Source organism: Bryocella sp. (assembly GCF_058498515.1).
Window position 1 is genome coordinate 114,960 of sequence record NZ_JBMHYI010000005.1, and the last position, 57,671, is coordinate 172,630.

48 protein-coding genes (2 of these 48 cut by a window edge) are annotated in these 57,671 nt (G+C 63.1%); 23 read left to right on the forward strand and 25 right to left on the reverse strand.

The features are described 5' to 3' along the window. Positions 1–44, forward strand: the 3' portion of a protein-coding gene (argH, locus tag AC5E6W_RS01460) for an argininosuccinate lyase (RefSeq protein ID WP_491750479.1). It extends 1,459 nt beyond the left edge of the window; only the last 44 of its 1,503 coding nucleotides appear in the window; its start codon lies beyond the left edge, outside the window; the stop codon is at positions 42–44. Continuing rightward, on the forward strand, positions 37–678 hold the full coding sequence (locus tag AC5E6W_RS01465) for a GNAT family N-acetyltransferase (RefSeq protein WP_491750480.1): 642 nt from the start codon (positions 37–39) through the stop codon (positions 676–678). Before argH ends, AC5E6W_RS01465 begins: the two co-directional genes overlap by 8 nt. Before the next feature lie 271 nt (positions 679–949). On the opposite strand, the gene AC5E6W_RS01470 is transcribed toward AC5E6W_RS01465, so the two are convergent. The 3 genes from AC5E6W_RS01470 to AC5E6W_RS01480 all read right to left on the reverse strand — a co-directional run bounded on the left by AC5E6W_RS01470 (position 950) and on the right by AC5E6W_RS01480 (position 3,696). Further along, positions 950–1,990, reverse strand: coding sequence for an OmpA family protein (locus AC5E6W_RS01470; protein ID WP_491750481.1), 1,041 nt, complete (start codon positions 1,988–1,990; stop codon positions 950–952). A 227-nt stretch (positions 1,991–2,217) separates the two neighbouring features. Beyond that, positions 2,218–3,027: an ABC transporter ATP-binding protein gene (locus AC5E6W_RS01475; RefSeq protein ID WP_491750482.1), complete on the reverse strand. Its 810-nt coding sequence runs from the start codon at positions 3,025–3,027 to the stop codon at positions 2,218–2,220. Positions 3,028–3,102: 75 nt separating this feature from the next. Next, on the reverse strand, positions 3,103–3,696 hold the full coding sequence (locus tag AC5E6W_RS01480; RefSeq protein ID WP_491750483.1) for a histidine phosphatase family protein: 594 nt from the start codon (positions 3,694–3,696) through the stop codon (positions 3,103–3,105). A gap of 210 nt (positions 3,697–3,906) precedes the next feature. On the opposite strand from AC5E6W_RS01480, the gene AC5E6W_RS01485 reads away from it, so the two are divergent. Continuing rightward, entirely contained in the window at positions 3,907–5,130 is a 1,224-nt protein-coding gene (locus AC5E6W_RS01485; RefSeq protein ID WP_491750484.1) for a GGDEF domain-containing protein, read from the forward strand. Between the two features lie 152 nt (positions 5,131–5,282). Here AC5E6W_RS01485 and kduD read toward each other — a convergent pair whose 3' ends face one another. The 3 genes from kduD to AC5E6W_RS01500 all read right to left on the reverse strand — a co-directional run bounded on the left by kduD (position 5,283) and on the right by AC5E6W_RS01500 (position 7,281). Then, the gene (gene kduD / locus AC5E6W_RS01490) at positions 5,283–6,050 is read right to left on the reverse strand and encodes a 2-dehydro-3-deoxy-D-gluconate 5-dehydrogenase KduD (RefSeq protein WP_491750485.1); all 768 of its coding nucleotides are present in this window, start codon (positions 6,048–6,050) and stop codon (positions 5,283–5,285) included. A gap of 158 nt (positions 6,051–6,208) precedes the next feature. Next, positions 6,209–6,727 carry a cupin domain-containing protein gene (locus tag AC5E6W_RS01495; protein WP_491750486.1) on the reverse strand — a complete coding sequence of 173 codons (519 nt, stop codon included), beginning with the start codon at positions 6,725–6,727 and terminating at the stop codon, positions 6,209–6,211. A 161-nt stretch (positions 6,728–6,888) separates the two neighbouring features. Then, complete coding sequence (locus AC5E6W_RS01500; protein ID WP_491750487.1) at positions 6,889–7,281, reverse strand: VOC family protein; 393 nt, start codon at positions 7,279–7,281, stop codon at positions 6,889–6,891. Between the two features lie 115 nt (positions 7,282–7,396). Here AC5E6W_RS01500 and kduI point away from each other — a divergent pair, with 115 nt between their 5' ends. The 3 genes from kduI to AC5E6W_RS01515 all read left to right on the forward strand — a co-directional run bounded on the left by kduI (position 7,397) and on the right by AC5E6W_RS01515 (position 10,336). Next, on the forward strand, positions 7,397–8,227 hold the full coding sequence (gene kduI, locus AC5E6W_RS01505; RefSeq protein WP_491750488.1) for a 5-dehydro-4-deoxy-D-glucuronate isomerase: 831 nt from the start codon (positions 7,397–7,399) through the stop codon (positions 8,225–8,227). A 228-nt stretch (positions 8,228–8,455) separates the two neighbouring features. Beyond that, entirely contained in the window at positions 8,456–9,559 is a 1,104-nt protein-coding gene (locus AC5E6W_RS01510; protein ID WP_491750489.1) for a PfkB family carbohydrate kinase, read from the forward strand. Positions 9,560–9,661: 102 nt separating this feature from the next. Continuing rightward, entirely contained in the window at positions 9,662–10,336 is a 675-nt protein-coding gene (locus tag AC5E6W_RS01515) for a bifunctional 4-hydroxy-2-oxoglutarate aldolase/2-dehydro-3-deoxy-phosphogluconate aldolase (RefSeq protein ID WP_491750490.1), read from the forward strand. Positions 10,337–10,429: 93 nt separating this feature from the next. Here AC5E6W_RS01515 and AC5E6W_RS01520 read toward each other — a convergent pair whose 3' ends face one another. The 4 genes from AC5E6W_RS01520 to AC5E6W_RS01535 all read right to left on the reverse strand — a co-directional run bounded on the left by AC5E6W_RS01520 (position 10,430) and on the right by AC5E6W_RS01535 (position 17,473). Beyond that, positions 10,430–11,413 carry an alginate lyase family protein gene (locus AC5E6W_RS01520; RefSeq protein WP_491750491.1) on the reverse strand — a complete coding sequence of 328 codons (984 nt, stop codon included), beginning with the start codon at positions 11,411–11,413 and terminating at the stop codon, positions 10,430–10,432. Positions 11,414–11,494: 81 nt separating this feature from the next. Then, positions 11,495–12,988 carry an efflux transporter outer membrane subunit gene (locus tag AC5E6W_RS01525; protein ID WP_491750492.1) on the reverse strand — a complete coding sequence of 498 codons (1,494 nt, stop codon included), beginning with the start codon at positions 12,986–12,988 and terminating at the stop codon, positions 11,495–11,497. After that, a complete protein-coding gene (locus AC5E6W_RS01530; RefSeq protein ID WP_491750493.1) occupies positions 12,988–14,250 on the reverse strand; it encodes an efflux RND transporter periplasmic adaptor subunit in 1,263 nt (420 codons plus the stop codon). The genes AC5E6W_RS01525 and AC5E6W_RS01530 overlap by 1 nt, the downstream gene beginning before the upstream one ends. A 40-nt stretch (positions 14,251–14,290) precedes the next feature. Continuing rightward, positions 14,291–17,473, reverse strand: a complete 3,183-nt coding sequence (locus AC5E6W_RS01535; protein WP_491750494.1) for an efflux RND transporter permease subunit — start codon at positions 17,471–17,473, stop codon at positions 14,291–14,293. Positions 17,474–17,590: 117 nt separating this feature from the next. On the opposite strand from AC5E6W_RS01535, the gene AC5E6W_RS01540 reads away from it, so the two are divergent. Then, positions 17,591–18,499 (forward strand): LysR family transcriptional regulator, encoded by a 909-nt coding sequence (locus tag AC5E6W_RS01540; protein ID WP_491750495.1) that lies wholly within the window; start codon positions 17,591–17,593, stop codon positions 18,497–18,499. 77 nt (positions 18,500–18,576) lie between these two features. Here the strand turns inward: AC5E6W_RS01540 and AC5E6W_RS01545 are convergent, their stop codons facing one another. After that, positions 18,577–22,470, reverse strand: coding sequence for a TonB-dependent receptor (locus AC5E6W_RS01545; RefSeq protein WP_491750496.1), 3,894 nt, complete (start codon positions 22,468–22,470; stop codon positions 18,577–18,579). 615 nt (positions 22,471–23,085) lie between these two features. Between AC5E6W_RS01545 and AC5E6W_RS01550 the strand changes: the two genes are divergently transcribed. The 4 genes from AC5E6W_RS01550 to tdh all read left to right on the forward strand — a co-directional run bounded on the left by AC5E6W_RS01550 (position 23,086) and on the right by tdh (position 26,913). Then, positions 23,086–23,946: a fumarylacetoacetate hydrolase family protein gene (locus tag AC5E6W_RS01550; RefSeq protein ID WP_491750497.1), complete on the forward strand. Its 861-nt coding sequence runs from the start codon at positions 23,086–23,088 to the stop codon at positions 23,944–23,946. Positions 23,947–23,975: 29 nt separating this feature from the next. After that, entirely contained in the window at positions 23,976–24,899 is a 924-nt protein-coding gene (locus AC5E6W_RS01555) for an amidohydrolase family protein (RefSeq protein ID WP_491750498.1), read from the forward strand. A gap of 103 nt (positions 24,900–25,002) precedes the next feature. After that, positions 25,003–25,686 carry a MarC family protein gene (locus tag AC5E6W_RS01560; protein WP_491750499.1) on the forward strand — a complete coding sequence of 228 codons (684 nt, stop codon included), beginning with the start codon at positions 25,003–25,005 and terminating at the stop codon, positions 25,684–25,686. A 189-nt stretch (positions 25,687–25,875) separates the two neighbouring features. Further along, positions 25,876–26,913 carry an L-threonine 3-dehydrogenase gene (gene tdh / locus AC5E6W_RS01565; RefSeq protein ID WP_491750500.1) on the forward strand — a complete coding sequence of 346 codons (1,038 nt, stop codon included), beginning with the start codon at positions 25,876–25,878 and terminating at the stop codon, positions 26,911–26,913. Positions 26,914–27,072: 159 nt separating this feature from the next. On the opposite strand, the gene AC5E6W_RS01570 is transcribed toward tdh, so the two are convergent. The 3 genes from AC5E6W_RS01570 to AC5E6W_RS01580 all read right to left on the reverse strand — a co-directional run bounded on the left by AC5E6W_RS01570 (position 27,073) and on the right by AC5E6W_RS01580 (position 31,538). Next, the gene (locus tag AC5E6W_RS01570; RefSeq protein ID WP_491750501.1) at positions 27,073–27,279 is read right to left on the reverse strand and encodes a hypothetical protein; all 207 of its coding nucleotides are present in this window, start codon (positions 27,277–27,279) and stop codon (positions 27,073–27,075) included. Positions 27,280–27,298: 19 nt separating this feature from the next. After that, positions 27,299–29,224, reverse strand: a complete 1,926-nt coding sequence (locus AC5E6W_RS01575; protein WP_491750502.1) for a phospholipase D-like domain-containing protein — start codon at positions 29,222–29,224, stop codon at positions 27,299–27,301. 361 nt (positions 29,225–29,585) lie between these two features. Further along, positions 29,586–31,538: a CocE/NonD family hydrolase gene (locus AC5E6W_RS01580; protein WP_491750503.1), complete on the reverse strand. Its 1,953-nt coding sequence runs from the start codon at positions 31,536–31,538 to the stop codon at positions 29,586–29,588. A 70-nt stretch (positions 31,539–31,608) separates the two neighbouring features. On the opposite strand from AC5E6W_RS01580, the gene AC5E6W_RS01585 reads away from it, so the two are divergent. Together AC5E6W_RS01585 and AC5E6W_RS01590 are read left to right on the forward strand one after the other, a co-directional pair. Continuing rightward, positions 31,609–32,679 (forward strand): vWA domain-containing protein, encoded by a 1,071-nt coding sequence (locus AC5E6W_RS01585; RefSeq protein WP_491750504.1) that lies wholly within the window; start codon positions 31,609–31,611, stop codon positions 32,677–32,679. 61 nt (positions 32,680–32,740) lie between these two features. Continuing rightward, positions 32,741–33,814, forward strand: a complete 1,074-nt coding sequence (locus tag AC5E6W_RS01590) for a vWA domain-containing protein (RefSeq protein ID WP_491750505.1) — start codon at positions 32,741–32,743, stop codon at positions 33,812–33,814. 11 nt (positions 33,815–33,825) lie between these two features. On the opposite strand, the gene holA is transcribed toward AC5E6W_RS01590, so the two are convergent. Genes holA through AC5E6W_RS01605 form a run of 3 tightly spaced genes read right to left on the reverse strand, consistent with a single transcriptional unit; the run spans position 33,826 to position 37,398 of the window. After that, the gene (holA, locus tag AC5E6W_RS01595; protein ID WP_491750560.1) at positions 33,826–35,010 is read right to left on the reverse strand and encodes a DNA polymerase III subunit delta; all 1,185 of its coding nucleotides are present in this window, start codon (positions 35,008–35,010) and stop codon (positions 33,826–33,828) included. A gap of 26 nt (positions 35,011–35,036) precedes the next feature. After that, positions 35,037–35,621: an LPS assembly lipoprotein LptE gene (gene lptE, locus AC5E6W_RS01600; protein ID WP_491750506.1), complete on the reverse strand. Its 585-nt coding sequence runs from the start codon at positions 35,619–35,621 to the stop codon at positions 35,037–35,039. 4 nt (positions 35,622–35,625) lie between these two features. Then, on the reverse strand, positions 35,626–37,398 hold the full coding sequence (locus AC5E6W_RS01605) for a M1 family metallopeptidase (protein WP_491750507.1): 1,773 nt from the start codon (positions 37,396–37,398) through the stop codon (positions 35,626–35,628). A 111-nt stretch (positions 37,399–37,509) separates the two neighbouring features. On the opposite strand from AC5E6W_RS01605, the gene AC5E6W_RS01610 reads away from it, so the two are divergent. Next, complete coding sequence (locus AC5E6W_RS01610; RefSeq protein ID WP_491750508.1) at positions 37,510–38,433, forward strand: manganese catalase family protein; 924 nt, start codon at positions 37,510–37,512, stop codon at positions 38,431–38,433. A 195-nt stretch (positions 38,434–38,628) separates the two neighbouring features. On the opposite strand, the gene AC5E6W_RS01615 is transcribed toward AC5E6W_RS01610, so the two are convergent. The 4 genes from AC5E6W_RS01615 to tilS all read right to left on the reverse strand — a co-directional run bounded on the left by AC5E6W_RS01615 (position 38,629) and on the right by tilS (position 43,662). Then, on the reverse strand, positions 38,629–39,015 hold the full coding sequence (locus AC5E6W_RS01615) for a DUF4260 domain-containing protein (RefSeq protein WP_491750509.1): 387 nt from the start codon (positions 39,013–39,015) through the stop codon (positions 38,629–38,631). Between the two features lie 88 nt (positions 39,016–39,103). Further along, positions 39,104–40,306, reverse strand: a complete 1,203-nt coding sequence (locus tag AC5E6W_RS01620; RefSeq protein WP_491750510.1) for an immunoglobulin domain-containing protein — start codon at positions 40,304–40,306, stop codon at positions 39,104–39,106. Positions 40,307–40,398: 92 nt separating this feature from the next. Further along, the gene (ftsH, locus tag AC5E6W_RS01625; RefSeq protein WP_491750511.1) at positions 40,399–42,312 is read right to left on the reverse strand and encodes an ATP-dependent zinc metalloprotease FtsH; all 1,914 of its coding nucleotides are present in this window, start codon (positions 42,310–42,312) and stop codon (positions 40,399–40,401) included. Positions 42,313–42,570: 258 nt separating this feature from the next. Continuing rightward, a complete protein-coding gene (gene tilS, locus AC5E6W_RS01630) occupies positions 42,571–43,662 on the reverse strand; it encodes a tRNA lysidine(34) synthetase TilS (RefSeq protein ID WP_491750512.1) in 1,092 nt (363 codons plus the stop codon). A 167-nt stretch (positions 43,663–43,829) separates the two neighbouring features. On the opposite strand from tilS, the gene AC5E6W_RS01635 reads away from it, so the two are divergent. From AC5E6W_RS01635 to AC5E6W_RS01645, 3 genes are all read left to right on the forward strand, one after another. After that, a complete protein-coding gene (locus AC5E6W_RS01635; protein WP_491750513.1) occupies positions 43,830–44,291 on the forward strand; it encodes a GNAT family N-acetyltransferase in 462 nt (153 codons plus the stop codon). Between the two features lie 214 nt (positions 44,292–44,505). Further along, positions 44,506–45,210, forward strand: coding sequence for a 2-C-methyl-D-erythritol 4-phosphate cytidylyltransferase (gene ispD, locus AC5E6W_RS01640; protein WP_491750514.1), 705 nt, complete (start codon positions 44,506–44,508; stop codon positions 45,208–45,210). 118 nt (positions 45,211–45,328) lie between these two features. Beyond that, on the forward strand, positions 45,329–46,072 hold the full coding sequence (locus AC5E6W_RS01645; protein WP_491750515.1) for a glucose 1-dehydrogenase: 744 nt from the start codon (positions 45,329–45,331) through the stop codon (positions 46,070–46,072). 17 nt (positions 46,073–46,089) lie between these two features. Here AC5E6W_RS01645 and AC5E6W_RS01650 read toward each other — a convergent pair whose 3' ends face one another. Next, positions 46,090–47,130, reverse strand: a complete 1,041-nt coding sequence (locus AC5E6W_RS01650) for an SDR family oxidoreductase (protein ID WP_491750516.1) — start codon at positions 47,128–47,130, stop codon at positions 46,090–46,092. A gap of 182 nt (positions 47,131–47,312) precedes the next feature. Here AC5E6W_RS01650 and ispF point away from each other — a divergent pair, with 182 nt between their 5' ends. The 3 genes from ispF (at position 47,313) to gltX (ending at position 50,594) form a co-directional block, all read left to right on the forward strand. Then, positions 47,313–47,933, forward strand: coding sequence for a 2-C-methyl-D-erythritol 2,4-cyclodiphosphate synthase (ispF, locus tag AC5E6W_RS01655; protein WP_491750517.1), 621 nt, complete (start codon positions 47,313–47,315; stop codon positions 47,931–47,933). Positions 47,934–48,020: 87 nt separating this feature from the next. Beyond that, positions 48,021–49,046: a tetratricopeptide repeat protein gene (locus tag AC5E6W_RS01660; protein WP_491750518.1), complete on the forward strand. Its 1,026-nt coding sequence runs from the start codon at positions 48,021–48,023 to the stop codon at positions 49,044–49,046. Between the two features lie 45 nt (positions 49,047–49,091). Beyond that, complete coding sequence (gene gltX / locus AC5E6W_RS01665) at positions 49,092–50,594, forward strand: glutamate--tRNA ligase (RefSeq protein ID WP_491750519.1); 1,503 nt, start codon at positions 49,092–49,094, stop codon at positions 50,592–50,594. A gap of 522 nt (positions 50,595–51,116) precedes the next feature. Here gltX and AC5E6W_RS01670 read toward each other — a convergent pair. Next, entirely contained in the window at positions 51,117–52,601 is a 1,485-nt protein-coding gene (locus tag AC5E6W_RS01670) for a glycoside hydrolase family 1 protein (protein ID WP_491750520.1), read from the reverse strand. A gap of 301 nt (positions 52,602–52,902) precedes the next feature. On the opposite strand from AC5E6W_RS01670, the gene AC5E6W_RS01675 reads away from it, so the two are divergent. After that, positions 52,903–53,274, forward strand: a complete 372-nt coding sequence (locus AC5E6W_RS01675) for a hypothetical protein (protein WP_491750521.1) — start codon at positions 52,903–52,905, stop codon at positions 53,272–53,274. Positions 53,275–53,384: 110 nt separating this feature from the next. Here AC5E6W_RS01675 and AC5E6W_RS01680 read toward each other — a convergent pair whose 3' ends face one another. Both AC5E6W_RS01680 and AC5E6W_RS01685 read right to left on the reverse strand, forming a co-directional pair. After that, entirely contained in the window at positions 53,385–53,900 is a 516-nt protein-coding gene (locus AC5E6W_RS01680; RefSeq protein ID WP_491750522.1) for a protein-disulfide reductase DsbD N-terminal domain-containing protein, read from the reverse strand. 15 nt (positions 53,901–53,915) lie between these two features. Further along, positions 53,916–54,545, reverse strand: a complete 630-nt coding sequence (locus tag AC5E6W_RS01685) for a TlpA family protein disulfide reductase (protein ID WP_491750523.1) — start codon at positions 54,543–54,545, stop codon at positions 53,916–53,918. Between the two features lie 141 nt (positions 54,546–54,686). Between AC5E6W_RS01685 and AC5E6W_RS01690 the strand changes: the two genes are divergently transcribed. Together AC5E6W_RS01690 and AC5E6W_RS01695 are read left to right on the forward strand one after the other, a co-directional pair. Further along, a complete protein-coding gene (locus tag AC5E6W_RS01690) occupies positions 54,687–55,895 on the forward strand; it encodes a KpsF/GutQ family sugar-phosphate isomerase (protein ID WP_491750524.1) in 1,209 nt (402 codons plus the stop codon). Positions 55,896–56,056: 161 nt separating this feature from the next. Further along, on the forward strand, positions 56,057–57,671 hold the 5' portion of the coding sequence (locus AC5E6W_RS01695) for a proline--tRNA ligase (RefSeq protein ID WP_491750525.1). The gene runs 269 nt beyond the window's last position; 1,615 of the gene's 1,884 nt are visible here — the first part of the coding sequence; its start codon is at positions 56,057–56,059; its stop codon lies off the right edge, out of view.

Genomic DNA, 57,671 nt, shown 5'->3' on the forward strand with positions numbered 1-57,671 from the left:
CTCTCGCATCTCGTATCTCCTCCTCTGAGGATTCGCATGACTGATCTCGCCACCGTGGACCTTGGCCACGCCGCTGATCCGGCGCTGGCGCCCTTGCAGGTGCACAAGGCTCATCTGCAGGATGCGCAGAACATCTTCGACCTCGTCAACGCGCACTCCGGCGATGGCACGCTGCTCAAGCGCAGCTTCGCCGAGATCTGCGAAAACATCCGCGACTTCACCGTCGCCTATCGCGATCATCCCGAGACCGGCGAGATCGACTTCCTCGGCTGCGGCGCGCTGCATCTCTACGGCCCGCATCTCGCCGAGGTCCGCTCCATCGTCGTGCGCCAGGACCGCCGCGGCCTCGGCGCCGGCGACGCTATCCTCGAAGCCCTCATCGCCGAAGGCGAAGAGCATCACGTCACCAGTGTCTGCCTCTTCACCCGCATCCCCGACTACTTCGAGCATCTCGGCTTCCGCATCGCCGACCGCACCGCGATGCCCGACAAGATCTACAAGGACTGCCAGACCTGCCCGCGCCTCTACGCGTGCGACGAAGTCGCGATGGTCCGCGGCCCTCTGCCCAACATCACCATGCTCGGCCCCAGGTCCATCCAGCGCCCCGAACTCGCGCAGCCCAGCGAAGACCCGCTGGTGCAGATCAGCGGCCTCGCGAAGACCGGAACAGGACGCTAACGCAGCCGCCTACATCACGCCAACGGTGATGCTGAATGGAAAGCCGTTCACGACGACAGACCACGATGAGCTTCCTTCCATGACAGGAGAAGCCACAAAAGCTGGCACGGTCTCGCTTCCCGCAGCCAGCATCACATTCTTCGAGCTACCTGCAGCGAACAACACGGCCTGCCTGAAGTAAGCACTCTATCTCGACACAGAAAAGCCGTTCGCCCCAGCGCTTTTACGCTGCGGCGAACGGCTCTTTTCCTGCTTGTTACTCGTGCCTCGCTTACTGCTGCGGGTTAGCGGAGGCCTCCTGCTGTTGATCATTGGAGTTCGACGCCTGCTGGCCCGATGCTCCGCCCGTGATGCCCTTGTTCACAACGATCGTCACCACGACGCGGCGATTCTGCGCCTGGCCTGACCGGCTATGGTTATCGGCAACCTGCTCGGTCACACCCATCGCAGCCGGCGCCAGGATGCGCGTCATCGGCACGGCGCCCGATTGCTGAATGATCGTCAGCACGTTATCCGCGCGCTCACTGCTCAGCCTCTGGTTGAGCGAAGGATTGCCCACCTTCGAAGCGTAGCCCTGAACCTCGATCATCGCACCCGGCGTATTCGCCGCCTGCTTCACGAAATCCTCCAACTTGTCCTTATCGTCCTTCTTCACCACGGCGCTGCCATTGCGGAAGCTCACCGTCAGCGTGTCCTTGGTGTCGTACTGATCCAGCGCGCCGATGCGGCCGTTGGTCTGCCCGATCGCCTGCACATTCTGCTCCTGGTTGGAAGCGATCGCCTGCGTGTTGGTGTCGATCTTCGTCTTCGCATCCGCAATGTCCTGCTGCGCCGACTCGATGTCACGACGGTCCGTCATGAGCTGATCCTGCTGCTTCGCCACCTTCTCGTTCACCGGCGTCAGGCCTGCATCGATCTGCCGCGCGGTCGTCATCGAGGTGCGTGAGAATTCAACCTTATTCGCCACCAGCTCACGGTCGCCGTCATAGCTCCCGTCGATCTTCACGTACAGGCCCGGGACAAGCGCCGCTACGCCCAGGTCCTTATGACTCCATCCCAGGAACCCGCCCTTCTCGGTCGCTTTCGTGGTATCGGAGAGAACGACGATCTGCCGCGGCGATGTATTGGTTCGCACATACATCTTCGCGCCATCTCGTCCCAGGATCATTCCTTCGACCCCCGACACCCTTCCTGCACTCGCGGTAGCCGGAGCACTCGCGTCCTGCGCATTCGCTGAGACTCCCATTGCCAGAAGCATGGCAAGCGCCACACCCGAACCACAAACCTTACCCAGTCGACGTTGTGTGTTCATGTAATTTCCCTTTCTATTTCCAGTGGCGATGCCCCGAACGCCTCTCGGCTTAAAGCACATCGCGAACCGTCGTTTGAGATACCACCTCACGGGCTGAACGGTTAGATGGCCCTGCGCCAATCAGGACTACCTGCCGCGAGAGCAGTAGCATTCACGAGAAAGAAAAAAAACGGTCAAATCGATTCGTAAAATCAAACTTAAATAGCGGATGTTTTCTTCGCGACCGCTCACCAAGCGTTGAAGTAACCGTCGCGTTCACTCATCTGGATGTCACGTCCAAAGAGTTCGCTAAGCTTCTCTGCGGTCAACAGATCGCTCTTCGTGCCATCAGCGATGACACGGCCTTCCCGCATCATCACAATGCGCTTCATCTCAGGGAGGATGTCCGCAATATGGTGTGTGATCAGCAGGATCGCGATCCCGCGCTGTGCCAGCTTGCGCAACATCTCGCGAAGATCATGCTGCGCTGCAAGGTCGAGCGCATTCGAGGGCTCGTCGAGCAGCAGCATCTGCACCTCGCCTCGCCCGTCCTCGCTCGCGCCCGCCATCGCACGCCCAATCATGATGCGCCGCTGCTGACCTGCGCTCATCTCGCCAACAGGCTTTGCCCGCAGCTTCTCCGCACCGACCTCATGCACGATCTCCTCGGCACGCTCGCGCATCGCCTCGGTCACCGCGAGGTTCGGCCACAACGTCGAGCTCGAGAAAAATCCCGTGAGGATCGCCTCAAAGCCCGACGTCGTCAACGTTTGCCTTCCCGGCAGCTCTGCGCTCACCACGCCCAGCTTGCGCTTCAGCTGCGTGAGGTCCCAACGCTCGCGGCCCAGCAAACGCACCCGGGTGCCGGGCCGCACCAGCGGATAGCATTCGCACGTCATCGTCTTCAGCAGCGTCGACTTGCCACAACCATTCGGTCCCAGGATCGCGAGATGCTCGCCAGGCTCGATGCGCAGGCTAAGGTCATGCAGCACCACGTTCTCACCGCGTGCGACGTTCACATTCTCCAGTTCGACGATGGGCTCCACGGACTGCGACAACCTCGCTCTCTCCCTCTAACTCGTTGAAACGCCGTTCAGGCCGCCAGGCTATTCCTGCGATCACTCGACCCCAAACTAATCGTTCTCGAAGCTCCGATTCCACCGCTCGATGACATGCGTCTCGCGCTCGAACCCCAGCACGCTGACACTTCCCGTGCTCAGCGCAAAGTTCTTGCCATCGACAGCGGGCAAGCCAAGCCACCGCGCCGCAAGGATCCGCAGAATGTGCGCATGCCCGAACAGCGCGACCTTGCCCTCCGTGCCCGCGGCCGCCAGGGCACGCGCGATCACCTTGTCCGCGCGCGTTCCAACCTCGTCAGGCGTCTCGCCGCCCTTCAATGGATTGGTCCACACACTCCAGTCCGGCCCATAGATCTCGCGCATCTGCGCGGTCGTCTTGCCCTCAGCCTCGCCATAGTTCCACTCGACGAGATTGTTATCGATCTGTGCCACGTCCCCAAAGCCGGCGATGCTGCACGTCTCTCGCGCGCGCTGCAGCGGGCTCACGAATACCGAGGCAAAGCTGTACGCTTTCAGATACTCACGCAACTCACACGCCCGCTCCCGCCCATGCTCTGTCAGCGGAATGTCCGTTGTGCTGGTGTGCGCTCCACTCAAGGACCATTCGGTCTCCCCATGTCGTACCAGCCAAAGCTCTACCTTCGCCATCGTTCTTCAAGTCCTCCCGGAAAGGCTCTGCTTTCAATATACGGATGCTTCCGTCGCTTTACGTATCCCGGCGGCGAGACTCGCAGCGGCCAATGTTCCGCGAGCCAGAAAACCACGGCACAGAAGTAATGCCCCAATTGCGCATCCCGACGAATCCCCTTGTGGGACGCCACTTTCCGCAACCCACCTGTATCCTGAACATGCCCTGCAATGCTTGTCGACGCGATCTTACTCATCCAGGACGTACAGCTTCTCTGCTTCACCGTCGTCTTCGGTGTGCTCGCGGCGCAGCGTTGGAACGACCGCACGCGCCGCTGGCTCTGGTACACCTTTGTCGCCAACTCGTTCAGCGCCGCCATCGATCTCTTCGGCGCGCACTTCCCCATCTGGCTCACGCGCGGCGTCGGCCCGGGGATGGTCCCTCTGTCCTACGCCATCTTCAACGTCGCGATCGTATGCTTCGACCGCCGTCCGCGCACCGCCATCTTCTTCTCCGGGATCATCCTCCTCGCAGGCTTCCCCATCCTCATGGCCTGGCAGAATGCACCGTCGCCGGTAGCCTCCAACGCCTTCAGCGATCTCCTGATCGGCCTGGAGTCGCTCATCACCATCGTGCTCCTCCTGGGCCGGCAGGAGCGCCTCACCCGGGCGCCACGCCTGCTCATGGCGGGCTTCTTCGCCATCTTCGCCACCGTCGAGTTCGCACGCCCCTGTGTCGTCTTCGTCATGCACGGCGATCCCGACGTCACCACACCGCGCCTGGCCATCGTTTGCGCCATCACCTACGTGGTCAATGTCTCGCTGCTGCCCCTGGGTTTCATCTGGATGATGCAGGCACGCTCCGAGTGGGATCTCCTGCAGCAGAGCATCATCGATCCTCTGACCTGTGTTCTCAACCGCCGCGGGCTCGAGCAGGCGCTCGAGCGCGAGCTCGCCCGCTACCGGCGCTACAGCCAGGAGCTCACGCTCGCCATCCTCGACCTCGATCACTTCAAGTCCGTCAACGACCGCTACGGCCATCCCGCCGGCGATGCGATCCTGCGCGGCCTCGCTGACTTCCTCGGCAAGCGTCTGCGCCGCACCGACGTCCTCGCCCGCCTCGGCGGCGAAGAGTTCGTGCTGCTCTTCCCTCACACCGACATCGGCCGCTCCGCCTCGCTGATGGAGGAGCTCTGCCACAGCCTCCGCAGCTGCCCGGACCTGCTGCCTGCCACCGACGTCTACGTAACCGCCAGCTTTGGCGTCACCAGCACCCGCCAGCGGCAGCAGCTCGATGGCGGGGAGCTTCTGCGCGAAGCCGACGTCGCACTCTACGAAGCCAAGCAGAACGGCCGAGACCGCGTCTGCTACTTCAAAGCCCCCGACTGGATCACGAACGATGCCCTGAGCCGGATCGACGACTCTCCCGAGCCCGGAGCCATCATCCATCGTTGAAGCACGAAGGAAGCTGAGCGCCCACGTCCCATTTAAAACGGACCTGGGCCAGTAGCTCGTTTTGTCGGTGCCGGGCTTCAGCCCCGCCATCATTTGTCCGGAAAGGTTGGGGCTCTAGCCCCTGAGGGACCGATCCTCGACACCCAGAGGCTCTACCGCCCCATCCACCCACCGTCGACCGTCAGCACGGTCCCCGTCACATAATCACTGGCGGGAGCGCTCAGGAACAGCGCCGCCCCCGCAAGATCCACCGGCTGCCCCCAACGTCCCGCCGGAATGCGCTCCAGGATCTGCCGGTTGCGCGTCTCGTCCGCCTGCAGCGCCTCCGTATTCGTCGTCGCAAAGTAGCCCGGCGCAATCGCATTCACCTGGATCTTCTTCGGCGCCCACTCGTTCGCCAGCGCCTTCGTCAGCTGCGCCACCCCACCCTTGGACGACGAGTACGCCGGCACGCGAATCCCGCCCTGGAAGCTCAGCAGCGACGCAATGTTGACGATCTTCCCGCCCGCGCCGCGCCCAATCATGTCCCGCCCCGCCAGCTGCGAGAGCTGGAACACGCTCGTGAGGTTCACCTGGATCACCCGCTCCCAGTCCTCCAGCGTCGTGTCCACGGCGTCCGCGCGAGCAATCGTCCCGGCATTGTTGATCAGGATGTCGACCCGCCCGAAGGCTTCCTTCACCTCGGTGAAGAGCTTCTCCGCTCCGGTCTTGTCGCCTAGATCCGCCTGAAACGCCGACGACTTGCCGCCTGCGGAAACGATGCCTTCGGCAGTCTCGGTCGCCGCGCGCCGATTGCCATGCACCGCGACCTCCGCGCCGGCCTGCGCCAACGCCTGCGCCATCGCTGCTCCTAAGCCGCTGGCCGCACCGGTTACAAGAGCCACTTTGCCGTCAAGACGAAACAGATCGAGGATGTTCATGTGCTCACAGGGTAGACGCCAGACGCAGAGGCACACAAGCCGACTCTTCCTGCGTTGTCATTCCCAAAGGGATTCCGCGTTTCAATGCCCCGCGACCGACTTGCTGCTTCCTCGTCTTCATTCTGTACGCTGGGCCCTGAACGCTGGGCCCTCCGCCCTTACGCCTTCAACGCGCCCTCGACCGAGAACAAATAGAACGTCACGCTGCCCTTCGTCGTCCGCCGATGCGGCGTATTCCGCGGGATCATCAGGATGTCGCCCTTCTTCAGCGTCACGGTCGTCGCCCCATTCATCTTCGGCGCCAGCCACTCGCTGGGCTTGGTCATATGCGCGCCCTCGGGCGTGCCGCCCAGCTCATACGTGGTCTCGCCCTCAAGGATCTGGAAGATGTGGTCCCGCCCCTCATGCCACTCAAACTCCTTGCCGGCCTTGTTCGTCTCCACGGTCAGCACGCACGTGAACGGCAGCATCGGGTTAGGCGAAAAATCGAAGTTCCCGGGCTTCGCCTTCAGCTCCTCCGTGCGCTGCGCGAGCTCGGCGGCAGTGACCACCTTGATCGGAAACGGCTTGGCCGGGGCGCCCTGCGCCATCAGCGCCTCAGGCAGGGAAAGCGAAGCCGCAGCGGCGGCCAGCGGAGCAGAACGAAGAAAATTGCGTCGCGAGGGTCGAGTAGCCATGGCTGGAAGTGAACCACATTCAGCCTATCTTTTGCTACCGCCCCTTCACGCCAGCGTCGGCTGCACTCCATACGTCAAACATAGATGATGTGCCATTTCGACCGGAGCAGGACGGTCTCATCGTCCTGCGAAGTGGAGAAACCTGCTGGTCAACACCCCCATCATTCCCGCCGTGGCCTGCCGAAGAACAGCACGTACCCGTCCGCATCCTTCAGCTCGAATCCCCGCAGCCCGTCATGCGTATCCATCAGCTCCACGGAAAACGTCACGCCCCGCGACGCGAACTCCGCCGCCAGCCCATCAGGATCGGCGACGTTAACGTACGCATCCCACGGGGCCCATGGATGGCGCGTGACGTTAGGCGTCGGCTCGACCTCCACTTGCTTCACCATGAGCATCGCTCCATCGCGGTAGACCATTCCAAAGAAGGGATCAGGCTCAGGTTCCAAATAAAGGACATCGAAGCCCAGCCGATCGCGATAGAACGCGACCGCTGCCGCAGCGCTTCGAACAATAAAAAATGGTGCGATGCCGTTCACGACTGGTCGGCTCATTCCGTCTCCTCCCTCAACGCTGGCACTTCGATCCAACCTCGCAGTCACGCCAGCACCCACGACCCGCAGCTATACTTGTGTCGAATCTTACGACGAGACGAATGAGGTACGCGCAATGAAGCTGCTCCAAATGGCCGATCCGGTCCGATACCCCACCATGACCACCGCCGAGCTGCGCTCGACCTTCCTCCTCGAAGAACTCTTCACCCCCGGACAGCTCACCCTCGCCTACGTCGACCTCGACCGCGCCGTCGTGGGCGGCTGCATCCCCACCACGGCCCCGCTCACGCTCGAGACCCAGCCTGAGCTCCGCGCCGACTTCTTCTGCCAGCGCCGCGAGCTCGGCGTCTTCAACGTCGGAGGCAAGGGCAACGTCACCGTCGACGGAAACACCTACGAGCTCGACAAGCTCGATACGCTCTACGTCCCCCGCGGCAGCAAGGCCATCAGCTTCGCGTCAGCGGACGCCAGCGCACCCGCCGCCTACTACCTGCTCAGCTATCCCGCCCACGCCGAGCACCCCATCGCCCTCGCCAAGTTCTCCACCCTCGCGCCCGTCAACCTCGGCGCGCAGGAGACCTGCAACAAGCGCTCCATCTTCAAGGCCATCCATCGTGAAGGCATCCAGAGCTGCCAGCTCGTCATGGGCTTCACCCTGCTCGACTCAGGCTCCATCTGGAACACCATGCCGCCGCACACCCATATGCGCCGCAGCGAGATCTACTTCTACTTCGACGTCGACCCCGCCCACCGCATCCTGCACCTCATGGGACCGCCCGACGCCACCAGCCACATCGTCATGAAGGACAAGGAAGTCGTCGTTTCCCCAGGCTGGAGCATCCACGCCGGCGTCGGCACAAAAAACTACGGCTTCTGCTGGGGCATGGGCGGAGAAAACCAGGACTACGCCGACATGGACCCCGTCGCCGTCGTCGACCTTCGCTAAGCCCCCGGAGTTGTCATCCTGAGGCGCAGCCGAAGGACCTGCTTTTGCCTTTTTGTTGTCATTCCCGAAGGAATCTACGTCTGTTCTTGCTTTTCCTGTCTTCATGGAGAGGATCCCCCCTCCGCGCAACGCTGCGTACTCCGCGCCCGCCGCGTTCGTAGTTGCCGTTGCTCCACCCGCGCTGTCATTCCCGACGCTTCCGCTGCTGAGGTACGATCTCTCCCAACCATGCCCGACACCAACCACGACGGCCTCAACCTCCGCTCCGCCGCTGCCTGCCGCTGGGACCTCGTCTCCCTCGGCGAGGTCATGCTGCGCTTCGATCCCGGCGAAACCCGCATCTCCCGCACGCGCTCGTTCAATGTCTGGGAGGGCGGCGGCGAGTACAACGTCGCCCGCGCCCTGCGCCGTTGCTTCGCCTCGCGCACCGCGCTCGTCTCGGCCTTCGTCGACAACCCCGTCGGCCGCCTCATCGAAGACCTCATGCTGCAGGGCGGCGTCGACCAGTCCCACGTCCTCTGGCGTGAGTTCGACGGCGTCGGCCGAGCCGCCCGCAACGGCGTGTACTTCCTCGAGCGCGGCTTCGGCGTCCGCGGCGGCATGGGCATGATGGACCGCGGTGCCACCGCGATCTCCCAGCTCAAACCCGGCGACGTCAACTGGGATGAGATCTTCGCGGGCGAAGGCGCACGCTGGTTCCACACCGGCGGCATCATGGTGGCGCTCAGCGAAAATTCCACCGCCCTCGTGCTCGAAGCCATGCAGGCCGCCAGGCGCCACGGCGTCATCGTCAGCTTCGACGGCAACTATCGTCCCTCGCTCTGGAAGTCCCGCGGCGGCCGCCAGGGCTCCGTCGACGCCAACCGCTCGCTCATGCCCTTCGTCGATGTTCTCTTCGGCCACGAAGGCGACGTCGCCGCCATCCTCGGCGAAAGCTCGCACCAACCCGCCTCGCATACCCTCGAAACCTTCGCCCCCATGGGCCAACGCGTCACCGCCGAGTTCCCGCACCTCAAGGTCATCGCCATGAGCTCGCGCAAGGCCGTCAGCGCCAGCCGCAATGAGTGGACTGGCTTCCTCTTCGCCGAAGGCCACGCCCATCAGGGCATCACCTTCCCCGAGCTCGAGATCTTCGACCGCGTCGGCGGCGGCGACGGCTTCGCCGCCGGAGTCATCTACGGCCTCATGCAGGGCCACGGCCCGCAGTGGGCCGTCGACTGCGGAATCGCCCACGGAGCCCTCGTCATGACCACGCCCGGCGACTCCTCCATGGCCACACTCCCCGAAGTCGAACGCCTCATGCAGGGCGGCAGCGCCGCCACCCAGCGCTGACAAGGATCTCTCACGACTTGCTTTGTCAGGGCGGGGCTTCAGCCCCGCCATAAGATCAGCCCCACAGAAGGGGGCTTTAGCCCCTGAGGGAAGGAGCTCCACATGTACGCCTCCATGAACAAGACCCAGGTCCTCGACGCCATGAAGCAGATCGGCCTCGTGCCCGTCCTCCGCGCCTCCAGCGAAGATCAGGCCCTCGCCCTCGCCGAAGCCATCGCCGACGGCGGCGTGAAGTGCCTCGAAGTCACCATGACCGTCCCCGGCGCCATCAACGTCATCCGCCGCCTCATCAAGGACCGCCCCGACATCCTCGTCGGCGCCGGCACCGTCCTCGATCCCGAAGCCGCCCGCGCCTGCCTCGCCGAGGGCGCGAAGTTCATCGTCAGCCCCGCGCTCAACCTCGACACCATCGCCCTCTGCAACCGCGAAGGCATCGCCGTCCTGCCCGGCTCGCTCACCCCCACCGAGATCCTCACCGCATGGAACGCCGGCGCGGACGTCGTCAAGGTCTTCCCCGCTTCTGCCATGGGAGGAGCGAAGTACATCGCTTCGCTCAAGGCCCCGCTGCCGCACATCAAGATGATTCCCACCGGCGGCGTCTCGCTCGAAACCGCCCGCCACTTCCTCGACGCGGGAGCCTATGCTCTCGGCGTCGGCGCGGATCTCGTCGACACGAAGGCCCTCACCGCCGGCGAAGCCCACAAGATCACCCACGCCGCAAAGAAGTACCTCGAAATCATCGCCGAGTACCAGGCCAGCCTGCTGCCGGCCAACTAATCGATCAAGCGCTTCCTCGTCGCTCCAGCCCGCGCAGCGGGCGACCTCAGCACCTCATCGCTCGACAGAATCCCCATGCGGTTGCACGCCGCGCTACAGCCCATGCTGGGCCCGCGTCACCCACAGCAGCGGTTCACGAATCGGTACGCTAGCTGCCAGCGCAGCAGGCACCGCTGCACTCTCCGACTCCCACAGCTCCACATATTCCGGCCGATCGTAAGCGCGCCCACAGAACAGGAACCCCGGCCTCCGCAGCGGCACATCGCGGAAGTGCTGTGCGTCCGCGACCGCGGTCCACAGCGCCAGGTCCTTCACCCGTGGATACAGCCAAGCCACCACCACGCGCACGCCCGGCCCATCCATCAGCTCGACCTTCCACAGATTCTCGAACGGCGTCGTCAGCAGCTGACAAGCGCCCGCCAGCAAATCAAAATGGCATAACGAATTCCGCAGCGGATTCGCGCTCGCGATCTCCTCAGGAAACGTTCCATCGGAAGACACCTGCTTGCGCAGCGCTGTCCGCAACCATCGCCGACACGCGATTAGCGCTGCCTCATCCGGCATCGCCCGCGCGAACGCCGCAGACTCCAGCAGCCACGCCGCTCCCCGCACATCGCTCTTGTCCCGCGCCAGCAGCGCATCATGATCGCTCTGCAGATACTCCTGCGCGTCCGCAAAGACAGCCCGCACCGCCGCGAGCATCTCCGGCTCCAGGAAGTCGACCAGGAACCGCAGCGCCACTGCCACCTCAGCCAGCGGAATCATCCCCATCACGCCCAGCTTCACAGCGGGCGCAAGCCGCGTGTCCGAAGCCAGCAGCCACGCGTTCAGCAGCTCCCGCGCCCTGCCCGCGTAAGCCTCATCCTTCGTCAGAACGAAGGCCGCAGTCAGCACCGCAACCCGCGCCGAGAACTGAATCGCATCCTTCGGTTCGACTTCGCGCGCGGCCTCGGCCAGCACTCGCTCGCGCTCGATGGCCGCCACGCTCGCCATCGCAGACTGCGCCCAAATCCCACGCGACGCCATCGCAGCCAGCGACAACCCACAAAACCCGCGCCGTGTGATCGACGAAGCCATGCGCAAGAGCCTAGCACGGAGTCCTCGACTCACGACTCCGAACTCCCAGCTCAAAACTCAATCAAGCTCTTTCGAAATCCCCTACTGCGGCGGCAACTGCGTGCGATCCCATCCCCCGCCCAGCGCCATGATCAGGCTCACCGTGCCCGTCATCCTGCGCCGCAGGATATCGATCTCGTTGACCTCATTATTCAACGCCGTCGTCTGCGCCGTAATCACCTGCAGATACGTATCCACGCCGCCCACATAACGGTTGTTGAAGATCCTCTGCGACTCCTGCGCCGAGACCGTCGCCTGGTGTTGCTGAGCCGCCTCATCCGTCAGCGTATGCAGCGCCACCAGGTTGTCCTCCACCTGCTGGAACGCCGTCAGCACCGTCTGTTTGTAGGCCGCGGAGTTCCGATCGAACAGCGCATACGCCTCATCCCGCACGCCCTTGCGCCGTCCGCCGTCGAACACCGTAAACGCAATGCCCGGCCCCAGCGCATAGATCACGTTGGCCGGCGAGAACAGCGACTGCACCGCCGACGTCGAAGCATAGCCCAGCGCGCCCGAGAGCAGCACGGAAGGATAGAACGCCGCCTCCGCCACTCCGATCGCTTCGTTGCCTTCCGCCGCCCTGCGTTCCGCCGCAGCGATGTCCGGACGTCTCTCCAGCAGCTCCGAAGGCAGCCCCGGAGGAATCCCCGGAGGCACAGAACTCGTCGCCAGCGGCGAGTCGGGAATCGTGAGGTCCGCCGGAGCCTTGCCGATCAGCATCGCGATCGCATGTTCATACTGCGCGCGCTGAATGTGTATATCGGTCGCCAGCACCATCGCCGCGGAAAGCTGCGTCTGCGCCTGCGTCACATCGCTCTTCGGCGAAACACCGCCATTGAAGCGATTGGTAGTAATCCGCAACGCCTCCTGGTACTGCACCACCGTCGCATCCAGCAAGTGCACCAGGCTGTCCGAAGTCCGCAGCTGGAAGTAGTCCGTCGCCAGCGTGGCCTGCAGCGAGAGCAGGATGTTCACTCGATCCGCAGCAGAAGCCTGCGCCTCCTCACGGCCGGCCGCAATGTTCTTGCGAACCTGTCCCCACAGGTCCACCTCGTAGTTGAACTCCACCGGATACTGCGTCGTCGATCCCGTCACCGGGAATCCCGACGCCGCGTTGAAGTACGGCGACTGCTGCGAGTACCGTCCCCCACCCACCGCCGGATCGATACCGAACGTCGGAAAACGGTCCGCCTTGCGAACCTTGATCTCCGCCTCGGCCGCGCGCAGATTCGCATCCGCCTGCTTCAGCGTCTGGTTCGCGGTCTCCACCTGCGGCTCCAACGCATTGAGCTGCGCATCATTGAACACGGTCCACCAAGCGCCGCGCGGAATCGCATCATTCGGCTGCCCCGGCTTCCACGTCGCATCGCCTTTGTAGTCAGCGGGTATAGCTTCTTTGAACGCGGGAGGCGCAGGCGCGACAGGCGCCGTGTACTTCGGCCCCACGTTGCAGCCTGCAAGCGCCAGCGGCACGAACGCCAGCGCCGCAATCCGCCACGCGTTGAGACCACCCTGCATGGAGCTCACGTCCCGCATCACTTCACCGCCGGGCGGTTGGTCACCTGCACCTGGTCACCCTCCGCCAGCGAGTCCGAAGGATTCAGGATTACCAGGTCATTCGCCGTCAGGCCCGTAGCAATGTCCACGTTCTTGCCGTTGTCTCGCCCGATCGTCACGGGTTGCAGGTGCACCTTGCCGTTTTGAACAAGCCCAACACGCAGGCCCTCCTGCCGGAACAGCAGCGTGTTGGACGGCACCGACAACATGCGCTCCGTCAGCGGAATCTTGAAGTGCGCAAACACATATGCTCCCGGCAGCAGCTTGCCATCCGGGTTGTCAACGTCCACCTCGACGTTCAGTGTGCGCGAGTTCATATCGATCGCGTTCGAGTTGCGCGCCACCGTGCCCACAAACTCCTTGCCCGGATACTCATCCAGCGTCAGCGTCGCCTTTGAGCCATTCTGGATCGACGGAGCGTAGACCTCAGGCACCGGAACAAAGACGCGCAGCTTGTCCACCGAAGCAATGCGGTACAGCTCCTTGGCGGCCCCGCTCGTTGTGGGGGAACCCGCGTCGATCAGGTCTCCAATGTCGGTGTTGCGCTCGGTCACCACGCCAGAGTACGGAGCATAGACCTTCTCGAACGACACCAGCTGCTGCAGTCGGCGCACATTGGCCTCGGCCGCATCCACCGCAGCCTGCTTCGCCGCTGCACCGGACACCGCCACATCCGTCTCCTGCTTCGACACCGAATCCTGCTTCAGCAGGTTCTGGTAGCGTTCCGACGTCGTCTTCGCCAGCGCGAGGTCGGCCTCCGCGCTCTTCAGGTTCGCCTGCGAGACCTGCAGCTGTTCATCCAGCTCCGGCGTCTCGATGGTCGCCATCAGCTCGCCCTTCTTCACCTTCTGCCCGATGTCCACGTACCACTTCTTCAGGTAGCCGCTTGTCCGCGCGTAGATCGGCGTGTCATCGAACGCCTGCGTGTTGCCCGGGAAACGAACCTCTGCCCCAGCCTCCGCAGGAGTGGGCCGCGTCACGTTCACCGACAGCACCGCGCTCGCATTCGTCGTCTCCTCGAGACGATGCTCCGCGTGCCCGCGCTGAATGATGCCGTACGCAATCGCAACCACCACCAGCAGCACCACCAGCACGACGCCCACCCACACCCCGCCAGACAACTGGCGCTCCGGCGCAGGCAGCGCATGTCCGGGATCCGGATGCGGCGGAAAGTGCGGTGTCGAGCCGTCAGGGTTGCCGGTCGACGGGTGGGTAACTTCGGTATTCATGTCGACTGCCATCTTCAGAATCTCCAGCCTCTTCTCAAGCTCTCGTAATGCTCTAGGCGTGCGCATGTTCCTGCTCTGCTTCAGCCGCCTGCTTCGGACCCGTCTTCGAGCCGCCATGTAGCAGAGCGAACACCGCCGGCACGAAGATCAGCGTCGCTACCGTCGCCATCGAAAGGCCGCCGATCACGGCGCGGCCCAGCGGCGCATTCTGCTCTCCACCTTCACCCAGCCCCAGCGACATCGGAACCATGCCGATGATCATCGCCAACGCCGTCATGCACACCGGACGGAAGCGCGTCATCCCCGCTTCCGCCGCCGCTCGCAGCGCATCGCCGGTCTCCACCAGCCGGTCCTTGGCGAACGACACCACCAGGATCGAGTTGGCCGTCGCCACGCCCATGCACATAATCGCGCCCATCAGTGCAGGAACCGAGAGCGTCGTTTGCGTGACGAACAGGAACAGGATAATGCCCGCGAGCGCCGCAGGCAGCGCAGTGATGATGATGAATGGGTCCAGCCAGCTCTGGAAGTTCACGACAATGAGCAGATACACCAGCAAAATCGCGAACAGCAGGCCGAACAGCAAACCCACATAGGAGCTCCGCATCGTCGAGACCTGCCCGCGCATCGTCACGAAGTTACCCGTCGCCAGGTTGGGCTTGTTCCTCGCGATGATCTTCTCCACATCCTTCGCCACCGCACCCAGGTCGCGATCCTGCACGCCCGCAAAGATGTCCAGCACCCGGCGAATGTTGTAGTGCGAGATGACCGGCATCTCCGACCCCGGAGTGATCTTCGCCACATCCGCAATGATCTCCGGCTGCTTCGCGTTCGCCGAGCTCAACGGGATGTTCTCCAGGTCCTGCATGTTCTGGACCTGGTACTGCGGCGTCTCCGCCACAATCGGATACGTCACGCCGTTCTTGGGATTGAGGAAGAACAGCGGCGTCAGCTGCGACGAACCCGAGAGTTCATTCAGCATCGAGGTGCCGATGTCCTGCTCCGTATAACCACCCTGCTGCGCCTTCGTGCGGTCCACAGCAATGTTCAGCGTCGGATAATCGGCAGGCTGCTGCACACGCGAATCCACCACGCCCGGCACATGCCGAATCTCGTCGAGAATCCGGTTCGCCACACGCCGGTTGCCCGCATCGTCCGTTCCATCGATCTGAATATCCAGCGGAGCCGGCAGACCGAAGTTCAAGATCTGCGTCACGATGTCCGACGGAAGGAAGTAGAACGTCACATCCGGAAACTCGCGCGGCAGCTTAGCGCGCAGCTTGCGCACAAAGTCCGCCGTCGGCTGGTGGTCTTCCTTCAGCGACACCATGATGTCCGCATCGCCCGCGCCGAACAGACCGCTGGTCATATGCTGCGTGTTCAACGTCGAGTAGGGAAGCCCGATGTTGTCCAGAATGTTATCCATCTGCCCGGAAGGAATCGTCTGCCGAATCGCCTGCTCGATGAGGTCGCACTGACGCGCCGTCTCCTCAATACGCGTTCCGGTCTTCACGCGCACATGCAAAATGAATGACCCATTGTCCGACTGCGGAAAGAAGTTCTGCCCCAGGGACGGAATCAGCAGCGTCGTCAACAAACAGCAGCCCAGGAAGACCGGGATGAACAACTTGCGCGCGCCAACGATGCCTTCCAGCATCGACACATACGACGATCGCACCCGCTCGAACACCCGCTCAAACGCCAGCTGGAAGATCACGAACGGGTTCCGTGATCCACCGCCACCGTGGTAGTCATGCGGCTTCAGCAGATACATCGCCATCGTCGGCACCAGTGTGCGCGAAAGCACATAGGACGCCAGCATCGCGAAGACCACGGCCTCCGCCAGTGGAACAAACAGATATCGCGCCACGCCCGAGAGGAAGAACATCGGCATGAACACAATGCAGATACAAAGCGTCGACACCAGCGCAGGCACCGCGATCTGCGCCGCACCGGCAAGGATTGCCTCGCGAAGCTGATAACCCTCTTCGAGATACCGGTTCGTGTTCTCGATCTCCACCGTCGCGTCGTCGACCAGGATGCCGACGGCCAGCGCCAGGCCGCCCAGCGTCATGATGTTGATCGTCTCGCCCAGCAGACTGAGGATGATGATCGACGTCAGGATCGACAGCGGAATCGACACCGCGATGATCACCGTCGAACGCCACGATCCAAGGAACAGCAGGATCATCAGCCCCGTCAACACCGCGGCAATCACAGCCTCGCGCACCACACCCGAGATCGAGCCACGCACGAAGATCGACTGATCTCCGATAGGCATCACCTTCATGTCGGGCTGATTCACAATCTGCTTGATGCGAGGCAAGCTCCCAAGCACCGACTTCACCACGTCCAGCGTGGAGGCGTTCCCTGACTTGAGCACCGACACCAGCACGCCGCGGCGTCCATCCTGCCGCACAATATTCGTCTGCGGAATGCTGCTGTCCGTTATGGTCGCAACGTCGCGGATATAGACCATCGCCGAACCGACCTGCCGGATCGGCAGCCGCGATAGCTCTTCGATCGTCGACGGCGAGCTGTTCAACTTCACGTCGTACTCGGTCGCCCCGATCTTCACCGTGCCGCCCGGCTCGACAATATTCTGCCGCCCCAACGCCGAAAGCACGTCGATCGGCGAAAGCTGTTTCGCCTGCAGCCGCCCCGGGTCCAGGAGGATCATGATCGTGCGCTGCTTGCCGCCGTACACATTCGGAAGCACAGCGCCGCGGATCGTCGCCAGCTGCGGCCGGAACTGGTTGCTGCCAATATCGTTCAGTTGCTGCTCGGAGAGATTCTTGCCCGAAAGCCCAAGCTGCAGAATCGGCACGCTCGAGGCCGAGAAGTTAATGATCTGCGGCGGCAGAATGCCCGGAGGAAGTTGCTTCAGCAGATACTCCGACGCCGCCGACACCTGCGCATTCGCGCGGTCCAGCGAGGCTCCCGGCTGCAGGTAAACCTTGATGATCGCCTCGCCCGTCATCGTCGTCGACTCGACATGCTCGATGTTGTCGACAAGCGTAGTAAGGGCTTTCTCGTAGGGCGTGGTCAACCGCCCTTCAAGTTCCTCGGCGTTCAATCCCGTGTATTGCCATGCAATCGAAACCACAGGGATATCGATCGACGGAAAAATATCGGTTGGCGTGCGCAGGATAACAACCGGCGCAGCGATCAGGATCAGGATGGCCAGCACGATAAACGTGTAGGGCCGATTCAGAGCGAGACGGACAATCCACATACGGTTGAACTCCGCCGTGCGAGGGCTGAGACTTTAAGTATGACTCGAATATGACCCAAAGGTTCCGCAGTTTATTCCGGACCATGACATCGGTATTTCCGATAGACTCATTCTCGCATGGAACTGCGTCATCTTCGCTACTTTCAAGCCGTCGCGGAGTTCGGCTCGATGACCGCCGCAGCGCGTCGCCTGCACGTCTCGCAGTCGGCCGTCAGCGAGCAGATGGCGGACCTCGAGCACGAGCTCGGCATCGCCCTCTTCGACCGCACCGGACGCAGCATTCGACTCACCCCGCAGGGCCTCGTCTTCCTCGACGAAGCGCGCAAAACCCTCGACTCTGCCCAGCGCGCCATCGACCTCACCCGCCTCTCCGAGAAAGGCGAGTTCGGAACGCTCAGCATCGGCTTCTTCCTTTGGGGCGCAGGCGGATTCTTCCCCCGCATCATCCGCGAATACCGCCGCCGCCGCCCCGGCACTCGCATCGCGCTCATCGACATGCACGCGTCCGAACAACCCATCGCCCTCGAAGATGGCCGCATCGACGTTGGCCTCACCCGGCCGCTGGAATCGCCCTTCACCCGCACCCTCAAATCCGAGCTGCTCTATCGCGATCCCATCGTCGCCGTTGTGCGGCCCGACCATCGCTTCGCCGATCGCCGCGTGCACATCAAGCAGCTCGCGGACGAGTCGCTCGTCCTTTGCGATCGCCGCGCCAATCCGCCGCTCTTCGACGCGGTCCTCGATCTCTGCGCCGCCGAAGGCTTCACACCGCGCATCGTCAACACCTCACCCACCTGGTCCGGCGTCCTCACGCTTGTCGAAGCCGGCGAAGGCGTAGCGCTCGTGCCTGCCGGCGTGCGTCATCTCCGCGCCAAGGGCCTCGCCTTCAGCGAACTCACGCCCAACACCCTCTCGCTCGGTCTCGCCGTAGCCTGGAACCCCACCAACCACAGCGCCGCGCTCGAAGACTTCCTGGCCCTGCTCCGCGAACAGCGTGCCCGCATTCAAAAGAGCGGCGGCGACTGACCCAACAACGAGACGCCCCATCCAGCGCAACCTCTGCGCACGAATGGAGCGTCTCGTCATTCCATCGTTCAACAGCCTTAGAACATGAAGCTCAACGACATCTGGATCTGACGCGGGCTGCCAATGGTGTGCGTTACGATACCGAGTCCCCCCGGGCAGTTATAGAAGCCTGTATTGACGCCGCCCGGATCGGTCGAGCAGTTATTGGTCGGCAAGGGCGTCGTGCCGGTCTGCGGAAACGCGTTGTATCCCGCGTTCTGCGAGACCTCATTGCCCGGAACGTCAAAGCTCGCGCTGTTGGTCAGGTTGTAGACATCGAAGGTATAGCGCAACGCATAGCGGTCGCCGAAGTGTGTCTCCTTCACCGCGGAGACATCGGCACGACGCTGAAACGCCTGGCGGAAGATATTGCGTTGTCCGCTGGTGAAGCCCGTCTCATACGGATCATTGCTCGGAATGCCATTGCTCGCGCTCGGGGTGAGCAACGGAATGGTGAAGCACGAAGCCTTCAGCGCCACGTCGCCAAACGCACCCGATAGCCCTGTCTTGGCACTCTTCGGCGTGCACCCGCTGGCCAACGGCACAATCGGGTTCGTGATGCCGTCCGCCGTCGAATAGTAAATCGAACCCACCGCGCCCGAAAAGTCGATCACGCTGTATGGCTGCCCGCTCTGTAACACCGTAAGTCCCACCAGCGACCAGCCATTGACGAAGTAACTTCCAATGCCGTGATCGTGGATCAGGTCCGGAGCACGGAAGACATAGTTAAAGTTCAGCACATGCGTGCGGTCGAAGTCAGCCGAAGCGTAGCCATCGCGCAGGTTCAGGGGGTTATTGCCGTTGTAGAAAAGACCCAGGCCGCTCTGCTCATCGAGCGCATGCGAGTACGTGTACGACACGCCCACCTGCACACCATGGCTCATCCGCTTTTCCACGTGAGCATTGAGCGCGTTGTACTGATCCACGCCCGCAGCCTTATAGTCGATCGACTCCGCCGCATAACCGACGTAGGGTACGCGATGGTCGACGTTGCCGCCCTCGAAGTCCGAGCGATACTGCGCTGTGCTGTTTGGCAGGTTGATTGGCACGTAGTTATCCGAGACTGAGTAACCATAGCTGTAGACCTCGCCATGGATCGGGTTCGATGCGGTCGCCAGGCCGGGCTGGTTGAACGGTACCGGAATGACCTGGTGACGGCCCAGGTTGCCCACATAGCCAATGTCGATAGCCAGGTCATTGCGCGGCTGCCATTGGATGTCCAGCGTGTAGTTATACGTGTAGGGCAACTTGTTCTTGCGGTCGTACACACCCAGTGAGATCGGCTGCGTGTAGTCCTCGATCGCTGCGAGATTCGGCAAGTAGCTTGCCAGATCAGAAGCCTTCGGGTTCGTGGGAGGCTTCGATGGCGAGCCGCCCCATGGGTTCTCAAGGTTGCCTTCCGCGGAGGTAGCATCGTTCGCCGCACCACCGCAGGTCGCAATATAGCCCTCGTACAGGTAGGTCGAAGAGAGCGGACAGGTCTGCGCGGTCACGAACGGCAGCTGCTGGTTCACACCGAACGGCCCACCCGTAACGGTACCGATGGCGTATCCCGGCGAGAAGTAGCTGAACAGCTCGCCGCGATCGTAGTACATCCCGAAGCCTGAGCGAACCACCACCTTGTTATGGAACATCTCCGGCTGCCACGCCGCGCCCACGCGTGGCCCAATACCCCACTGCCTGCCCGTCAGCGTCGTATTGCTCACCCCGCTGGTCCCGTTAGCGTTGTTTCCCGCAATGATGAAGCCCGGGTTAGTGATGGTGTCTGACGCTGCGTTGTAGCTGTAGAGCGATGGGTCGAAGTTGAACAGGCGTCCGTTCTTCTCTGTCAGTCCGCCATCCCAGTCGTAGCGGATGCCCGCCGTCAGCGAGAGCGTCGGCGTCACCTGGAACTTGTCCTGCACGTACATGCCAACCTGGTTAGCGCGGTAGTAACGGTTCGCGTTACCCTGCAGGAACGAGCTGACATAGAAGCCCGAGTACGATCCGCCAGGAGTCACCTGGCCCTGCGCGAACTGGCTGAAGTCATCCGTCGCCACCGTGCCCGTACCCGTGCGCTTGTCGATGGTGTTCAGCTGCGTGTTGGAGTAGCTCCCGCCGAACGTCAACGTGTGCTTGCCCAGCGTCCAGATCGCATTCGCAGACGGCTGGAAACGATTCTGGAAGACGCCGGTGTTCGGCGACTGTCCCTCGGCGTTCGGTCCGATGTTGAGGATCGCCGAACTCAGTCCTGCTGGGTTGTAATCGCCGAAGACGTTATAGATAGAGATGCCCGGGAAGTACGTCGAGCCGAAGGTGTTCATCGATACCGTGCCGAGCGAACCTGCCGGAATCGACTGGGGGGTAAACGGCTGCTGGTTGTCCATCCACGTCTTCTCGCGAATGAACCCGAAGCTCTGCGTCGTGCTCAGGTTCGACTTGACCAGGTACGTGTTGATGATCGAGACGACCTGCGCTCCATTGTCGAGATGCTCCGTAAAACCAGGAACACTCGAGTACGCATACGGCGCAAGCGTGGGATCGTGCTGGTAGTAGTACTTCAGCGCAACCGTGTCCTTCTTCGTGGCGTTGTAGTCCAGGTTCGCCACCGCCAGGTCGGCCTTGAAACGCCCTGTGCCGGGAAGGAACGCGCTGAACGGATGCTGATACGTCGGCATGCTGGTGGCATTCGGGATCAGCCACTTGCCGGGCTCGCCCGGAAGCGCAGGCGAGTTGAACAGCCCTAGCGCCACCTTGTCGATGCTGGTCCCCGAAGCGATGGGCGTGCAGCCATAGTTCGCCTGGTCATACGGTGTGCAGAAGCTGCCGTTCGACAGAGCGGCGAAGTCGTTCGCATCGCGCGTCGTATCGCTCAACCCAATTGGCACCGCAAGAAAGCTGTCGCCAATCTCCTGATCCGACACATGCAGATGCTGGTATGAGACAAATCCAAACAGCTTGTCCTTGATGATCGGTCCGCCCGCCGTGCCGCCTGCGATCCAGCGATGCAGCTCTGGAACCTTCAGAGCCGAAGGAATGCCAGGGTCATTCTTGAAGAAGAACGGCGCCGCGTTCATCGCATCTGTCCCGCGGCGGCCATACGCCGAACCGTGGTACGCATTGGTACCGGTTGCCGTGTTCACCTCGATGTGCGCGCCGGATGTTGATCCTTGCTGCGCGTCATACATCGACGCATTGACATGCATCTCCTCCACCGTCTCCGGAGCGGGAGTCGGAATCGCGTTGCCGATCGACAGATACACCGAAGCGCTCGACTGGATGACGCCGGCGCCGCCGCCGGACGTCGATACACCCGTAGAGTTGATCACGCGCGCCGAACCCACATTCGACGTGCTCTTGCCGTTGAACAGATTCGAAGCATCCACACCATTCAGCGAAAAGCTGTTCGACGTATCGCGCTGGCCATTCGCCCAGATCGGCGGATTGCCCAGTCCTGACAGCGCTCCTGTGCCCGAAGGCAGTTCCGCGTTCACGCCCGGAGTCAGGATCGCCGCGCCAAACACGCTGCCCGTAGCCAGCGGAATATTCGCGATCTGCGCCTTGTCCAGTCCATACCCGTTGGTCGTATCCACCGCATTCACCAGCGGCTGAAAATCCACCTCTACGGACTCGCTGCTGCCGCCCACCTTCAGTGCCACCGGAACCGTCTGCGTGCGGTCGGCCGAGACTGCGATCCCCGGAAACTTCTCCGGCGCAAAGCCATCCCGCGTGAAGGTCAGCGTGTACGTACCGATCGGCAGGTTCACCAGCGAGTACGTACCCTCGGCGTTCGACACCGCGGAGCGTTGCAGGCCCGTCTCCTTCGATACGGCGGTGACGGCGACACCGGAAACGACGCTTCCCTGCGGGTCCGTGATCGTGCCGGTAACGCCGCCCAGCGTCTGTTGAGCAAAGACAGCCGTAGCGGTCACGACGAACAGGAGCGTCGCCACGACGAAGGAACAGAAAGCGGATCTACGGATGCGGTCTACCACGGTGGTGCCTCCTGAAAGGTGTTGCAAAGTTTTGCGGGTACATGATCGCGTCCAGCCCTCGACAAGCTGTCGAATGGCTGTCGCCCTCTTGTCCGTCTAGTCAGCGCAAAGCAAGAAGAAACGCGCCGAAACGCGAGCAAATCAGGAAAACGCAGGCTGATTGGAAGGATCAGCCGCAGGAATCGTCGTCGTGGGTCCCGGATACACTACGGCGCTCGCCTCCACACTGGGTTGGGGTAAGGCTATGGGTACAAGCTGCGGGAACAGTGCTGCCGAAACAGAGGATGGGTCTGCGGTGAAAAGGCTTCTACGTTCCGGAACTGCTGGAACGAGAACCAGATGAACGTGATCCGATGTTCTTCAGAATATAACAATTCCGTCAAATTGCAAACGCATTCTCCACAAGCGTCCGGCAGGTCCGCGAGCGAGGCCACCGGAGACGTCCGGCCCTCCGGAAGGCAGGGCATCAGCTCCGACTTTAGCCGTGGCCCTCCACTGCTATCCTCGTAACGTCGAGCGCGGCAGGTAGCGTTAACTCCTTCCGCCAACACTCACCTAAGGAGATTTGTCCCCGTGAAGTTTGTGACGTTCCGCTCCCCCGGAAGCCCCACCCCGCACCCCGGCGTCCTGCTCGACGAATCCCCGGCCGAGGTCGTCGCCGACCTCTCCGGCCTCTTCGCCGACACCCTCGCCATCATCGCCGGAGGCAACGCCGCGCTCGCCCAGGTCAAGGCCGCCCTCAACTCCGCTCCGCGCCTTCCGCTCAGCGACGTCACCCTCCTCGCCCCCATCCTCAATCCGCCACGCATCTTCGCCATCGGCCTCAACTACGCCGAGCACGCCGCCGAATCCAAGATGAAGACCCAGGCCGTCCCCACCGTCTTCCTCAAGCTCCAGTCCGGCATCGTTGGGCAGGACGCCACCGTCATCCTCCCGAAGAACTCCACCGAGCCCGACTACGAAGTCGAGATGGCCGTCGTCATCGGCAAGGGAGGCTTCCGCATCGCCGCCGCCGACTGGCAGCAGCACGTCTTCGGCTACACCATCTGCAACGACATCAGCGCCCGCGACATCCAGCTGGCGACCACCCAGTGGACCCTCGGCAAGAGCTTCCCCACCTTCTGCCCGCTCGGCCCCGCCATCGTCACCGCCGACGAAGTCGGCGACCCCCACACCCTCGACATCTCCCTCGCCATCGACGGCGAAGTCCTCCAGCACGCCAACACCCGCGACCTCATCTTCAAGGTCCCCGCGCTCATCGAGTACCTCTCCTCCATCGTTCCCCTCGAGCCCGGAGACATCATCAGCACCGGAACCCCGCAAGGCGTAGGCTTAGGCCGCGACCCCAAGCGCTGGATCAGGCCCAACGAAGAAATGGTCCTCCGCGTAGAAAAGCTAGGCGAGCTCCGCAACAAGACCGTCGCAGAGCAGTAATCGGGTGCCCCACGTCTCGCTTCTGAGACGTGGGTTCGCAGGATTTCCGCGCCACACCGGCAAAGCCGCATCGCCTCAACTGTCATAGCTTTACTTCACTACTCACTGACCTCTACTCACTTCTCCCTATGACCATCGACGCCCATCACCACCTCTGGCGCTACACGCCCGAGGACTACGGCTGGATCGACGACTCCATGCCCGCCCTCCGCCGCGACTTTCTCCCCGCCGACCTCGAGCACGAGCTCCACGCCGCAAACATCGACGGCGCCATCACCGTCCAGGCCCGCCAGACCCTCAAGGAAACCCGCTGGCTCCTGCAGCTCGCCCAAAGCTGCCCCGCGATTCGCGGCGTCGTCGGCTGGCTTCCCCTCGCCGATGTCCACATCGAAGCCCTCCTCGACGCCTTCATCGACGATCCCAAGCTCAAGGGCATCCGCCACGTCGTGCAGGCCGAGCCCGCAGGCTTCCTCGATGGCGACGCCTTCAACCGCGGCGTCGCTGCCCTCGCCTCGCACAACCTCGTCTACGACATCCTCATCTTCGAGCGGCAGCTCCAGGAAACCATCCGCTTCGTCGACCGGCACCCGCAGCAGCCCTTCGTACTCGACCACATCGCCAAGCCCCGCATCGCCGCCGCCGAGCTCGAGCCCTGGCGCACCAACCTCCTCGAGCTCGCCAGGCGCCCGAACGTCACCTGCAAGGTCTCCGGCCTCGTCACCGAAGCCGACTGGACGTCCTGGTCGCTCGAAACCCTGCGCCCCTACCTCGAAACCGTTCTCGAAGCCTTCGGACCTACCCGCCTCATGGCCGGAAGCGATTGGCCCGTCTGCCTCGTCGCGACAGGCTATGCGGGATGGTGGGAAGTCCTCCGCACCTACTTCGCCGGCCTCAGCGACGAGGAGCAAGCCCAGATCTTCGGCCTCACTGCCACCCGCAGCTACAACCTCTAACCCCTGGGATCTGGCACACTGGCATCTGGACTCTGGCCCGCCGCCCCTACCGGCAAGCAACCCCCGACATCCAACAACCGCACCCACGGAAGTCCCACAAACCTTGCAGATCTGGACCTCATTCCTGCTGGCCTTCACGGCCCTTCTGCCGCTCATCAACCCGCTCGGCTCGGGTCTGGTCTTCCTCGGCCTCGCCGGAGAAGCGACCCCTGACGTCTATCGCCGCGTCGCCCGCCGCATCGCCATCAACAACCTCATCTTCCTCGCTGTCGTTGAGCTGCTGGGCGCCGCCATCCTCAACTTCTTTGGCCTGTCGCTACCCATCGTGCAGCTCTCCGGCGGCATCGTCATCGCCGCCGTCGGCTGGTCCACCCTCAATGGCGCCGATACCTCCACCCCCGCGGGCAAGCGCCGCGAGGCCGGCGATCCCTCCTGCGACTCCACCGAGCAGGATCTGATGGCCAAGGCCTTCTATCCCTTCACCTTTCCCATCACCTCCGGCCCCGGCACGCTGGTGGCTATGCTCACCCTCACCGCACACATCTCCAACCAAACCCTCACCGATAAGGTCTTCGGACACCTCGGCATCTTCGCCGCCTGCGTCGTCATGAGCGTGCTGGTCTACGTCTGCTACGCGAACGCCGTGCGCCTCACCCGGGCCGTCTCGCAGACCACCGCCCACGGGATGCTCCGCGTCATGGCCTTCATCCTGCTCTGCATCGGCGTACAGATCGCCTGGAACGGCCTCTCGCAACTCCTCCACGCCGTGGTCATCCAGCACCGCTAAGCAACCGAACACTGGCATCTGGAACACTGGCATCTGGGAACTGAAAACTCTAGACTCCAGACTCACCACCCGATCCGCCGTTTTTCTCGCCTTCAATCGACACGCAACACCCCGCGACACAATCCCTCCCCTCCGGGTACGCTGGAAGGCGCGGCCTGATCACCACATCAGCCCATAGGAGATCGACGGTTGAAGGCTCTCGTCAAGGCAAAGGCGGAACGCGGACTCTGGCTCGAAGACATTCCCGAGCCCACCATCGGCATCAACGACGTCCTCATCCGCGTCCGCTACACCGGCATCTGCGGCACCGACGTCCACATCTACCAGTGGGACGAGTGGGCCCAGAAAACCATCCCCGTCCCTATGGCCATCGGCCATGAGTTCGTCGGCGAGATCGTCAAGGTCGGCTCTAACGTCAACGACTTCTTCCCCGGCGACATCGTCTCCGGCGAAGGCCACGTCGTCTGCGGTCGCTGTCGCAACTGCCTCGCCGGCCGCCGCCACCTCTGCGCGCATACCCTCGGCGTCGGCGTCAATCGCCCCGGCGCCTTCGCCGAGTACATCGCGCTCCCCATGACCAACATCTGGCGGCATCACCCCGGAATCGACCAGGAAGTCGCCGCCATCTTCGATCCCTTCGGCAACGCCGTCCACACCGCGCTCAGCTTCCCCATCCTCGGCGAAGACGTCCTCATCACCGGAGCCGGCCCCATCGGCATCATGTCCATCCCCGTCGTGCGCCACGCCGGCGCGCGGCACGTCGTCGTCACGGACATGAACCCCTTCCGGCTCGACCTCGCCAAGAAGATGGGCGCAACGCTAGCCATCAGCCCCAGGGACACCACGCTCGGCGACGTCCAGAAGCAGCTCGGCATGACCGAAGGCTTCGACGTCGGCCTCGAGATGTCCGGCAGCCCTCAGGCCCTCGCCGACATGATCGCCAACATGAGCCACGGCGGCAAGATCGCCATCCTCGGCATCCCCGCCACACCCGGCCCGCTCGACATGCGAGCCATCATCTTCAACATGCTCACGCTCAAAGGCATCTACGGCCGCGAGATGTACGAGACCTGGTACAAGATGTCCGTCATGCTCGAAAGCGGCGTCGACATCAAGCCCATCATCACCCACCGCTTCAGCTACGCCGACTACGAGCAAGGCTTCGCCGCGATGATGTCCGGCAACACCGGCAAGGTAGTCCTCGACTGGACCAGCCTCATCGCCTGAGCGCTTCCTCACAGCTCATAGCTCCACACCTCATCGCTCTACAGAACCACCCCGGGGAAGAACTTCCTCGCACCTCGAAACCTGAAGACCTCGCCCCTCTACAGCAAGCGCAACTCGTCGCCGCACGGAGCTCGCAAAGCGCTTCTAGTCCGTCGAGCTTCACCCAAACAGCTTCCGCTCCATCGCATGCAGGTCGTTGTCATTCCAATACCGCGTCGACCACGCATCATCCGTCGCCAGATAGATCTCCGCCTGCACCGCAGCCTGCTGTGCCGAGCCAGGCTGAGCCGTCAGCGCAGGAGCCGCACTCGCCTTCGGGACGGCAGTCTTCGCCGCGGCCTTCGTGCTCACCTTCTTCGTAGCCATCGCTTCTCTCCTGGTCGATCTAGCGTGAACGCTTCGCCGACTTCTTCGCTACAGCCTTCTTCGCAACGAACTTCTTCGCAACCACCTTCTTGGCTGCAGCCTTCTTGACCGTCTTCTTCACCGCCGCCTTCTTCGTCTTGGCGGGTGTCGCCTTCACTGCGGCCTTCTTCGCAACCGCCTTCTTCGCCACGCGACTAGCAGCCTTCTTGGTCGCCGCCTTCGCAGGAGTCCCAGACGTCGAAGCCTTCGAAGTCGCGGTCCCCGTCTTCGCCTTCGCCACCCTGTACTTATCCAGGAAGTCATAGTGATCCACCAGCAGCAGCGCCTCGATCGCAAATGCAGTCGCCACATCCGCATCGTGAATCTGCAGCAGGTTATCGCCGTTCTGGTTCTCACCACCCGTCGCAAGGTTCGACGACCCGCAATACACCACCGGATCCTTGCCGTTCAGTCCGCACACCACAAACTTGTCGTGGATCTCATGCCCCGGCGGCAACGGCAGTTGGTCGAACGGCGGCGGCAGCGTCACGTTGCCCGTCTTGCCCGTCACCAGCACGCCCGTCTTCGATCCCGGAGCATACAAGAATGTCCCCGACGGTGCATCCGAGATGCCATAGCTGAACAGCGTTGTCTTGCCATGAATCGCGTTCAGCGCGTTGTACACCGGCGTGTTGCTTCCCGTCAGCTGCATCACCGCAAACATCACGCTGCCACCATCCGTGGCAGCCTCCGCGTTGATGCGGTCCGCGATGCCGCCAAGGATCGTCGTCACGTCGCTCGTCGTGTGCGGCGAAAACGTAACGCTCATCTTCGGCAAGCCCGCTCCGCTCGGAGCATACGGCTGCGTCGCATAACTCGTCGCCGCAAACGCGTTCGAGGCCGCAGCACTCGGAGTCTTCGTCGCCTTCAGGATCTGCCAGCTCTCGTCGAACACCTGCTCGTAGTATGCCGCCACCGTCGCATCGTCGAACACCAGCACATGGTTCGCATTCACATACAGCCCGGTCAGCGAGAAGTTCGTCGACCCCGTCAGCACCTTCACCGCAACGTTGTTCTTCTTCACGATGAAGATCTTGTCGTGCGAGTAGCGATCGAAGCATCCCCGCACCAGCTCCGCCGGGGCCTTCGCCTGCGCCGCAAACAGCGCCGCAAACGCCGTCTCCGGCGTCTTGCCCATATGCAGCGAAGCATTGTCGAGGATCATCCGCACGCGTCCCTGCTTCGCCAGCGTCAACATGGCCGTCACCACATCCGGCTCATTGAAGTCGTACGCAAACACATCCAGCGTCAGCGAGCTATCCTGCACCACCGCATCGAGCACGTCGAAGATCTGCACCCGCGCCGTCCAGCCCATCCACGCATACTCATCCGCGAACGTGAACGGCTGCCCCGTCGGATCTGTCCCCGCCTGCCCCGACGTATCGAACTGCAGTGGCTTGCCCGCCGGCTCCAGTAGCGCAGACTTCGTGAAGTGATGCACGAAGGCCTCCGACTGCATATACCCGCGCGTGAATCCCAGCGACAACGCGCCCTTCACGAACGGCCCCACCGCCACCGTCACGCTCGCACTCAACGTCGCATCCAGCGGCAGCATCCGCGCATTCGCATCGAAGTATCGCGGCGTCACCGTGTACACGTAAGCGCCCGCTGCCGGCTGCGTGCCTTGATGCGACGACCCCGGCACATGCACCCACCGATACTTCTGGATCGGCGCATTCACCGTCGAGTTCGCGCGCTCGGTCGCGATCTGCGCGTGATCGGTCGGGTCCTGAAACTGCAGCTCGTTGAAGAGGTAGTACGGCGCACTGTTCGGCGGTTGGCACTGGATCGTAAACCCGGCCAGCGCCGCAGGCTGCGCGCTGAAGTTGAACGCCAGCAGCGTCTTGAAGTCGCCCACGTAGGCCTTCAGAATGAAGCTGCCCTTCGTCGTTGCAATGACGGCCATCGGTCCTCCTCTGCTCACAACGGACGATCCCAACACGCTCGAAACAGCGGCAGTCTAGCACGGCAGAATAAAAGCAAAAGTGTATCGATGCACGCGGATTGCAACGCACCCGTCGTCATAGCCGAAATGAAACCGCCCGCGCGAAACGCTTGCGCGAATCAGCTCCTCGCGCCTGGACGCCTGAAAACCTCGCCCCTCTACAGCTCAGTCCTGTAGAGGGGCGATGCCTTCAGATATAGAGCCGCAAGCCGCGTTTCGAGGAACAAATCGACCTCATCGCTCTTCGCTGAAAACCTCATCGCTGTACAGAAACACCTTCTGTACAACGATGCAGATCGTACCCTTTCTTAAGGCGTGCTCGTTACTTCGGAATCACCATCAACTCCACACCACTCGCCGCGCCCGCCTGGTGATACACCGTCTCCGTCGCCTTCCTGTAGTCCTCCGGCTTGGCCTTATAGATATCCTCGAACACCTGCGGATTGCGGTCGATCAGCGGGAACCACGTGCTCTGGATCTGCACCATGATCCGGTGCCCCTTCAGGAACGTGTGGTTCACGTCCTGCATCGTGAAGTTCACCTCGGTCACCTTGCCCGGCGTCAGCGCCTCCGGCTTCTCCCATGAGTTACGGAACTTCGCGCGCATCGGCTCGCCGCGCACCATCATCTCGTACCCGGCCATCAACACCGGCGGAGCATCCAGCACGCGCTTGCCCACCTTCTCCGCATCCGGGTCCTTATAGTCCTCCGGATACACATCGATCAGCTTCACCACAAAGTCCGCATCCGTGCCCGTGCTCGCAATCCTCAGCTTCGGAGACACCGGCCCCGCCACCGTCACGTCCTCCGTCAGCGGCTCCGTCTCGTACGTCAGCACATCCGGCCGCGTCGCAGCAAAGCGCTGGTCCTCATCCATGTAACGCTGCGGCACATCGCCCTCCGTCGCATACGGCACAAATGGCACCGGATGCGCCGGATCGCTCACATACGAGTCCGCACTCTTCGCCGCACCCGGCTCGATCCACCCCAGCCCGCCATCAGCCTGCAGATACAGCATCGTCGCCTTCGCACTCGGTGGAGGCCACGCCGCGTACTGCCGCCACACATTGCTTCCCGTCTCAAACACCGTAGCCTTCGCCAGCGGAGTCCACTCCGCATCCTTCAGATAGTGCGCAAAGAACGGAGCCTCGATGTGCGACCGGTAATACACCGCCGTCTCGCCGCCAAAACGAATATCCCCAAGACTCGCGCCCGTGCCGCGCGACCACCCACCATGCACCCACGGCCCCTCAACGATCGTGTTCGCCTTCGCCTCCGGGCTCAGCTTGTCGATCGCATGGAACGTAATCACCGGCCCCGCAAGATCTTCCGCATCGAACCACCCACCCACTTCCATCACCGCAGCCTTCACGCCATGCATATGCTCGCGCATGTCACGAGCCTTCCAGTACGCGTCGAACGTGTCATGCACCGCCTGGTCATGGAACAGTGGGTTCGTATTGCCTTCCGGAGAATCCAGCCGCTGCAGCGTCCCCATCTTCAGGTAGTACGCATACATGTCCTTCGGGTTGAACTCGAACTTGTTCTCCGGCTCCTTCGTCAGCGGATTCTTCTGCGGGCTGAAGAACGCCGCATAGAAGCTGTGGTTCGCATCCAGCATGAACGCCCCGCCGTGGTACGAATCGTCCCCACGGAACAGGTCCATCATCGGCGCCTGCGGGCTCGCCGCCTTGATCGCCGGATGGCTGTCGATAATACTCGCCGACGTATAGAACCCCGGGTAGCTGATGCCCATGATCCCCACGCGCCCATTATTCCCCGCCACATTCTTCAGCAGCCACTCCACCGTGTCGTACATGTCGGTGGATTCATCGATCCCCTTGCCATCCTTCGGCGGCGTCATCTCCAGCCAGCTGCCCTCGCTGTCCCACCGCCCGCGCACATCCTGGCACACCAGGATGTACCCCGACTGCAGCATGTCCATGTTGCCGGTCACGCGCGGCTCCACGTTGGCATTGTCATAGTTGCCGCAGCTATAAGGCGTCCGCGTCATCAGGAACGGATACGGCCCCTTGTCCGCAAACTCACTCGCGATCGGCGTGTACACCACGGTGTACATCTTCACCCCATCACGCGCCGGCACACGGTACTCATGCTTCGCATAGTGCGTCTTGTAGAACGCCGTCATCGCCGCCCGCTGCTGCTGCGGTGTCGGCGGAGGTGGCGGCGTAGCCGTCGCATTGTCCTGCGCCCGAGCGCTCGTAACGCTCATCAGAAAACCCAGCAACGCCAGACAGCCACTTCCATTCCGCATCACGACTCCTCAAATCCTCGACGATCTTCGGATTGTATCGGGAGGCAGCCGCTCTGCCATACTGTTGCGCATGGTCCCGGCCCGCATCTGCGCGCTCCTCGCTCTCTTGCTGATCGCCGCGCAGGCGCTCACGCAGCAGCCGGAGCCAGACCAGCCGCCCCCCCAGCCCTACACCCTGCACGTCTATCAGCACCACATGCAGGTCGCCGCGCTCATGCTCGGCCAGGACGCAGAGAACCTGAAGGGCGTCACACCCGACAAGGTCAGCATCTCCATCGATGACGGCCCCCGCTTTCACCCCATAGCCCTTCGCGTCGAGGGCGACGACCCCCTCCATCTCGCCGTGCTTATCGACGCCTCCGACACCGACCCAGCGCTGCTGAAGAGCTTCGAATCCGAGCTGCCGCGCCTCGCCGCCAATGCCCTGCACCCCGCCGATCACATCTCCTTGTATGCCGTGGACTGCAGCCTGATCGCCTCGCTGAACCAGGCTCCCGCCACCCCGGAGATCATCGCGAAGGGTCTCGCCGCCGCTCTGAGCTTCCCCACGCTGCACCACGCCAACGGACACCACTGCTCCTCCACCGTGGCGCTCTGGGATGCGATGGCGACCGTCCTTGGCCGAATGGAAGGAACTTCTGGACGACGCGTCCTTCTCGTCGTCTCCGCAGGCATCGACGGAGCCAGCAAAGCCACTCCCGAAGGACTGACAAAACTCGCCGGGACCCAGAGCATCGCCGTCTTCAGCATCCGCAGCAGCACGGCCGCCGTCTCCGACCTTCGGTTGCGCGGCGTGCTCTCCGCACCACTCCCCGGGATGGCGAGCACCGCCGCCTTGAGCAGGACCGCCGCCAGCAACGGTGGCCTCACCTTCAGCATCCAGCCGCGCGAATTGAAGTCCACGCTCGAGCACTTCGCCCGCCTCCTGAGAACCCGCTACATCGTCGAGTTCGCCACTCCCGACAACGCCCAGGACGGCTCGCATGGCCTCGCCATCCAGGTGCCGAAGACCAGCATCGTCCTCTCCACCGGCGTCAGCTGGCTCCCGATCGACGCCTCCGTCAAAGCCGATCCCAGCACCGTCCCCACCGCCGCCTCATCTACAGTGCTAGGCAAAAAACGCCCACCGCAACCTAAGTGAAGCGGTCCTGCGACAAATGGCTGCGCCGGTTGACTCCGCACCTCTGGCATACTGTTGCCGAATGCCCACAACCCAACACCTCGCGCTCGCCGTTCTTCTACTTGGCACAGCCTCGGGAGCAGCCCAGGAAGCCTCGCCGTCAGGCGGCAAGGATGGCCAGCCCTACACGCTGCATGTGTACACCAACCGCATGCAGGTAGCGGCCCTCGTTCTCAACCAGGACAGGAGGAACCTCGAAGGTGTGACCGCCGACAAGTTCAAGGTCTCCATCGACGACGGCCCGCGCTTCCATCCCACTCGCACCCGCGTCGAGGGCGACGATCCCGTGAGCCTCGCCATCCTCCTGGATGAAGCCAATACCAACCCTATGCTCCTGAAGGCGGTGGTCGCCGAACTGCCAGGCTTTGCGGAGTCTGCTCTTCATCCCGCCGATGATCTCTCGCTCTATGCTGCCGACTGCAAGCTGATTCGTTCAGCGAGCCAAGCTTCTGCTACGCGGGAGGCCATGGCGAAGGGCCTCGCCACTGCGTTTGCCGCGCCGGAGTTGCATCAGCCCAACGGGCATCACTGCGGTGGCAAGATCAAGCTAAGGGACGACATGGCACTCATCCTCGCCAGAATGCGAGACGCCCCCGGACGCAGGGTGCTCCTGGTAATCTCCCCGGGGATCGACAGCAGCAGCACCATCTCGACGGAAAAGCTCGCCGTGCTTGCGGCCCGCCAGGGCGCCGCCGTCTTCTCGATCCGCATGACCACCGCGGATGTCTCCAATCTGCTGCTGCGCAACACGCTCTCTGCCGTCCGAAGCGGAGAGAGGGGCAACCTGCCGATGCTACCAATCACCGCCACCAACGGAGGCCTGATCTTCTCCATCGACCCGGATTGGACCCGCGACACGCTGGAGCGGTTCGCGCAGCTCCTTCGCACGCGATACATCGTGGAGTTCCCGGTCCCCGACAAGGCAGGAGACGGCTTTCACCATATCGAGCTTGAGGTACCCAAGGCAGTCCAGGTCCTATCCACGGGCAACAACTGGACAAGCTTGTCAGCATCCGTAAAGAGCGACCCCAGCACGATCCTGGGCGCGCCTTCGCCTGCGGTGATCGGAAACAATCGTCCGAAGTCCCCAAAGTAACTCCGCTCGCCTTACTCCGCCTGCAGCTCCGCCACCCGCGCTCCAGCCTTGCTCGCCAGCCGCATCACCAGCCGCTCCAGCACCAGCTTCTTGTCCGGCGGGCTCGACCGCAGCTCCACATCCGCCTTCGCAATCCAGCGCAGCCCGCGCGTCAGGTCTGCACGGTCCCGATACCGCCGCGCCTGCGCGATCAACGCGTCCGCCGCAAACGGCGCCACCCGGAACCCCGGCCACAGCACCTGCCACATCGCCCGCTGATCCTTCACCTGCTTCTCGTTCAACACCAGCATCTGCCGGTACGTCTTCGCCAGCGAGAACACGTGCCCGATCGCCGCATCCTCGCCTCCATCCGAAGCATTCAGCAACCCCTGCAACAGCGCCAGCGCCCGCGGAGCATCCTTCAAACTGATCGCATCCGTCAGCTCATACAAGCTCCGCTGCTTGGCCGACGCCACCATCGTCTCCACATCCACCAGCCCCAGCTCGGCTCGTCCGCGCTCCTGCGCCATCGCCGTCGCATACAACACCAGCTTGCCCAGCTCGCTCGACAGCATCAGCATGTCGCCGCTCAGCGCATCCACCAGCTCACGCGCCGCATCGTCCTGCATCGCCACACCAGCCGCCTCAGCCGAACGCAGCACCCACTTCAGCGCGTCTTCCTCGGCCACCGCCTGCAGCTCCACCATGCCGCACAGCTCACCCAGCGTCTCGCGCAGCTTGTCCGCGCGTTCCTTGTCCTGGAAGTCCAATCGCCGCAGATCCTGCGGCAGCGCAATGTGGTCCGCCATAAACACCAGCAGCGCCTGCGGATTCGACCGGTTGAAGTAGTCCGTCAGCGCCGCGAACTCTTCCTTCTTGCTGCCGCGCCCATACAGCGTCTTCACGTTGCGCAGGAACAACACCTGGAACGGAGCCATCAGAGACGGCGTCTGCGCCAGGTCCAGCGCCTCGAAGATCGACGTCTGCGCGAGATCAAGATCGTGCAGGCAAAAGTCCTTGAAGCCCTCCGGCACCAGCGCCGACACAACACCCCGCCGGCACAACTCCAGCAGAAACGCCTCCGCCCCCAGCAGCACATACCCCGGCTTACGCGCGTCTCCCGCGATCTCCTTCAGGAACCGGTCCACCGCCCCAAACGACCGCAGCCCCGCCCGCGTCGCAGGATCGAACACCCACTCGCTGCCTGACTTCGACATCCCGCTCTTCGCGCTCACTTGCCCACTCACTTAAAAGACTCCAGCATGTCGCTCACCAACGCCTGCCCAAAGTCATGCGCCATGCGCCGCACTGCGGCCGAGTCCTCCTGCACGAAACCCGAAAGATCCTGCGTCGACTGGTACTGCTGCCGCCACGCAAACGCATCGTTCGCATACAGCACCGTGCCGTCATGCGCCACCAGTTCCACCTTGGTCGTCACGCTCACCAGGTAGCTCGACGTCTGTCCGCTGGTCGCGTCATACGTCAGCGGCGCAATCGTCTCCGCCAGGATCGTCCCGCGCAGCGTAGCATCCGCCGCCGCCTTCTCATTGCCGCTTACGATCTGGTACCGCGTCCGCGTATTCAGCTCCCGCACCACCGCCGCCGTGAACAGGGTCTCCGTGTTGTACGCCTGCACCTTCGACTGGAAGATCGGCACATCCAACACCCGCACCGCAGCCGGAACATGCGTAGCCGCCCCCACCTGGTGATACCCACAACCCGTCAGCAGCATCGCTGCGCCCAGCATCACCGCTGCGGCACGCACCGAGCTCTTGCCCTTCTTGTTGTCATCCCCGAAGGGGATCTGCTTCTTTCCCAACGCGCCCATACCCCTATTGAACCACCACACCATCCCGCGTGACCGCCACGTAATACAGATCCGTCGCCACCTTGAACTCTTCCGCGCTTCCGCTCCACGCCATCGACCGCCACTCGGTAGTCACTGGCGTCACCAGCGTCCACTTCGCCGCATCGCCCACCTTGATCGGCATCGCGAACCCCGCCTCGTCCGCCTTCCAGCGATACTCCACCTTGCCGTCCGCAAACTTCAGCTCCAGCGTAGGAATGTCCTTGTGCCGCAGGTACTGGTCGAAGAACGGCGACAGGTTGAGGCCCGTCCGCTTGCCCCACCAACCCACCACATCCTCGGTCATGATGTCCTGATACTTGAACTGCTGGTAGAACGCCTTGATGTCCGCAAACCACTTCGCATCGTCATCGATCACGCTGCGCAGCGTGTTGATCATCAGCGCGCCCTTGAAGTATTGGTCCTGCGGCGGCTCCTGATTCACCCCATGCTCCGTGATGATCGGCCGCTGATTATGCACCTTCGCCTTCAGCCCGTTCGCATAGCGCAGCGCATCCGCTTTGCCCCACCGGTACTCCACATACAGCACCTCGAGGTACGTCGTCCACCCCTCGTGGATCCACATATCGGACACATCGGCCGCCGTCACCGAGTTGCCAAACCACTCATGCCCGCTCTCATGGATGATGATGAAGTCGAACTTCGGGCTGATCCCCACACCCGTCCAGTCGCGCCCGTAGTACCCGTTCGCAAACCGGTTCCCATACGCCACCGCCGACTGGTGCTCCATGCCCGCATACGGCACATCCACCAGCTTGTACCCATCCTTGTCCCACGGATACTCGCCGAAGTAGTGCTCATACGCATCCAGCATCTCCGGAACCTGCGCAAACTGCCGGTGCGCTCCCTCCAGGTGCTCGGGCAACGCATAGAAATCCAGCGTCGTCTGCTCACCCGTCTCCTTGTTCTTGTGCACATCCGACCAATGCTGATAGTCCCCGATGTTCAGCGCCACATCATAGTTGTTGATCGGGTAATGCACCCGCCACATCCACTTCGTATACCCATCTCCAAGGTCCTGTGACCCCAAAAATCGCCCGTTCGAAACATCCATCAGCCCATTCGGTACGGCCACATCGATCTCCATGCCGTCCTGCGGCTCATCGCGCCACTGGTCCTTGTTCGGCCACCACACGCTCGCGCCCTCACCTTCGCACGCCGTCGTAATCCAGGGCTTGCCCGCGGCATCCTTGTCGAAGCTGAAGCAACCAAACCGCCCCTGCCGCACCGGCTTGCCCGAGTACCTCACCGTCACCTCGGCCGTCTCGCCCTTGCGCACCACGCGGCCCAGGCTGATGTAGATCGCCCGCTCCTCCTGCGTGTACGTCAGCGTCTTGCCCTCGAACGTAATCCCCTCGATGTGGAACGTCGGGGTCAAATCCAGCTGGATCTTGTCCCCATCCGCCAGCATCCGGAACCGCACCATGTTCGCACCCGAGATCGTCTCCGCCATCGGATCGATGCGCAGGTCGAGGTGGTAGAACAGCAGATCGTTGTTCGCCCGATACGGCCCATAGCCGCCGCGCAGCACATCGTCGCGCGTCACCGGCTTCAGCCCATCCGGCCCCGCCGCGCCCTGCCCCACCGGCACTCCCGGAGTGGTTGTCGCACTCTGCGCCGACGGCTGACTCACCGGCTGTGTTGCGGTCTGCGTCCCCGCTTGTGTCAGGGCCCACGCCGGGGCAACCGCGAGGATCGTCGTCAGGATGGCTCCCAGCCATCTTCCAGCAGAAATCATGCTTCCAGCTTATCGCTCTCGAACGATCTGCATCCTACAGAGACCAGGAAGCGGCCCTAGCGGCGTACGTCCCCTCTCACGCAAGACTGAAACATTCACTCGAGGGCCCCTATGTATCACCACGTCAAGAAACTCATGTACACCGTCAACATCGGCACGCCGGACCTCAAGTTCGGCAACATGCTCCTCGAGCAATTCGGAGGAGCCAACGGCGAACTCGCCGCAGCCATGCAGTACACCATCCAGGGCTGGAACTGTGTGGACGACCTTGCCCGCCGCGACCTCCTGCTCGACATCGGCACCGAAGAGCTGAGCCATCTCGAAGTCGTCGGCGCGCTCATCCGCATGCACCTCAAGGACCTCAAGACCAACCGCGAGGCCGCCGAGGCCGATCCGCTCGTCACCATCGCCGGCGGCGGTGGCGTGGCGCTCGTCAACTCTGTCGGCAACGCCTGGACCGCCAATTACCTCCAGATCACCGGCGAGCTCGACGTCGATCTCCGCAGCAACATCGCCGCCGAAGCCCGTGCCAAGATCGTCTACGAACGCCTCATCGACCACACCGACGACCCCGGCACCATCGACACCCTGCAATTCCTCATGACCCGCGAGATCACCCACATGAAGGCCTTCTCCTCGGCCCTCGAGAGCATGGAAAAGCCCGCCTTCTCCATCGGCTTTCTCAAACCCACCCCCGTCCTCGTCGATCAGTACTTCAACGCCTCCACCGGCGATGGAGACGAAGGCGAAACCGACATGCGCGGCCCCTGGCAGACCGACTTCGGCCTCGAGCCCGTCGAGTCCAACATGGTCGGTGGCCCCGGCCTCGCCATCGAAGACGTCAAGGGCACCGAAGGCCAGGAAGAGCGCGGCAAGCAGGACGCCGGACAGAAGGCAACTACCTCCTGCTTCGACGAAGCCCTCAGCCAGACCCAGCCCAGCACCAACAAGCCCGGCCTGGAGAGCGCGACCACCAACGGCAACGGAGCCCACGCCAAAACCAGGAAGACCACCACCGCCAAACACGCCAAGTAGCTCACCCCGAACAAAAGAGAGGCAGCCGCCATGGCTGCCTCTTTCCATTCCACAATCCATCATCAGAAATCAGTGGTTCGGCATAAGTAGCTCTGCCTTTCCTCGCAGCTCAAACCTGGTCTTCCCTCATACCTCTACAGAAAACAAAAACGATGAAGCGTCGCCCCATGCAGCCGAGCATCGCGGCACACTCGCTCAGGCGATCTCTTCAGCCGCCAGCTCGAGATGCTGCAAATGCGTGTCCTTGAACGTCGTCGGATACTTCAATCCAAAGCCCAGCAGCCGGTCGAGTTCGATGTGGCTGAACCAGATAATCCCCACCGCCACCATCGACATGCGGCCCGTAGCATAGCCAACACCCAGCACCACCAGCGGCAGAAACAACACGTGTCCCACGTTGTAGAGCGTAGCTCCCGCCCGGACATTCAACAGGTATCCGGCCATCAACAGGTCCGGAGCCAGGAACAGCACCGCAAACAGAATCCAGCTCAGATGCAGATGAGCATAGACGAACAAAGCCGCTGCCAGAAGACAAGCATCTTCTCCGCGCAGCAGCACCGCGGGTTTGGCGAACAGGTTCATGCGTAATGCGTCCTCCCAAACAATTCTCGCGAACAAACGAGGCGGCCCATCTGGGCTTCAGTACCTTCTGTGTGTCGCCATCGCCAACTTAACGCTCTCCCATGTACTTCGCCTGCCCAGCTAACTGTGTCCAATCGTGCGTGGAGAGCACAAGAGCATAACCTCCGCTCATGAGCTGGTCCATCCCGACGTCCTCTTCCAGGAACGGGCGCGGAGTCGTATCCCCCTTGAACCGCGTTCCAACGATTGTGAGGCCGCTTCCGTCCGCCGCGTACGTGCTCGTGCTCGCGGTGACGATGTACCCACCCGCCGCCAGGTCTTGCACCATGCTGACTCCCTGGGCAAGGTTTCCCGAAACCACCTGCGTCTCGTACACTCCGTTCGGGTCGCCGGCCCAGGCGTACGAAAAATAGGTCACGTTGCTCCCAATCACGTAGAGCGCCGTAATCACGTGTCCCTGCGCGGCCTCCTGCGCGGCCGCAGCCGGAAGGGCCGCCATGCTCACGGTCGCCTGGAAACACGTATACGCCGGGCCGCTGCTGTCATGCACGTAGCCAAACGCAACGAAGCTCGGATCGACCGAAGCGACTCCGGTGGCGACCACCACCGACAGAGGATCATCCGGCGAAGGCATGTTGCCCATCGGCTCCGCTAACGCTGCCTGGAGGTTTGAGACGTCCGTGCCCCCGTATCCACTGCTGACCGACGCCGACGAAGCCAGCACGAGGAACGACCATCCGCATCCATTGTTTCCCAGCTGAAAGGACGTACCGATCGCGGCGCCGTACGTCATCGCAGCCGCCTGTCCTCCCGGCGGAGGACAGAAAACGATCGGATCCAACGAAAGCTGGGCCAACGAATATCCGTTCACCGTCGTCGCGGAGTCCACCTGGCTGAACCGTAGATCCCCCGCAACCGGAGCCCGCGCCGTCACCGTCAACGTCGCCGGCGAGCTCGTCACCGAGCCCCCGGCATTGCTCACCGTCACCGTAAACACCGCGCCACTGTCGGCGTAGGCCATCACCTGCGTCGTGTACGTCGACGCCGTCGCGCCCGAAATCGCTGCCCCATTGCGATACCACTGGTAGGAGAGATTGACGCCCGAAGCCCCCACCAGGAACGTCGCCGTCATGCCTGCGGGAACGCTGGCGCTGGCCGGCTGCTGCGTGATGACCCCAGCCAGAACCGGTGGCGCTGGCACCGACGCAACCCCGCATCCGCACAGAACAGCCGTGAGCGTGAGCGAAAGCACTGCCTGCCAGCTCAGGAAAAGACGCAGACTCGTTTTCATAGGAACCCAGGCCCATCGTATCCCGAGAAGCCCCATGGAAACAGATGAGGCGGCCCAAAGGCCGCCTCATCTGTTGTTGGGTTGCAACTCGTTTACGCCGTAGCGCTGCCTTCGGTGAAGCCGCTCTTGCGTCCACCCTCAGGCTTGATCACCTTCTGCGTGTCGCCATCGCCGGGCTCGGCAAACGCCAGCGCCGAACGTACCGGCGGCAGCTCCTGACCCGTGATGATCAGCTCGATCTCCTTGGCATCCAGCGTCTCGCGCTCCAGCAGGGCCTCGGCCATGCGGTGCATGATGTCGCCATTGCTCTCGAGGATCGAGTACGCCGACTTGTAGCCGTTGTCGACGAACTGCTTCACCAGGCGATCGATCTCCTTGGCCGTATCGTCCGAGTAATCCCGTGCCTGCGCGATCTCGCGGCCCAGGAAGATCTGCTCTTCCTTCTTGCCGTAGGTCAGCGGCCCAAGCTCGCTCATGCCGTACTCGCACACCATCTTGCGAGCCAGTTCCGTCGCGCGCACGATGTCGTTGCCCGCTCCGGTCGTCATGCGGTGCATGAAGATCTCCTCCGCGCAGCGCCCACCCATCAGGATGGCCAGCTGCGTCTCGAGGTAATCCTTCGTCACCGTGTGCTTGTCTTCCTCGGGCAGGTGCATCGTCACGCCCAGCGCCATACCGCGCGGGATGATCGTCACCTTGTGCAGCGGGTCGGAGTGCTTGCGCTTCGCAGCGACGAGCACGTGGCCAGCCTCGTGATAGGCCGTGTCGCGCTTGTCGTCGTCGCTCAGCAGCATCGACTTGCGCTCGGCGCCCATCAGCACCTTGTCCTTGGCAATCTCAAAGTCGTACATGTGGACCGACTTGCGGTTGAACCGAGCCGCGGTCAACGCAGCTTCGTTCACCATGTTCGCGAGATCCGCTCCCGAGAAGCCCGGTGTTCCACGAGCCAGGATCGCCAGGTCGACGTCCTCCGACAGCGGAACCTTCTTCGAGTGAACGCGCAGCACTTCCTCGCGCCCGCGAATGTCAGGACGATCGACAATGACGCGGCGATCGAAACGGCCCGGACGAAGCAGCGCCGGATCCAGCACGTCAGGACGATTCGTCGCGGCGATCAGGATTACACCGTCGTTCGATTCGAAGCCGTCCATCTCCACCAGCAGCTGGTTCAGCGTCTGCTCGCGCTCGTCATGTCCGCCGCCGAGGCCTGCGCCGCGGTGACGTCCCACAGCGTCGATCTCGTCGATGAAGATGATGCAGGGAGCATTCTTCTTGCCCTGCTCGAACAGGTCGCGCACGCGGCTCGCGCCCACGCCCACAAACATCTCCACGAAGTCCGAACCGGAGATCGAGAAGAACGGAACGTTCGCCTCACCCGCAACCGCGCGGGCCAGCAGCGTCTTGCCGGTGCCCGGAGGCCCGACCATCAGCACGCCCTTGGGAATGCGGCCACCCAGGCGCTGGAACTTCTGAGCCTCGCGCAGGAACTCAATGATCTCCTTGAGCTCCTCCTTGGCCTCGTCCACACCCGCAACGTCCTTGAACGTAATCTTCTTCTGCTGCATCGAGAGCAGGCGCGCACGGTTCTTGCCAAAGCTCAGCGCCTTGTTGCCGCCCGACTGCATCTGCCGCATCATGAACAGGAACAGCGCCAGCAGCACGGCGATTGGCGCAAGCTGGAACAGCCAGCTCATCCAGATGCTGCCGTTCTGATCCTTGTTGTGGATGTTGACGCCATGATCCCGCATCTCTTTCCAGAGATCGTTGTAGCCCGCAGGGATCGAGGTGTGGAAGCTCTCTTTGCCGTCTTTGAAGGTGCCCGAAATCTCGTGGTCGTTGACCGTCACGTCGGAGACCTTGTTCGCGTCGACAAAGTTCTGCATCTCCGTCATGGAGATCTCCTTGTCGTGCCCGGCTCCCATGTTGGCGACGACAAACTTCCAACCAATCAGCAAAATGCCGATAGTCGCCACCCAGATCAACAAGTGTTTAACCGTTGAGTTCAATCCGCTGCCTCGTTTCGTGTTCCTGCACTCCAGAGCCCGTATACCCTGCCGACACACGGCCTGGATTCGTGCCATCCGATAGTTTTAGACGCCTCACCCTGCAATCGGGTGCAGAATCGTCTATCGCCCATCGGCCGCCACGGAGTGCACGACGCTCCTATTCTACCCCCCAGCCCAAGGATTCCAATGGCGGTGCGTGCAACTTAAGCGGGCAATTTGGTGAGCTCAATGCCCACTTCAGGCCATCTCCACAGCGCGTTACCGAACGCCGGCCGTAGCCCGCCCAACCACCGCAAACTGCAGCTCCCGCGCCGTCCGCTCCACCCGCAGCCCGCCGGATAACTCCACTCGGCTCCCCGGCTTGCCAGCCGCTTCTCCTGGCTGACCCAACCCCGCCAGCGCCAGCACCCGCGCCGTCTCCACCGCGTTCATCCTGGCTCCCAGCGTCCTCGCCGCCGCCCGCATAATCCGTCGCCTCACCGCCGCAGCCAGCGGTCGCAGCCGCTCAATCTCCAGCGCACAACCCGCCTCACCCACACCCGTCGCGACGGCTCGTCCCCCACCGCGAACCGGCCGTCCCGGCAGCAGTAGCTGCGGCAGCAGACGACCAATCTCCCCCTGCCAGTACGATTCCTCGTCCCGAGCCACCTCCGCAACCCGCGCCAGCTGCTGATCCACCGCCGGATTGAAGCTCCGCAACACCGGCATCAACTCATGCCGCACCCGGTTCCGCGTCAGCGTCGTATCCGCATTCGACGAATCCGTCCGCCACCCCTGCCCCCGCTCCCGCAGATACACCTCGATCTCCACCCTCCGCACCCCCAGCAGCGGCCGCACAACCCGTCCATCCCTTGGCCCTTGGCCCTTGGCCCTCGACCCTCGCTCAGACACCTCAGGAGCAATCCCCCCCAGCCCCTCCGTCCAGGCCCCCCGCAACAGCTTCATCATCACCGTCTCGGCCTGGTCGTCAAGCGTATGCGCCGTCGCCACCACACCCGCTCTGCCCGACTCCAGCAGCCGCTCAAACACCCCGTACCGCAGCTCCCGAGCCGCCTCTTCCACCCCCTCGCGCTCCGCATCCTGCCGTCCCGCCGTATCCACGCGTTCCACCGTCAGCGCCACGCCCAGCCGCTCACACAGCTCGCGCACAAACGCCTCATCCCCATCCGACTCCGCACCCCGCAGCCCATGGTTCACATGCACCGCACTCAGCACCACGCCCAGCGGCGTCTTGTTCTGCCGCGACTCGGTATTGGCCTCGATCAGCCCCAGCAGCAGCGCCACCGAATCCGCCCCACCCGACACCGCCACACACACGCGCTCGCCCGCCGACAACAGCGCGCGATTCAATCCGAGTTCCAAAGTTCCAGCCACCCCAACATGCTAAGCGAGCACCTCCACTGGCATCTGGAATCTGGGCCACTGGAATCCTGAAACTCGACACCCCCAGCTCCCAGCTCCAAACTCGATCACCCCTCTCTCCAGCATCAGCACCGCTCCGTTGCTACCATCAGCAGATGTCCCACATCCGCCAGGCCACGCTCGACGACGTTCCCCTCATCGTTCGCCAGCGCCACCAGATGTTCGCCGACAACGAGTTCGGCAACGACGTCGCTCTCGCCGCCATGGATCCAGCCTTCGACGCCTGGCTGCGCCGCCACCTCGCCGCGGACACCTACATCGGCCTCCTGCTCAGCGAAGAAGAAGGCGCCGAGATCGTCGCCGCCGGAGGCATCTTCCTCATGGACTGGCCGCCCCACTACCTCCACGCCGAGCCTCTCCGCGCCTACCTGCTCAACTTCTACACCGCCCCCGAAGTCCGCGGCCGAGGCTACGCCCGCCTTATCCTCGACGCCGCCGTAAAGCTCTCCCGCCAGCGCGGAGCCACCGTCATCACCCTCCACGCCTCCCCCTTCGGCCGCCCCATCTACGAGAAATACGGCTTCCAGCAGTCCAATGAGCTCATGCTGAAGCCATAGCGAGCCAGCGCTTCGCGTTCGCACTGCGTGTCAGCACCTTGCCTTAGCGCGCTTCGCGCGGCAGCAAGTCAGCAGGATTGGGGCGCAACGGTTCGTTCGTCCGCTTAGGGAGAGGGCACGTCGTCTGCAATCGCTAACCCGCTAACGCGAAGCGCCGACTTGCTAACGCGCAAAGCGCGCCAACGCGAAGCGCTGGGTTTATACTTCCCTTCCTATGTCCGTCTTCGTAATCCTCCCCGCAGCGGGCCTCGGGACCCGCATGGCAGCCTCCTCTGGAGGGTCTCCCAAGCAGTTCCTCCAGCTCAAAGGCATCCCCATCCTGCTGCACTCGCTGCGTGCCTTCCTCGCCGTCCCGCGCGTCGAAGCCATCTACGTCTCCGTCCGCGAAACCGAGCAGCCCCGCGTCGCCGAACTCATCGCCGAACACGGCCTCAGCGGCAAGGTCCACGTCGTCACCGGCGGCGACACCCGCCAGGACTCCGTCGCCAACGCCCTCAACGCCCTGCCCTCGACCAGCGACGACGACATCGTCCTCGTCCACGACGCCGTCCGGCCTTTGATCGATCCCGTCACCATCGACCGCACCATCGACGCCATCGAGAAGCACGGCGCCGCCATCGTCGGCATGCCCGCCATCGACACCATCAAGCAGGTCGAGCGCACCGCCGACGGCGCCCTCATCACCGCCACCATCCCCCGCGAGCTCATCGTCCACGCCCAGACCCCCCAGGGCGCCAGCGTCCCCCTCATGCGCCAGGCCTTCGCCGAAGCCACCGCCGACGAGTTCGTCGGAACCGACGAGTCCTCCCTCCTCGAACGCGCCAACATCCCCGTCTTCGTCGTCCCAGGCTCCAGCCGCAACTTCAAAGTCACCCAACCCGGCGACCTGGAAGTAGCCGAGTTCTACCTCGCCGGCTAAGACGACACCCCGGACCACCGCCGCGTTTCACCTTCGTGCACCGTTGTGTCCTTCGTGTCCCTGGTGTCTTCCTTTTCCTCACACCTATCGAGTGTCATCGCCTCAAACCAGGACTCCGATGCCCACCCTCACCCCAAAAGTAGCCGTCGTCACCGGCGCCTCCACCGGCATCGGAGCCGGCATCGCCCAGGCCCTCGCCGCTGCCGGAGCCTCGGTCGTCGTCAACTACGCCCACAGCCAATCCGACGCCGACCACGTAGTCGCTGCCATCACCGCCAACGGCGGCCAAGCCATCGCCCTCCAGGCCGACATCTCCCAGGCCTCCGAAGCAAGCGCGCTCATTCAGAAAACCATCGCCCACTTCGGCCGCCTCGACATCCTCGTCAACAACGCCGGCATCTACCGCTACGCTCCGCTCGAAGCCATCACCGAAGCCGACTTCCACGCCCACTTCAACCTCAACGTGCTTGGCACGCTGCTCGTCACGCAAGCCGCCAATCCGCACCTCACCGCCGGAGCCAGCATCATCAACATCGGCTCCTCCATCACCCGCGAGAACCCGCCGGCGTCCGCGGTCTACACCGCAACCAAGGCCTCTCTCAACGCCATCACCAGCGTGCTCGCCAAAGAGCTAGGCCCCCGCGGCATCCGCGTCAACAGCATCAACCCCGGCTTTGTCGACGTACCCCGGAGGCGCGATCAGCTCAACGCCATCTCCAACCGCATCCATGGCCTCGTCGCCCGCACGCCCCTAGGCCGCATCGGCCTGCCCACCGACATCGCCCCCGCCGCAGTCTTCCTCGCCTCCGACGAAGCCCACTGGATCACCGGCGAGCTCCTCCACGTCAGCGGCGGCCTCTAGGCCTAACAACGAACGGGCTACCCCTTCAACAACCCCAGCCGCTCCAGGCTCTCCCCCGAAGACACAATCGCCTCCACCACCGAGCGCGGCTGCCACCCCAGCACACGCTGTGCCTTCTCGCTGGTCGCATCCTTTACCTTGCCCAGCTCCGGAACCACCTGCGCCACGCCCTTATCGAACAGCGCAACCAGCTTGATCATGAAGTTCGGCAGCACATGCACCTTCACACGGCGTCCCTGCGCGCCCATGCGTTCCTTCAGGATCTTTGCCATCTCCACCGCCGGAATAAAGTGCTCCGTCGTGCTGAGAAAGCGCTCGCCCGCGGCCTCAGGGCTCACCATCGCCAACCGATGCAGGCTCGCCACATCGCGCACATCCACGATGCCGAAAGAAAAGTTGGGCATGCCCGGCACATCGCCGCGGAGCACCCGCTTCAGCAGCACAATCGACGTCGAATAATCCGGCCCCAGCACCGGCCCGAAGATGCCCACCGGGTTCACCACGCTGAGCTCCATCCCTACACCCTCGCGCCGCACAAACTCCCACGCCGCGCGCTCCGCCAGCGTCTTCGACTTCTGGTACGGAAACACTCCCGGCCCATCGACAATCGTCCAGTCGTTCTCGTCGAATCTCTGCTTGCTCGCCGGATGCCCATACCCAATCGCCGCAAACGACGACGTCACCACCACCCGCCGCACGCCCGCATCGCGCGCCGCGCGCAACACCCGCAACGTGCCCTCCCGCGCCGGCGCGATGAGCTCGTTCTCATCCTTGGGCACATGCTCCGGAAACGGCGAAGCGACGTGCTGCACGTAGGTGCAGCCGGCCACAGCCGCCTGCCAGCCCGTGTCCTCCAGCAGGTTCGCCTGGGCAAACTCCACACCCGCAATCGCGTCTTCCGCAACCCCGCCCACCCGCAGCATCGCGCGAATGTCCTCCGCACGCTTCAGGTCCCGCACCGTCGTCCGCACCGTATACCCGTGCGCCAGCAGGTCCACAAGGCAGTGCGCCCCGACGAAACCCGTTCCACCCGTCACCAATACCCGATCAGTTGCCATGCAACACCGTCTCCACTCTTGAATCTTGAACGCTCCGTCTTAGAAGCGCCGTCCCCATCAACGATGCGACATTCGTTGTCCCAATCTTTTTGCACGCGCACACAATATCCACGCTTGGCCCCTGGCCCTTTGCCAACGCACAACGGACAACGCAGAACACCCGTGAAGTAACATAGACCTCGATGGATATCCGGATTGGTCTCGGCTTCGACTCGCACGCCTTCGCGGACGGCGTTCCGCTCGTCATCGGCGGGATGAAGATCGACCACCCCCAGGGCCTCGCCGGCCACTCCGACGGCGACCTCCTGCTCCATGCCATCACCGACGCTCTCCTCGGCGCCGTCGCCGCCGGCGACATCGGCACCTTCTTCCCCCCCACCGACCCCAAGTGGAAGGGCGCCGACTCAACCCTGTTCCTCAAAACAGCGCTCGAAGAAGTCGCCATGGCCGGCTACCAGATCGTCAACCTCGACTGCGTGCTCATCATGCACCGCCCCAAGATCGTCCCCATCGCCGGCCAGATGCGCGAACGCGTCGCCGACCTGCTCGACATCGACGTGAAGCGCGTGTCGATCAAGGGCAAGACCCCCGAAGGCCTCTCGCACGACGGAGCCGCCGTCGCCCATGTCGTCGTCCTCCTCGAAGGAATCTCCATCCCCAACGAGCCCCGCGTCATGGTCGCCGAAACCGACGCCCCCGACGAAGACGACGTCGAGAACCTGCTCACCACCCTCGCCGGCGACAAACACGACATCACCGCCCTAGGCCGCAAACCCGCCTTCGACACCGACGACCTCACCTAGCGGCCGCGGAATCTTGAGCCCGGGTCCCTCAAGGGACCCGGGCTCAAGACGGCCGGAGCGTGCAAGGCCTGCGATACACTCATCCGCATGTTCCGGACAATCGCTGCGTTCTTGCTGGGCTTCAGCTTCTGTTCTGTCGCCTGCGGCCAGACAGCTCCATCGAAGAGCTTCCACCTCATCATGCCAAAAGGCCCCGGAGCAATCCTCGTCGATACCGGCGGAGACTGGCATCCCGACAGGCTGTTCCTCTACGACAACGGTACCCGTCCCGCGGTGCAGCTCACGGGCAAACAGCCCGGTATGACGCTCTCCTACATCCTCTTTCCGGCAGCCACCAGCACTGCCACCGCGATCGACTGTCGCGAAGATGTCGTGAGACCGTTACTCAAACAGTTTGCCGATCGCATCGACTCGCATAGCGTGCATCGCGCGGAGCGAACTGACTCCCGCGGCGCCGCCGTCGCCACAGCCTCGTATGTGATGGATGGGGTGCCCCCGGATCTAGAGCAAGTCCTGAAGCTCAATCTGCACGACCTGAACAGCTTCGAGTTTGTCGCCGCGAATGGCCTCTGCGCCGAAGCGCACGTCTCCCTCGAAACTGATAAGTCCAAGCTCGCACCCCTGGACGCATCGTTGCCGGAGATTGTGCTCGACGCCAGCTACTCCCCCACCATTCAGGACTACGGCGGCGTGGCGTCCATCTTCTACCAGTCGATCCACAACTACGCCGCCGCGGCCACTTACTTCGACAGCGCGCTTTCCATGCTGCCTGAGTCATCAGGCGCAGACCAGCGCAACTTCCGCCGCTTCCTCACCGATCAGGCCGCCATGTCCTACGGCATGTCCGGCAACATCAAGCGCAGCCGCGAACTCAACGAAGCCGCCATCGCCAAGGACCCCGACTACCCGCTCTACTACTTCAACCTCGCCTGCGCGGACGCAGAGGAAGGCAAAGCTGACGCCGCCCGCGCTCACCTCGAGCAGGCCTTCGCCCGCAAAGCCAACACGATCCCCGGTGAGAAGCTCCCCGATCCCCGCAAGGACGACTCCATCCTCAAGCTTAAAAAGAACAAAGCCTTCTGGACCTTCGTGGAGACTCTGCCAACAAACTGAGCACCGCTCTCCGTTCATGTCCCTCTGTTAACATGGGTAGTTGACATGTCTGAGAGCAACACCACCTCCCGCCCCACCCGCGTCCGCATCGCCCCCTCGCCCACCGGCGACCCCCACGTCGGCACCGCCTACATCGGCCTGCTGAACTACGTCTTCGCGCAACAGCGCGGCGGCCAGTTCGTCCTGCGCATCGAGGACACCGACCGCACCCGCTTCGTCTCCACCTCCGAGCAGATGATCTTCGACGCCCTCAAGTGGGTCGGCCTCACCTGGGACGAAGGCCCCGACGTCGGCGGCCCCTTCGGCCCCTATCGCCAGTCCGAGCGCACCGACATCTACCGCGAGCACGTCGAGATCCTCCTAGCCAACGGGACCGCCTACCGCAGCTTCGAGACCGCCGAAGAGCTCGAAGCCATGCGCCAGCAGCAGATCGCCGCCAAGACGCCGCCCCGCTACAACGGCGCCGCTCGCCATCTCTCCCAGGAGCAGATCGACGCGTACCTCGCCGAAGGTCGCCCCTACACCGTCCGCCTCAAGGTCCCCCTCGAAGGCTCCACCACCTTCCGCGACGAATTGCGCGGCGACATCACCTTCGAGCACACCAACGTCGACGATCAAGTCCTGATGAAGTCCGACGGCTTCCCCACCTACCACCTCGCCAACGTCGTCGATGACCACCTCATGGGCATCACCGACGTCATCCGCGCCGAGGAGTGGATCAGCTCCACGCCCAAGCACGTCCTGCTCTACCAGGCCTTCGGTTGGGAGATGCCCAAGTTCTGGCACATGCCCCTGCTCCGCAACGCCGACAAGAGCAAGATCTCCAAGCGCAAGAACCCCGTCTCGCTCAACTTCTATCGCGACTCCGGCTATCTCGCACCCGCCGTCCTCAACTACCTCGGCCTCATGGGCGGCGGCATGCCCCAGCTCACCGAGCAGGAGATCGTCTCCAAGGGCGTCAACACCAAGGAGACCGACATCTTCTCCCTGCCGGAGATGCTCGAGAAGTACGACTTCGCCCGCATCTCCCTCGGCGGCCCCGTCTTCGACCTCGTCAAGCTGAAGTGGCTCAACGGCGAGTACCTCCGCAAGCTCTCACCCGAGGACTTCTTCTCGGCGATGCGCGAGACCATCTTCTCCGACGCCAACCTCCACGCCATCATCCCGCTGGTGCAGGCCCGCCTCGAGACCCTCGGCCAGATCGGCGACCTCGCCGACTTCCTCTTCCGCGACACCGTCATGCCACCCGAATCCGTCTGGCTCCCCAAGAAGCGCGAATCCGCCGAGACCCTCGTCTTCGTCGCCGAACAACTCACCGCCCTCGAAGCCGCCGCCTGGGACAAGGACTCCATCGAAGCCGAGCTCAAGAAACTCGGCGAGGCCAAGGGCTGGAGCGTGAAGGAAAACTTCATGCTCCTCCGCGCCATCGTCACCGGCAGCGCCACCTCGCCACCGCTGGTGGAATCCATGGTCGTCTTCGGCAAAGCCCGCACCCTCGACCGCATGCGCCGCTTCCTCGCCTTCCAGAAGCTCCCCAAGCGCGGATAGATCGAAGCCGTATCGACAGATCGATTGAGCAGATCGATTGAGCGGAAGTGTTCGACTCACAGGAAATTTGTCATCCTGAGCAAGCCTCTCGTGGTTTCATCGCGAGAGGCGCAGTCGAAGGACCTGCTGTCTGGTGGCACAGGCACCAGCTTCCGCATTTTCTGCCAATAGGGTCCACGCGGAGTCTCCTCGAAAGCCGCCTACGCCCCCGGAGCATCCAGAAACGGCCGCACCATCTCCGTTTGAAAACCGCCGGTTCTTCCCCGGAATCTCCCTCTCCAGACCAGGGAAGCAAAGCAGGTAAGAGTCCCCAGAGTTGGCATAGTTTTCTGCGTCACTCGCTACAATAGAAATAGAGGCAGAAATAGAGGCGCTGTGGTTCCCGTCGCCCGGACCCGCAGCCACAAGCTGCCTGTTTTCAACACTTGAAGGTAAGCCGCTCGAAAGAAAGACTTTACAAGGTACCCCCGTAAATCTCCTGTTTTCAACACTTGCCAAGATAGGGGGGGGAGGGGGTACCCCCTACGTGTCCAGCCGGTTCGCCTCCGCCACCTGTCCATACCAAAGTCCCGAATCTTTAATTCGCCGCGATTGGTCGCGGTAGTCGACATACGTCAGCCCGTAACGCTGGCTGTAACCATCGCTCCACTCGAAGTTATCCAGCAGGCTCCACGCATGGAAGGCCCGCACCTTGGCTCCATCGCGAATCGCCCGCGCCAGCTCCGCCAGCTCGGCCCGGAAGAACCGGATCCGCCGCTCGTCGGGAATCGATCCGCCCGCCTTCGCATAAGGTCCGTCGAGATAACTGCAACCACTCTCGGTAATCTCGATCGGAGGGAAGTTGTACTCCCGCGAGATCCGCATCACCAGGTCATAGATCCCGCGCGGATAGATCTCCAGCCCCGCGTCGGTTAGCTCATGCTCCGCAGGCATCTCGGCGTGGAAGCGCGTGTACGGATCGCGACCCGTCGCCGGATCGGCCTCGATCTCCGTACCGAAGCTCACAGCTCCCGCCGTGGCGTCTCCACTCGCGTCGCTCACGATGCGCCGCGTGTAGTAGTGGAAGCCCACCCAGTCCAACGGAGCCTTCATGATCGCGTCATCGCCCGGTCGAATGGCCATCAGCTTGAACGCTCGGTCATCCACAAACGCCTTGGGATACCGTCCATGCATCGCGGCCTCGAGGAAGAACACGTTATTCATCGCGTGATAGCGGTCAGCCGCCGCACGGTCGGCTTCACTCTCGGTCTTCGGGTACGCCGGTGCCGCACCGTACGCGCTGCCCACCGTGGCCTGCGACGAGTTCGCCTTCAGCGCGCGCAACGCCTGCCCCTGCGCGAGCGAGATCGTATGCGCCGCCTTCAGGAAATCCGCATAGCTCGCGCGCCCCGGAGGAAACACACCTACGCCATAGCCCAGATAAGCAAACGACCATGGCATGTTGAACGGCGCCCACACCGTAATGCGATCGCCAAGATGCTTCGCCAGCAGCCCTGCATAGTCCGCAAAGTAGCTCGCAAGGTCGCGATTGGGCCATCCTCCCAGGTCTTCCAACGCCTGCGGAAGATCCCAGTGATACATCGTGCAGAACGGCCGGATGCCGGCCTCGTGCAGCGCATCGCACAGCCGCTTGTAGTGGTCGAGCCCCTTCTGGTTGACCGCGCCCTTTCCCTGCGGCAGCACCCGCGCCCACGAGATCGAAAACCGGTAGCTCTTCTGGTGAAGCTGCTTCAGGATCGCAATGTCTTCAGGAAAGCGGTGGTAACTATCGCAGGCCACATCGGCAGTAGCCGCGCCCCGTATCTTGCCAGGCGTATGGGAAAAGCGATCCCAGATGCTCTCGCCCTTGCCATCCTCATTCCACGCCCCTTCGACCTGATACGCCGCCGTCGCCATGCCCCACAGAAAGCCTCCAGGAAAACTCGCGCCCCCAGCCTGCGGGCGCTCCGGCATGGACATCATCTGCGCCCGGCTAGCGCCGGACGAAGCAGCAGCAACAGGGAGCATCGAAGCTCCGGCAGTCTGCAGAGAGCAAGCGAGAAACCTGCGTCGATCCATGAGGGCATTCTCCTGGGCCGCCACAATATCACGCCCAACCCATCAAGGTAAACGTTTGTCTATGACAGCCTGTCTCATCGCCCAGACCGGCAGGGCTCGTTCCCGTCACGCGCCAACCCAAATCTCGCCATCGAGTTGCGGCGATCGGACGGCAACTCGCATCCTGCCCGCGGGTCTCTGACAAACGATGATGAGCTTCGCGTTCCCGGCGAATGCGCTCACGCAATCACGAAGTTGATTGGAGACAACGATGGCTACCCCGATGAACCTCAAGACAAGATTCGCGACCTCCCTGCTCGGGCTTGGCCTGATCGCCGGCGCCGCTCTCGCCCAACCGCAGTATTACCAGGGTCCGCAAGGCCCGCCACCACCGCCTCAGCAGGGCTGGGAAGCTCCGCCGCCTCAGTTTGCCGCAGCCATGCAACGCGGCTATCGCGATGGCGTCGTTGGGGCGCGCAAGGACTTTGAGAACCATCGTCCGCCCTCGCCCATGAACCGCGACGAGTACCGCAACCCGCACTTCATCGCGTCGCCCGACCGCCGCGACTACCGCGAAGGCTTCCGCCGTGGCTATCAGGCCGCGGTGCGCAACATCTACGGCCCGCAGTACAGGAACTTCTAGCGTTCCCGTCGCGGGTGGCCCATCCTTTCGCGTTGTTTGCGAAAGGGTGGGTATCGTTTGCGGCAGCAAACGACCGTCGTCGATGAAGATCAAGCGGAGGGCCGCCGTTGCTACTTCGCCGTGAGCAGCACCTTCACCGGCAGCGACCGTGGCGGAAAGCAAGCCGCGTTGTCGCAAGCCTGGTAATGCAGCGAGCCCGTGAGCGACGCCGTCCCTGCCTTCGCCTCGACACGCACGGCCACACGAAACTCGTTCTGGTACACATCCAGCGGATCGTTCGAGCTGGGCAGCTTGAACGGATGCCCCGCAGGATAGTCCACCGAGATCACGCGCACGCCGGGCGCAGCATCGAGCTTGAGTTCCGTGGGAATCAGCAGCTCATCCTTGGGATGGCGCGAGTTGATGTGGAAGCCTTGCTCCACGCGGAAGCGCAACTCGATGGTTTGCGGACCGCCAGCCGTGGTCTCCACAGCGTCCGAGAGCAACAGCACATGCTGCAGCTTCGCGCTCGATCGAGCGCTGTCGCCGCCAAGGGAGATTGTCTGAGCTCGAACCGGCGCGGAGACCAATGCAGCACACACCAGCAGCGCAGCAAGGCCAAAGATCCTGCGAGGATGTTTCTTCATAGTGGCCGCAACTCCTTAGGTCTGGCTCTCCGCGAGCGCCCTGCGAATCGTGGCTTCCATCTGGTCCTTGGTCGGCGCGCCCGGAGTCTGCTCCACGATCTTGCCCTTCGCGTCCACGATGTACGTCACAGGAAGGTAGTCTCCAAGACCGAAAGCCTTCGCCGTCTTATCGTCAGCCATCAGGATCGGATACGTGACGCCGGCCTTCTTCGCCGCCTTGGTCACATCGTCCTTGGTCACGCCGTCTTCGTAGTCCAGGCCCAGCACCACCAGCTGGTTGCTCGCATACTTCTTGCCGAACTCCTCGAACCACGGCATCTCCAGCCGGCACGGCCCGCAATACGTCGCCCAGAAGTTGACGATGACCGTCTTGCCCTTCAGGTCCGAAAGCTCGATGTGGCGGCCATCGATGGTCGTCAGCGTAAAGTCCGGTGCGGCTTTGCCGCGCAGATCTCTGCCCAGCTCCGCCGGTATCGCGTCCGAGGCATCCGCCGCCGCGCCTGAGGCCACCGGCGTCAGGTCCACCCGGTTCGCCGACGCCTGCTGCATCGCCGCGCGGCGTTCGCGCAGATTATGCACTCCAGCCGTCACCAGCACGGCCAGCACCGCCGCGATTCCTCCTGCCACCAATAAACGACGAAGCAAAGCAACCTCCATGCGATCAGGCGGGCTCGAGCCGCAGCCCCGCAGTCTCACCTATCAGTCTATCGGACGCCCAGACCGCCCCGAAGTTACAGATCTCCTATACATTTGGCGCGGCGTGCTCTGCTAGCATCAGCACTTGATATGCCCGATGTTGATATGGCCGACTTTATTCCATCGCCGAACAGCATAGCTCTCACGGCCGCAGAGCTCGTCCGCATCGAAGCCGCAGGGCTCGAAAAGCTCGCCACACGCCTCGAAGGCCCGATGCGCGAGACGTTCGCCCGCGTCGTCGAGCGCATCGTCGAAGCCGTCCGCACCCGCCGCCGCACCATCGTCACAGGCGTCGGCAAGAGCGGCTTGATCGCCCGCAAGATCGCCGCAACCCTCGTCTCCACCGGCACGCCCGCCCAGTTCCTCCATCCCTCCGACGCCCTCCACGGCGACCTCGGCGTCGTCACCGCGGGCGACGTCGTGCTCGCTCTCTCCTACTCCGGCGAGACCGACGAGCTGCTGCGCCTGATCCCGGTCCTGCCGCGGCTAGGCGCGACCCTCATCTCGATCACCGGCTGCACCACCTCCACCCTCGCCTCGGCCAGTGCGCATGTGCTGGATGTAGCCATCGACCGCGAGGCCTGCTCGCACCAGCTGGCGCCGACCGCCTCCACCACCGCGATGCTCGCCCTCGGCGATGCCCTCGCCATGGAAGTCAGCGAGCGCCTCAACTTCAAGCCGCGCGACTTCGCCGAGCTGCATCCCGGCGGCCAGCTCGGCAAGCGCCTCGTCACCGTCCGCAAGCTCATGCACACCGGCGCGGAGATGCCCACCGTCGCGCCCACCGCCACCATGCCGCAGATCATCCACGAGATGAGCGCCAAGCGCCTCGGCCTCACGCTGGTGCAATCGCACGACAGGCTGCTCGGCATCCTCTCCGATGGCGACCTGCGCCGCCTGCTCGAGCGCAACGGCCCCCACGCCTTCCACAAGACCGCCGGCGAGATCGTCAACCCCAACCCCCGCACCATCCCGCCCGAGACACTCGCTATCGACGCGCTGATCCTGATGGAGCAGCGCAAGATCACCTCGCTCGTAGTCGTAGAAGAGGGCGATGCCGGCCCCATCGCGCTCGGCGTCGTACACCTGCACGATCTCTGGGAAGTCGCACCGGAACCCGAGACGCCCGAAGCCACTCTTGTCGCCGAGGAAAACTCAGAAGCTCCCGCAAGAGAAGAACTCGTGCAGGGCGATCCCTCCACCACCAGCGACGACGGCGAACAGGAGCCCGAGTTCCGTGGCATTCCCAACGACGAACCCGGCCACATCGACGAACCCGGCGATGACGGAAGGCTGTAACAAAGCGCTACGCGTCAGCGGCTTTCGCCGTTAGCCGCTTTGCGGGTAGCGCTGCGCGTTGGCAAGTCTGGTTCTACGCTGACGCGAAGCGCTAACAACGAAGTCGCCAACCCGCGCAGCGGGCTAACGGCGCAGCCGCTGCTTCGCTACAATCAAAGAGCATGCAACGTTGGTCAAAGCTCTTCATTCCGACCCTTCGCGAGGCCCCGGCCGACGCTGAGGTCGCCAGCCACAAGCTCCTGCTCCGCTCCGGCTACATTCGCCAACTGGGAGCCGGCATCTACAGCTACCTCTTCCTCGGCCAGCGCTCGATCAACAAGATCGTCGCCATCGTCCGCGAAGAGATGGACAAGATCGGGCAGGAGTTCCTTCTGCCCACGCTCAACCCCGTCGAGCTCTGGCAGGAGTCCGGCCGCGAGGCTGTCATGGGGCAGAATCTCTTCCACCTCAAGGACCGCAAAGGAGCCGAGCTCGTCCTTGCCATGACCCACGAAGAGGTCATGACCTCCATCGCGCGCAATGAGCTCCGCAGCTACAAGCAGCTGCCGCAGACCTGGTACCAGATCCAGACCAAGTTCCGCGACGAGCCGCGCCCCAAAGCCGGCCTCATGCGCGTCCGCCAGTTCCTGATGAAGGACTCCTACTCCTTCGACATCGACGCTGCTGGACTCGACAAGAGCTACGACCAGCACGATGCCGCCTACCGCGCTATCTTCACCCGCTGCGGCCTGGACTTCGTCGCCGTCGAAGCCGACTCCGGAGCCATGGGTGGCTCCGGCTCGCAGGAGTTCATGGTGTACACCGAAGCCGGCGAAGACCTCATCGCCAGCTCGGCGTCGGGCTACGCTGCCAACCTCGAGAAGGCCACCTCGCAGCTCACCGCAGTCATCGATCTCGAGCCAACCGGCGACGGCCTGCCCGAGCTCGTGCACACACCCGGCAAGGGAGCCATCGCGGACATCTGCGAGTTCCTCTCCATCCTTCCCTCGCAGGACATCAAGTGCGTCGCCTTCATGGGAGCCATCAGCGGGGCCAAATCCACCGACCCGCTGCGCCCAGTAGTCGCCTTCCTGCGCGGCGATCATCAGGTCAACGAGACCAAGCTCAACGCCATCGCCGGCACCACCGAGCTGCGCCCCATGCTCCCCGAAGAGCTCGAGCTCTACATCGGCGGCCCGGCTGGCTATCTCGGTCCGGTGGGCATCGCCCAGGTGATGACCGGAGGCTCGCTCAACGGCCTCAAGTCCGGCAAAGCCATCGAGAAGCTCAAGGGCGTCTCGCGCGATGCTGCCAGCGAAGGCCTGCGCACCATCGTCGTCATGGATCTCGGCCTCGAAGGCCGCAGCAACCTCGTCGCCGGAGCCAACAAGCTCGACCACCACTTCCGCAACGTGACTCCCGGCCGCGACTTCACGCCCACCGTCATCGCGGACATCCGCAACGTCAACGAAGGCGAGCTCGATCCCCTCGGCGGCCAGCCGCTGCGCATCGGCAAAGCGGTCGAGATCGGCCACATCTTCAAGCTCGGCACCAAGTACACCCAGTCCATGGGCTCGCGCGTGCTCGACGCCAACGGCAAGGAAGTCACGCCCATCATGGGCTGCTACGGCATCGGCATCGAGCGCATCCTGACCTCCGCGATAGAATCCAGCGCCGCCAAGTTCGCAGCCGCCCAGTCTGCGTCTTCTGGACCCTCGGCCCTGGGCCCTGAGCCCTCCTATGCGTTGTCTCCGGCCATCGCGCCCTTCGCCGTAGTCGTCACCGTGACCAACGTCA

Excerpts from the sequence above, each read along its gene's own strand:
- AC5E6W_RS01690 (WP_491750524.1), top strand. The coding sequence starts at position 54,687 with ATGCCCGATGTTGATATGGCCGACTTTATTCCATCGCCGAACAGCATA.
- AC5E6W_RS01680 (WP_491750522.1), bottom strand. The coding sequence starts at position 53,900 with ATGAAGAAACATCCTCGCAGGATCTTTGGCCTTGCTGCGCTGCTGGTG.
- AC5E6W_RS01570 (WP_491750501.1), bottom strand. The coding sequence starts at position 27,279 with ATGGCTACGAAGAAGGTGAGCACGAAGGCCGCGGCGAAGACTGCCGTC.
- AC5E6W_RS01605 (WP_491750507.1), bottom strand. The coding sequence starts at position 37,398 with ATGATTTCTGCTGGAAGATGGCTGGGAGCCATCCTGACGACGATCCTC.
- AC5E6W_RS01480 (WP_491750483.1), bottom strand. The coding sequence starts at position 3,696 with ATGGCGAAGGTAGAGCTTTGGCTGGTACGACATGGGGAGACCGAATGG.
- AC5E6W_RS01660 (WP_491750518.1), top strand. The coding sequence starts at position 48,021 with ATGTTCCGGACAATCGCTGCGTTCTTGCTGGGCTTCAGCTTCTGTTCT.
- AC5E6W_RS01620 (WP_491750510.1), bottom strand. The coding sequence starts at position 40,306 with ATGAAAACGAGTCTGCGTCTTTTCCTGAGCTGGCAGGCAGTGCTTTCG.
- AC5E6W_RS01465 (WP_491750480.1), top strand. The coding sequence starts at position 37 with ATGACTGATCTCGCCACCGTGGACCTTGGCCACGCCGCTGATCCGGCG.
- AC5E6W_RS01580 (WP_491750503.1), bottom strand. The coding sequence starts at position 31,538 with ATGCGGAATGGAAGTGGCTGTCTGGCGTTGCTGGGTTTTCTGATGAGC.
- AC5E6W_RS01635 (WP_491750513.1), top strand. The coding sequence starts at position 43,830 with ATGTCCCACATCCGCCAGGCCACGCTCGACGACGTTCCCCTCATCGTT.
- AC5E6W_RS01645 (WP_491750515.1), top strand. The coding sequence starts at position 45,329 with ATGCCCACCCTCACCCCAAAAGTAGCCGTCGTCACCGGCGCCTCCACC.
- AC5E6W_RS01650 (WP_491750516.1), bottom strand. The coding sequence starts at position 47,130 with ATGGCAACTGATCGGGTATTGGTGACGGGTGGAACGGGTTTCGTCGGG.
- AC5E6W_RS01530 (WP_491750493.1), bottom strand. The coding sequence starts at position 14,250 with ATGGCAGTCGACATGAATACCGAAGTTACCCACCCGTCGACCGGCAAC.
- holA (WP_491750560.1), bottom strand. The coding sequence starts at position 35,010 with ATGTCGAAGTCAGGCAGCGAGTGGGTGTTCGATCCTGCGACGCGGGCG.
- AC5E6W_RS01575 (WP_491750502.1), bottom strand. The coding sequence starts at position 29,224 with ATGGCCGTCATTGCAACGACGAAGGGCAGCTTCATTCTGAAGGCCTAC.
- gltX (WP_491750519.1), top strand. The coding sequence starts at position 49,092 with ATGTCTGAGAGCAACACCACCTCCCGCCCCACCCGCGTCCGCATCGCC.
- ispD (WP_491750514.1), top strand. The coding sequence starts at position 44,506 with ATGTCCGTCTTCGTAATCCTCCCCGCAGCGGGCCTCGGGACCCGCATG.
- ispF (WP_491750517.1), top strand. The coding sequence starts at position 47,313 with ATGGATATCCGGATTGGTCTCGGCTTCGACTCGCACGCCTTCGCGGAC.
- AC5E6W_RS01615 (WP_491750509.1), bottom strand. The coding sequence starts at position 39,015 with ATGAACCTGTTCGCCAAACCCGCGGTGCTGCTGCGCGGAGAAGATGCT.
- lptE (WP_491750506.1), bottom strand. The coding sequence starts at position 35,621 with ATGGGCGCGTTGGGAAAGAAGCAGATCCCCTTCGGGGATGACAACAAG.
- AC5E6W_RS01670 (WP_491750520.1), bottom strand. The coding sequence starts at position 52,601 with ATGCTCCCTGTTGCTGCTGCTTCGTCCGGCGCTAGCCGGGCGCAGATG.
- AC5E6W_RS01520 (WP_491750491.1), bottom strand. The coding sequence starts at position 11,413 with ATGGCTTCGTCGATCACACGGCGCGGGTTTTGTGGGTTGTCGCTGGCT.
- AC5E6W_RS01675 (WP_491750521.1), top strand. The coding sequence starts at position 52,903 with ATGGCTACCCCGATGAACCTCAAGACAAGATTCGCGACCTCCCTGCTC.
- AC5E6W_RS01500 (WP_491750487.1), bottom strand. The coding sequence starts at position 7,281 with ATGAGCCGACCAGTCGTGAACGGCATCGCACCATTTTTTATTGTTCGA.
- AC5E6W_RS01495 (WP_491750486.1), bottom strand. The coding sequence starts at position 6,727 with ATGGCTACTCGACCCTCGCGACGCAATTTTCTTCGTTCTGCTCCGCTG.
- AC5E6W_RS01510 (WP_491750489.1), top strand. The coding sequence starts at position 8,456 with ATGCCCGACACCAACCACGACGGCCTCAACCTCCGCTCCGCCGCTGCC.
- AC5E6W_RS01540 (WP_491750495.1), top strand. The coding sequence starts at position 17,591 with ATGGAACTGCGTCATCTTCGCTACTTTCAAGCCGTCGCGGAGTTCGGC.
- AC5E6W_RS01485 (WP_491750484.1), top strand. The coding sequence starts at position 3,907 with ATGCTTGTCGACGCGATCTTACTCATCCAGGACGTACAGCTTCTCTGC.
- AC5E6W_RS01610 (WP_491750508.1), top strand. The coding sequence starts at position 37,510 with ATGTATCACCACGTCAAGAAACTCATGTACACCGTCAACATCGGCACG.
- AC5E6W_RS01585 (WP_491750504.1), top strand. The coding sequence starts at position 31,609 with ATGGTCCCGGCCCGCATCTGCGCGCTCCTCGCTCTCTTGCTGATCGCC.
- kduI (WP_491750488.1), top strand. The coding sequence starts at position 7,397 with ATGAAGCTGCTCCAAATGGCCGATCCGGTCCGATACCCCACCATGACC.
- kduD (WP_491750485.1), bottom strand. The coding sequence starts at position 6,050 with ATGAACATCCTCGATCTGTTTCGTCTTGACGGCAAAGTGGCTCTTGTA.
- AC5E6W_RS01470 (WP_491750481.1), bottom strand. The coding sequence starts at position 1,990 with ATGAACACACAACGTCGACTGGGTAAGGTTTGTGGTTCGGGTGTGGCG.
- AC5E6W_RS01590 (WP_491750505.1), top strand. The coding sequence starts at position 32,741 with ATGCCCACAACCCAACACCTCGCGCTCGCCGTTCTTCTACTTGGCACA.
- AC5E6W_RS01515 (WP_491750490.1), top strand. The coding sequence starts at position 9,662 with ATGTACGCCTCCATGAACAAGACCCAGGTCCTCGACGCCATGAAGCAG.
- AC5E6W_RS01525 (WP_491750492.1), bottom strand. The coding sequence starts at position 12,988 with ATGCGGGACGTGAGCTCCATGCAGGGTGGTCTCAACGCGTGGCGGATT.
- AC5E6W_RS01535 (WP_491750494.1), bottom strand. The coding sequence starts at position 17,473 with ATGTGGATTGTCCGTCTCGCTCTGAATCGGCCCTACACGTTTATCGTG.